The 50690-nt window shown below is 38.4% G+C and carries 41 protein-coding genes; 18 read left to right on the plus strand and 23 right to left on the minus strand.

The genetic code is table 11. The features are described from left to right. Window positions 1-22 precede the first annotated feature (22 nt). Complete coding sequence (locus H5079_RS15560; RefSeq protein WP_182684428.1) at window positions 23-1375, minus strand: replication initiation factor domain-containing protein; 1353 nt, start codon at window positions 1373-1375, stop codon at window positions 23-25. Beyond that, window positions 1359-1574 carry a hypothetical protein gene (locus H5079_RS15565; protein WP_182684429.1) on the minus strand — a complete coding sequence of 72 codons (216 nt, stop codon included), beginning with the start codon at window positions 1572-1574 and terminating at the stop codon, window positions 1359-1361. The genes H5079_RS15560 and H5079_RS15565 overlap by 17 nt, the downstream gene beginning before the upstream one ends. 131 nt (window positions 1575-1705) lie before the next feature. Here H5079_RS15565 and H5079_RS15570 point away from each other — a divergent pair, with 131 nt between their 5' ends. Then, window positions 1706-2044 (plus strand): DUF3693 domain-containing protein, encoded by a 339-nt coding sequence (locus H5079_RS15570; RefSeq protein WP_182684431.1) that lies wholly within the window; start codon window positions 1706-1708, stop codon window positions 2042-2044. A gap of 101 nt (window positions 2045-2145) precedes the next feature. Here H5079_RS15570 and H5079_RS15575 read toward each other — a convergent pair whose 3' ends face one another. Beyond that, on the minus strand, window positions 2146-2709 hold the full coding sequence (locus tag H5079_RS15575; RefSeq protein ID WP_182684433.1) for a YSC84-related protein: 564 nt from the start codon (window positions 2707-2709) through the stop codon (window positions 2146-2148). A 138-nt stretch (window positions 2710-2847) separates the two neighbouring features. Between H5079_RS15575 and H5079_RS15580 the strand changes: the two genes are divergently transcribed. Together H5079_RS15580 and H5079_RS15585 are read left to right on the plus strand one after the other, a co-directional pair. Next, window positions 2848-4059 carry a site-specific integrase gene (locus H5079_RS15580; protein ID WP_182684435.1) on the plus strand — a complete coding sequence of 404 codons (1212 nt, stop codon included), beginning with the start codon at window positions 2848-2850 and terminating at the stop codon, window positions 4057-4059. Continuing rightward, on the plus strand, window positions 4059-5252 hold the full coding sequence (locus tag H5079_RS15585) for a sodium:proton antiporter (protein ID WP_182684436.1): 1194 nt from the start codon (window positions 4059-4061) through the stop codon (window positions 5250-5252). Before H5079_RS15580 ends, H5079_RS15585 begins: the two co-directional genes overlap by 1 nt. A gap of 61 nt (window positions 5253-5313) precedes the next feature. Here H5079_RS15585 and H5079_RS15590 read toward each other — a convergent pair whose 3' ends face one another. Next, window positions 5314-8364: an FAD-binding and (Fe-S)-binding domain-containing protein gene (locus tag H5079_RS15590; protein ID WP_182684438.1), complete on the minus strand. Its 3051-nt coding sequence runs from the start codon at window positions 8362-8364 to the stop codon at window positions 5314-5316. Between the two features lie 147 nt (window positions 8365-8511). On the opposite strand from H5079_RS15590, the gene H5079_RS15595 reads away from it, so the two are divergent. Further along, the gene (locus tag H5079_RS15595) at window positions 8512-8721 is read left to right on the plus strand and encodes a PGPGW domain-containing protein (RefSeq protein ID WP_041454951.1); all 210 of its coding nucleotides are present in this window, start codon (window positions 8512-8514) and stop codon (window positions 8719-8721) included. A gap of 66 nt (window positions 8722-8787) precedes the next feature. Here the strand turns inward: H5079_RS15595 and ppsA are convergent, their stop codons facing one another. Further along, window positions 8788-11163 carry a phosphoenolpyruvate synthase gene (gene ppsA / locus H5079_RS15600; RefSeq protein WP_041454953.1) on the minus strand — a complete coding sequence of 792 codons (2376 nt, stop codon included), beginning with the start codon at window positions 11161-11163 and terminating at the stop codon, window positions 8788-8790. Between the two features lie 313 nt (window positions 11164-11476). Here ppsA and H5079_RS15605 point away from each other — a divergent pair, with 313 nt between their 5' ends. Beyond that, entirely contained in the window at window positions 11477-12286 is an 810-nt protein-coding gene (locus H5079_RS15605) for a pyruvate, water dikinase regulatory protein (protein ID WP_011330181.1), read from the plus strand. Between the two features lie 82 nt (window positions 12287-12368). On the opposite strand, the gene H5079_RS15610 is transcribed toward H5079_RS15605, so the two are convergent. Beyond that, on the minus strand, window positions 12369-13718 hold the full coding sequence (locus tag H5079_RS15610) for a class II 3-deoxy-7-phosphoheptulonate synthase (protein WP_172459254.1): 1350 nt from the start codon (window positions 13716-13718) through the stop codon (window positions 12369-12371). Between the two features lie 1151 nt (window positions 13719-14869). Between H5079_RS15610 and H5079_RS15615 the strand changes: the two genes are divergently transcribed. Then, a complete protein-coding gene (locus H5079_RS15615) occupies window positions 14870-15745 on the plus strand; it encodes a DNA replication terminus site-binding protein (protein ID WP_089369317.1) in 876 nt (291 codons plus the stop codon). 58 nt (window positions 15746-15803) lie between these two features. Here the strand turns inward: H5079_RS15615 and H5079_RS15620 are convergent, their stop codons facing one another. Continuing rightward, a complete protein-coding gene (locus tag H5079_RS15620) occupies window positions 15804-17018 on the minus strand; it encodes a hypothetical protein (protein WP_011330184.1) in 1215 nt (404 codons plus the stop codon). Window positions 17019-17790: 772 nt separating this feature from the next. On the opposite strand from H5079_RS15620, the gene H5079_RS15625 reads away from it, so the two are divergent. From H5079_RS15625 to H5079_RS15645, 5 genes are all read left to right on the plus strand, one after another. After that, window positions 17791-19029, plus strand: a complete 1239-nt coding sequence (locus H5079_RS15625) for an AAA family ATPase (RefSeq protein WP_011329644.1) — start codon at window positions 17791-17793, stop codon at window positions 19027-19029. Between the two features lie 15 nt (window positions 19030-19044). Continuing rightward, window positions 19045-20007 carry a transcriptional regulator gene (locus H5079_RS15630; RefSeq protein ID WP_011329645.1) on the plus strand — a complete coding sequence of 321 codons (963 nt, stop codon included), beginning with the start codon at window positions 19045-19047 and terminating at the stop codon, window positions 20005-20007. 425 nt (window positions 20008-20432) lie between these two features. Further along, the gene (locus H5079_RS15635; RefSeq protein WP_089369318.1) at window positions 20433-23579 is read left to right on the plus strand and encodes a DEAD/DEAH box helicase; all 3147 of its coding nucleotides are present in this window, start codon (window positions 20433-20435) and stop codon (window positions 23577-23579) included. Window positions 23580-24417: 838 nt separating this feature from the next. Then, window positions 24418-25884: a DNA recombination protein RmuC gene (gene rmuC, locus H5079_RS15640; RefSeq protein WP_182684440.1), complete on the plus strand. Its 1467-nt coding sequence runs from the start codon at window positions 24418-24420 to the stop codon at window positions 25882-25884. 200 nt (window positions 25885-26084) lie between these two features. Further along, window positions 26085-28418 (plus strand): S9 family peptidase, encoded by a 2334-nt coding sequence (locus H5079_RS15645; RefSeq protein WP_182678667.1) that lies wholly within the window; start codon window positions 26085-26087, stop codon window positions 28416-28418. A gap of 126 nt (window positions 28419-28544) precedes the next feature. Here the strand turns inward: H5079_RS15645 and H5079_RS15650 are convergent, their stop codons facing one another. Genes H5079_RS15650 through H5079_RS15675 form a run of 6 tightly spaced genes read right to left on the minus strand, consistent with a single transcriptional unit; the run spans window position 28545 to window position 33645 of the window. Further along, on the minus strand, window positions 28545-29072 hold the full coding sequence (locus tag H5079_RS15650) for a DUF411 domain-containing protein (RefSeq protein ID WP_089368997.1): 528 nt from the start codon (window positions 29070-29072) through the stop codon (window positions 28545-28547). Window positions 29073-29082: 10 nt separating this feature from the next. After that, window positions 29083-29571 (minus strand): DUF4440 domain-containing protein, encoded by a 489-nt coding sequence (locus H5079_RS15655; protein WP_182684441.1) that lies wholly within the window; start codon window positions 29569-29571, stop codon window positions 29083-29085. Window positions 29572-29593: 22 nt separating this feature from the next. Continuing rightward, the gene (locus tag H5079_RS15660) at window positions 29594-30496 is read right to left on the minus strand and encodes a copper resistance D family protein (protein ID WP_089368999.1); all 903 of its coding nucleotides are present in this window, start codon (window positions 30494-30496) and stop codon (window positions 29594-29596) included. Window positions 30497-30507: 11 nt separating this feature from the next. Continuing rightward, the gene (locus H5079_RS15665) at window positions 30508-30912 is read right to left on the minus strand and encodes a copper resistance CopC family protein (RefSeq protein WP_011329652.1); all 405 of its coding nucleotides are present in this window, start codon (window positions 30910-30912) and stop codon (window positions 30508-30510) included. A gap of 22 nt (window positions 30913-30934) precedes the next feature. Further along, window positions 30935-31810, minus strand: a complete 876-nt coding sequence (locus H5079_RS15670; protein ID WP_115121849.1) for a copper resistance protein B — start codon at window positions 31808-31810, stop codon at window positions 30935-30937. Continuing rightward, window positions 31807-33645, minus strand: coding sequence for a copper resistance system multicopper oxidase (locus H5079_RS15675; protein ID WP_182684443.1), 1839 nt, complete (start codon window positions 33643-33645; stop codon window positions 31807-31809). Before H5079_RS15675 ends, H5079_RS15670 begins: the two co-directional genes overlap by 4 nt. A gap of 174 nt (window positions 33646-33819) precedes the next feature. Between H5079_RS15675 and H5079_RS15680 the strand changes: the two genes are divergently transcribed. Next, on the plus strand, window positions 33820-34506 hold the full coding sequence (locus tag H5079_RS15680; protein ID WP_086998455.1) for a heavy metal response regulator transcription factor: 687 nt from the start codon (window positions 33820-33822) through the stop codon (window positions 34504-34506). Then, complete coding sequence (locus H5079_RS15685) at window positions 34493-35890, plus strand: heavy metal sensor histidine kinase (RefSeq protein ID WP_231613327.1); 1398 nt, start codon at window positions 34493-34495, stop codon at window positions 35888-35890. The genes H5079_RS15680 and H5079_RS15685 overlap by 14 nt, the downstream gene beginning before the upstream one ends. A 187-nt stretch (window positions 35891-36077) precedes the next feature. Here the strand turns inward: H5079_RS15685 and H5079_RS15690 are convergent, their stop codons facing one another. Together H5079_RS15690 and H5079_RS15695 are read right to left on the minus strand one after the other, a co-directional pair. Beyond that, complete coding sequence (locus tag H5079_RS15690) at window positions 36078-36989, minus strand: LysR family transcriptional regulator (RefSeq protein WP_011329657.1); 912 nt, start codon at window positions 36987-36989, stop codon at window positions 36078-36080. A gap of 274 nt (window positions 36990-37263) precedes the next feature. Then, the gene (locus tag H5079_RS15695; RefSeq protein WP_011329658.1) at window positions 37264-38166 is read right to left on the minus strand and encodes a LysR family transcriptional regulator; all 903 of its coding nucleotides are present in this window, start codon (window positions 38164-38166) and stop codon (window positions 37264-37266) included. A 192-nt stretch (window positions 38167-38358) separates the two neighbouring features. Between H5079_RS15695 and H5079_RS15700 the strand changes: the two genes are divergently transcribed. The 3 genes from H5079_RS15700 (at window position 38359) to H5079_RS15710 (ending at window position 40988) form a co-directional block, all read left to right on the plus strand. Further along, window positions 38359-38790 carry a PACE efflux transporter gene (locus H5079_RS15700; RefSeq protein ID WP_086996219.1) on the plus strand — a complete coding sequence of 144 codons (432 nt, stop codon included), beginning with the start codon at window positions 38359-38361 and terminating at the stop codon, window positions 38788-38790. Between the two features lie 327 nt (window positions 38791-39117). Further along, entirely contained in the window at window positions 39118-39792 is a 675-nt protein-coding gene (locus H5079_RS15705) for a glutathione S-transferase family protein (RefSeq protein ID WP_182684444.1), read from the plus strand. A gap of 68 nt (window positions 39793-39860) precedes the next feature. Continuing rightward, window positions 39861-40988, plus strand: coding sequence for a zinc-binding dehydrogenase (locus H5079_RS15710; RefSeq protein ID WP_182684445.1), 1128 nt, complete (start codon window positions 39861-39863; stop codon window positions 40986-40988). Window positions 40989-41139: 151 nt separating this feature from the next. Here the strand turns inward: H5079_RS15710 and H5079_RS15715 are convergent, their stop codons facing one another. The 3 genes from H5079_RS15715 to H5079_RS15725 form a co-directional block, all read right to left on the minus strand. Then, window positions 41140-41931 carry an aspartate dehydrogenase domain-containing protein gene (locus H5079_RS15715; protein ID WP_182684447.1) on the minus strand — a complete coding sequence of 264 codons (792 nt, stop codon included), beginning with the start codon at window positions 41929-41931 and terminating at the stop codon, window positions 41140-41142. A 59-nt stretch (window positions 41932-41990) separates the two neighbouring features. Beyond that, a complete protein-coding gene (locus H5079_RS15720; RefSeq protein WP_182684449.1) occupies window positions 41991-42863 on the minus strand; it encodes a DMT family transporter in 873 nt (290 codons plus the stop codon). A gap of 399 nt (window positions 42864-43262) precedes the next feature. Beyond that, complete coding sequence (locus H5079_RS15725) at window positions 43263-43691, minus strand: PACE efflux transporter (protein ID WP_182684451.1); 429 nt, start codon at window positions 43689-43691, stop codon at window positions 43263-43265. Between the two features lie 91 nt (window positions 43692-43782). Here H5079_RS15725 and H5079_RS15730 point away from each other — a divergent pair, with 91 nt between their 5' ends. Beyond that, the gene (locus H5079_RS15730) at window positions 43783-44658 is read left to right on the plus strand and encodes a LysR family transcriptional regulator (RefSeq protein ID WP_182684454.1); all 876 of its coding nucleotides are present in this window, start codon (window positions 43783-43785) and stop codon (window positions 44656-44658) included. 316 nt (window positions 44659-44974) lie between these two features. Here the strand turns inward: H5079_RS15730 and H5079_RS15735 are convergent, their stop codons facing one another. From H5079_RS15735 to H5079_RS15745, 3 genes are all read right to left on the minus strand, one after another. Further along, entirely contained in the window at window positions 44975-45622 is a 648-nt protein-coding gene (locus tag H5079_RS15735; protein WP_182684455.1) for a hypothetical protein, read from the minus strand. Window positions 45623-45882: 260 nt separating this feature from the next. Next, window positions 45883-46404: a hypothetical protein gene (locus tag H5079_RS15740; RefSeq protein WP_182684457.1), complete on the minus strand. Its 522-nt coding sequence runs from the start codon at window positions 46402-46404 to the stop codon at window positions 45883-45885. A 361-nt stretch (window positions 46405-46765) separates the two neighbouring features. After that, window positions 46766-48283 (minus strand): DUF3360 family protein, encoded by a 1518-nt coding sequence (locus H5079_RS15745; RefSeq protein ID WP_182684459.1) that lies wholly within the window; start codon window positions 48281-48283, stop codon window positions 46766-46768. 604 nt (window positions 48284-48887) lie between these two features. Here H5079_RS15745 and H5079_RS15750 point away from each other — a divergent pair. After that, entirely contained in the window at window positions 48888-49757 is an 870-nt protein-coding gene (locus tag H5079_RS15750; protein WP_011329667.1) for an MYG1 family protein, read from the plus strand. 100 nt (window positions 49758-49857) lie between these two features. Here H5079_RS15750 and H5079_RS15755 read toward each other — a convergent pair whose 3' ends face one another. Continuing rightward, window positions 49858-50307: a GyrI-like domain-containing protein gene (locus H5079_RS15755; protein WP_011329668.1), complete on the minus strand. Its 450-nt coding sequence runs from the start codon at window positions 50305-50307 to the stop codon at window positions 49858-49860. Window positions 50308-50454: 147 nt separating this feature from the next. Beyond that, on the minus strand, window positions 50455-50690 hold a 236-nt coding region (gene tnpA / locus H5079_RS15760; RefSeq protein WP_182684460.1), incomplete at its 5' end, for an IS200/IS605 family transposase.

Consider the following 50690-nt stretch of genomic DNA (forward strand, 5'->3'; position numbering starts at 1 on the left):
GCCGCAGATAATAAAATTACTTTCATGTTAAAAACTCCATTTGGTTGGGTGGGGTAATTGTGGCTTCAATTATTGATTTGGGTATATCCCAAGGGTTTAAGCCTTTGGTTAATCGTTTAATAATTTCATCAGCAGACAATTGTTGTATGTGATGTAAATAATTTAGGTACTTGCTATAAGACTGAACACAGTAACGCTCTAAGCGTTCGGCCACTAAGACACCGTTGTGTTTTCTTTGTCTGCTCGTAGTTCTGATTTCAAGACGTTCAGCAGTAATAAAAGCAAAAGCGGGATAGGCAGCAGCAAAAACGGCATCGGTATTGAGAAGTGCATCCAAGGAGATAACACGGTCAACACTGCGAAGCTCAAGCTCAGCACGAACCCAATTAGGCTGGGATTCACTTTCCATTTGCTTACCTTTTTCATACATACGCGCCATTTTTCCATTTTTACGACTTCCTACGTAAAGGGTGTTACCGCCATTGGCCACGCAGTCATAACGCTTTTGCCAGCCGTGTTTTTTTCTCCATTTAGCTTGTTCTTCAGCACTTATTTTTTGTAATTCGCCAGTTTGGATAAATGACCAAGAGGGTGCTTGGTTGGTTTTACAAAAAGCGCCTTCTTCTAAATTTTGAAAATAATCGAGTACACTTCTTTTGCCTTCGTAATCATCGTAGGCAATATCTAAACGGGTAATTTTTACGTTAGGCATTTTTTTAAGCATGTCGTGTAATTTGGGAATATCTAAACCAGCACAACCAGTACCAGTAAATGAAATCATTACACCGCCATTGTTAGCGCCCCAAGCAATAACGCCAGAGTTAACATCGTGACGATAAAGCGTTGCAGATTTTTCATAAGTGAACATACCGCCCGAATTATCACGGTAAGACCAACTCAATGTGTCACTGGTTAAGCGGTCAGCAGCGGTTGCAACTTCTGTGTTTAATAGGTGCATAAACTTAGAAATATCACCTTCAATTAATGACGTAAGTGTTTTATAACGCTTTGTTTTTCTTACTACATTTTTTAAAAAATGCTTACGTTCATCGGCAGGTATTTCATCAATTGATTTGTATTGACGATACTTTGAAGAGCCTGAAAGATTAATATCAAATAGCTCGTTATAGTAATAATCAGAGTTGAAAACAACGGTTTCGTTTATATCAACGTCTAAGTCGTCAGTAGCGTTTTCGTTAAACATTTCAGCGCATAACATCGCGTTATAAGCTTCTTTGTATGATGAAAAGTCACCATTACCAAATGCTAACTTTGCATCAAAACGAAGACGGGCGATTTCATTAGGAGTGAAAACAACCGTTAAGTAGTCAATTTTTGTTATTTGCTCTACTGGGGTTTTAGCATTCAGGTTCATAATCAAATACTCCTGAATCAAAAAGTTCTTGCCAATTGCTTTCATCTACATCAATAATTTCAAAGTTTTCACCGTTGCAGTAGTCAATGCAAAAAGCCATTGCTTCTGAACGTGACGAATACATAAGCGGGTATTCAATTTTATTGAAACCTAATGCGTATTCTTCTATGGCTTGAATGTATTGAAGATAGAATTTCAACTCGTATTTCCCTGTTTACTGATAAACTGTCATCTTTGAATGTTTCGAGAGTGTAGCTTTCGAGATTGACAGTTGTCAAATGTTTATTTATCAGGTTTGACAGTTATACTTAACACAGTGAGGAGATTGCTATGAACTTTAGTTACGAACTAATTGAAAAATATAAATATTTCAAAAATTACAGCCAAGACAAACAGGTTATTGCTGATTTTTCTGAATTTAATTCAGGGAACATGTCACAGATTAAAAAAGGTAATCGTAGTTTGACGGCCAACCAGTGCATAGCGATGGCTAATGCAATTGGTATGGACCAAAAAGAGGCACTTTTAAATCTTGCTATCGAAAAATCGAAAAGTACAGAAGAAGGTAAAATCTGGGCAGATATTGTAAAAAAGATTAGTGCGGCATGTGTAGCGCTAACACTAGTTGCAGGCTTGGCAAATGACCCAACAGAGGACGCATTTGCGTAATAGCGATAGCCCATAAATTACGTTATGTTAAATTGACTTATTTAAAAGAAAGCGAGGGTGATTATTCAAATCAGCTCGCTTTTAGGAGAGTAATTTAGGGGTTAATTAAGCTCGGAGTCGACCCAAAACTTAGTACCTTTTAATACTGCTTGTAGTGCAAGGCCGCTTTCGGTCAAAGAATACACAGTAACTTGGTCTGCTATTGCTTCGGCAACTAATGCACCGCCTTTTTCTTTATATTTAGCTGCTGCATCTGCGTTTCCGCCAAATGCCCAACCGTGTTCAATAAATCTGTTTAGTGCCGCTTGGTTATGAAAAACCATAACAACGTTAAAGTCTTTAACACCTAAACCTAGGCCTAAACCGGCTTCGCCCATATTCATGTATGTAGATTTACCCGTTAGGTTATTTTTAATAACACCATAACCACCACCAAAACTAGCTAAAACAACATTGACGTTGGCATTATCAAAAACAGCATAACCTGCAGAGTTAGCAATTTGCTTTTTAACATCTGGTTTTATCGCGTAAAGTTTACTTAATGTATTTGATTCCATGCTATGCACTAATGCACGTTTTTCGCTTGGTGAGGCGCTGCCTGTTGTTGCACAACCTGTGAGCGCGAGTGTAAATACGAGCATACTTAGCAAAATAAATCTTTTCATGAATTTTCCTTAAATAACATTTATAACTAGCAAGTATATAATTACAAAATAATAGAATCTATTTATGTCCAATACTAGACAGTATCGGACTTTATGGTTAATCTATAAGTCTATTATTTTATTGAATATTTTATTACTATGCTAGTTGCTTTGGTTGATACGTTAAAACAATTGAGATATCAAATTGCTCATCTTGAAGATAATACTTTAAATTCAGAATATCCAGAACTGGCTACCTTTATACAGCAAGTTGGCTTGACTGTAACTGAATCAAAACAAGATCTTACCTTCTTATACCAGTTTTTATATGTTTATGGTCGCAAATCGGAAGCAACCTATAGTCGGTTTAGAAGTGAGCTTGAACGTTTTTATTTATGGGCATGGTTAGTGGCTGAAAAATCAGTATTTGATTTAAAGCGCGAAGATATTGAAGGTTATGTAGATTTTGTTGTTGAACCAGATAAAGCTTGGGCTACAACATCAGTACAATGGCGTTATAAAGACGAGAAAGGTATTCGTCGTTTAAATACAAATTGGCGCCCTTTCATCCAAAAAGAATCAATTGCTAGCCAACAAACATTATCGGCAATGTTTACTGCACTTAACGTATTTTATAAATTTGCTATTTTAGAAGAAAAAACCTTTGCCAATTTTGTGCCTGTAGTAAAAAAGAATAGTCCCTATTTAGTGGTTCAATCGCAAATACAGATCCCCGATACGCTAAGCGATATACAATGGGAATATGTGTTTGGGGTAACGCGCGACTTATGTGAGCAACAACCTGATCTAGAAAGAAATTTATTTACTCTGGCATGTTTAAAAGGATTATATTTACGGATCTCTGAATTGTCAGAGCGGCCACAATGGTCGCCCGTTATGTCGCATTTTTGGCAAGACAACGATGGCTTTTGGTTTTTGCGTATTATGGGTAAAGGTAATAAATTACGAGATGTAACTCTAAGCGATGATTTTGTTGAATATTTAAAACGCTACCGACTTTATCGTGGTTTACCTGCCCTACCACGCGTTGATGAATCTGAACCTTTGGTGCATAAAATTCGTGGCCAAGGTGGCATGACAGTTAGGCAAATACGACGTTTGGTACAACAAAGTTTTGATTTAGCTCAGCAATCTTTACTTGATGATGGTTTTAAAGATGACTCTGAACAACTTGAAGCAGCAACCGCACATTGGCTTAGACATACAGGTGCAACACACGATGCACAAACACGACCACTCAAACATTTATCTGAAGATTTAGGACACGCAAAAATAGCAACTACAGATCAAATTTATATTCAAACAAATATAAAAGAACGTGCAAAATCTGGTTTAAAAAGGAAAATATAATGGAATATTTAGTCATTACTTTTATTGGCAGTTTGTTTTTGATTTATTCATTAACAATCCGGCAATTAGAAAGAACCGAAATCACTGGCCCAATGTTTTTTGTGATTGGAGGAATAGCACTGGCTTGGTTTATACCTGAGGAAGTTGAACAATTAAAAAATGGTGGAGCTTATATATTACCTTTAATTGAATTAACTTTAAGTTTGTTTTTATTTACCGACGCTACAAAAACAAAACTAAGCGTTTTAAAACACAGTTATCAGTATCCAAGTTTATTATTATTTGTTGCCCTACCCCTTACCTTGTTGTTAGGTATTGGCACTGCATTATTTTTATTTGCAGAGTTAACACTTATTCAAGCTGCATTATTAGCAATTATTTTAACACCAACCGATGCAGCACTCAGTAAAGGACTATTAGAAAGTACACAAGTGCCCGAAAATATCCGTGAAGGAATAAATACTGAAAGTGGTTTAAATGATGGTTTATGTGTACCTGTATTTTTAATTTTTTTGTTATTAGCTAATAACCCAGAGCTTGGGATCACCGCTTCACAAACTATGATTATTTTTACTCGGGAACTTGGTATAGCGCTATTGATTGCAATTGCGAGTGTTGCGATATTTATTCCCACTTTAAACTTTGCTATGCAACGCCATTATTTTGCACAAAAAACCAGTCCTTTTTTGCTGGTAGGTTTTGCAATGGCGATATTTTCTATTACACAGTATTTTCATAGTAGTGGTTTTATTGCAGTGTTTGTAGCAGGTTTATTATTTGACCGATATTCTCCAGAGTCGATACGTTGTGAAATTGTTGAAGACTCAGAGCACATAGCCGATTTTGCCGCATTATTAATTTGGTGTTTATTTGGTTTTGTAAGTGCCTATTTGGTTTTACCAAAACTCAGTTTTGAAATAATAATTTATGCTTTACTTAGTGCAACTTTGATCAGAATAATTCCGGTTATGTTGTCACTGCAATTTACTGCACTGAATATAAAAGAGCGATTTACTTTTGCTTGGTTTGGACCAAGAGGACTCGCATCGATAGTATTTACGTTAATGGTAATTGATACTCAAATAGAAAATAAAAATCAGATTGCAACTATTGCTATGACCACTATTTTATTTAGTGTATTTATTCATGGTATAACTACTAAGCCAATTGCAGATAGTTTTGCTAAAAAGTAAAAAGTAAAAATGCGTAATTTTATTTATAAAGTTACGCATTTTTTAATTAGCCTAATAAAGTTTAATTGCTAAGTAGGTGTGCAAGTAACTCAATTGGATGTTTAGGTTTAAATTTTTCATATCGTTTAACTTGGCTACGACAAGAAAATCCTGTTGATAACAGTTGCTCGGGTTTATTTTTATCTACAATAGGTTTCCAACTCATTTCGTATAGTGCGCGCGAGTTGTTTTGGTTTTGTGCTTCATGACCATAAGTACCCGCCATGCCGCAACAACCAGTACTGGTTGTTTTTAATGTTAAGCCAATATCGGTAAAAATATTTTGCCAAACACTCGCAGCTTTTGGTAAGGCAGTAGTTTCGGTACAGTGGCTTAATAAAGTAAATTCAGTATTAGTATTTTGTTTTACTTTTAATTGCGTAAACGATTGAGTTTGTAACCACTCGTGAGCAAGTTGCACATGGAAATCACCACGATTATTTTCTAAAATTGTATTGTACTCATCGCGGTAACACATAACTAATGAAGCATCTAAACCAACCAGTGGCGCATTAATATCGTTAAGTTTATTTAAAAACTCTGCGGCGTTTTTTGCTGTTACTTTAAACTCATGCAAAAACCCTTTTACATGTTGTGGTTTTCCATTGGGTTTAAAAGGTAATAACATTGGCTTTTTGCCGAGCTGAGTAATAAGCGTAATAAAACTCTCTACTAATTCTGCTTCATAAAAACTAGTGAATGGGTCTTGTACTATTAATACATATTCGTTTTGTTGCTCAGCACTTAATTTATTTAGTAATTCAAAATTAAAAGTATGAGCTTTGTTTAATCGACTAGTTAGTGCGGGAATACTTAATTGTGGTGTATTTACATAACCCACGGTTTTTTTAATTATGTTACTAACTAGGTCTGTACTTACTATAGGATTAATAATACGTGCAAATTTAGCCATTAATGGCGCACTAACTTCTATATTACCCACTAGGTAATCTTTGAGTGGACGTGCGTAGTAACTATGATAATAATTTAAAAAACGCGAACGAAAAGTAGGTACATCTACTTTAATTGGGCAAGCAGTAGTACATGCTTTACAGGCTAAGCACTCGTCCATCGAAGCTTTAACTTCGTGAGAAAAGTCGTAAATGCCTTTGTTTTTTTCACGGCTGTGAACAAAACGTTCCCACCAGGTAATTACTTCGCCTTTATTAAGTTGCTTTTCGACCTCAAGTAAATCTACATTTTTTGCTTCTTGCAGGCGCAACCATTCGCGCATTAAACTTGCGCGGCCTTTAGGTGAATGTCGGCGATCGCCGGTTACTTTATACGACGGACACATTGGTGAGTTTTCATCGTAGTTAAAGCATATTCCGTTACCGTTACAAGTCATGGCATTATTAAAACTTGTTTTTACATCAATAGATATTTGTTTATCGAACCATGAACGTTTTTGTCCATCAACACTTACTAGTGAGTCTTCACTATCGATAGGTGTACATATTTTACCCGGGTTTATTCGGTTATTTGGATCAAATGCAGTTTTTATTTTACGTAACTGAGTAAATAAATGGTCGCCAAAAAACGCTGGGCCATATTCGCTACGATACCCTTTACCGTGTTCGCCCCACATTAAACCACCGTATTTAGCGGTGAGTTTTACCACTTCATCTGAAATAACACGCAATAGTTTTTCTTGTTCTGGGTCGCACATATCGAGCGCAGGCCTAACATGTAAAACGCCAGCGTCAACATGGCCAAACATTCCATATTGTAAATTATGGCTGTCGAGTAATGCTCTAAACTCTACTATATAATCAGCTAAGTTTTCTGGTGGTACCGCGGTGTCTTCTGCAAAGGCGAGTGGTTTCTGACTGCCTTTTACGTTACCTAAAAGCCCGACTGACTTTTTACGCATGGCGTAAATTTTTAAAATATCACTTTTATTACTGGTTAGCTGGTAACCAATAACACCATTAGTTTGCTGTGCCACGCACTGATCTAATAGTTTGCACAAAGTGTCTACTTTGTCTTTTATATCCTCTGGTGATACAGCATTAAACTCAACCATGTTGAGCCCTTGCATATCTTTATTAGGAATGTCGGTTATTAAGTCCGATACTGAATGCCAAATAATATCTTGGCGTGCTAAGTTTAAAACTTTGCTATCGACAGTTTCAACTGAGGTTGCTCTCGCAGCTACCAAAAATGGTGAATGACGTAGTGCCGAATCAAAACTATCATACTTAATATTAATTAAAGTTTTAAATTCAGCAATGGGGGTTAGCTTTAATTTAGCCTCGGTAACTATACCTAATGACCCTTCAGAGCCGGTAATTAAGCGGCTCATATCAAAAGTTTGTAAGTCATCACTTAGCACATGCTCTAGGTCGTATCCGGTTAAAAAGCGGTTTAATCTAGGGAATTTAGCTAATACAGCTTCACGCTCATTTAGTGCGATATCTAAAACGGTTTTGTATAAATGACCAACTAATGTGTCTTGCTCTGCGATTACCTTTGCTTTTTCTGTATCAATGGCTGCAGTACACATAGGTGTGCCATCGACCAAATAAGTTGTTAGCCCTAAAACATGGTCACTCGTTTTACCGTAAACTAGCGAGCCTTGACCCGAAGCATCAGTGCTGATCATACCGCCAATGGTTGCTCTATTACTGGTAGATAAGTCGGGTGAAAAGAAAAACCCATAAGGTTTTAAAAAGTCATTAAGCTGATCTTTTATTACCCCAGTTTGTACACGCACCCAGCCTTCTTGCGTGTTTATTTCGAGTATTTCACGCATGTATCGTGATAAATCGACAATAATGCCAGGGGTTAATGATTGCCCGTTAGTCCCAGTGCCGCCGCCGCGCGGACCAAATGTTAACGATAAAAAGGGGTCGCGAGATGCTGTTTGCAACGCAAGTTGAATATCTTTTTCGGTTTTAGGAAAAATAACACCTTGCGGTAGCTCTTGGTAAATACTGTTATCGGTTGAAGCTGTTATGCGGGTTGCATAACTTGCGTCAGTGTCTCCAGTAAACCCTTGATTTTTAATGGTACTTAAGTAATTTGCGACAACTTCTGTCGCGGCATCTTGCTGTGTAATAGTTGCTATCATGACGGCGATATTTTAAGGCATTTGATTAATTATATCATGCTGCGGGGTAATAGAAATTGAAGATTTTACAGTTTGTAACACACTTTTAATCGATTTTATTCGCACTGCAATTATACTCAAGTTAACAGTTACTAGGGGGCTTTAACTATGAAAAAAATACTATTACTTTTAGCCGGTGTATTGTGCATGTTACTGGGTTTATTTTTTGCGATTGTACCTGGACCATCGTTAATATTTTTTATGGCAGGGTTATTGTGTTTTTCTTTTGACTACCCAAAAGCAAGGCATTATTTGGGGCTTTGTCAAAAAGCGTTAACTAAATCGTGCAGATATTTAGATAAAAAATTAGCTCGTTAAAACTTTGTTTTAAATTACACAAACAAAAATGCCAGCAAAAGCTGGCATTTTTATTAAACAAAGTAATTATTTAGCTAGCTTTTCAGCTAAGTATAACCATGTTTCTAGTACTGTATCTGGATTTAATGAAACAGAGTCGATACCCTGCTCTACTAACCATGCTGCAAAGTCTTCATGATCAGAAGGACCTTGACCACAAATACCTACATACTTGCCTTTTTCTTTAGCTGTTTTAATTGCCATAGAAAGTAGCTTTTTGATTGCAGGGTCGCGTTCATCAAATAGATGTGCGATTAAACCTGAGTCACGATCTAAACCAAGCGTTAGCTGAGTTAAGTCGTTTGAACCGATAGAAAAACCATCAAAATGCTCTAAAAACTCTTCAGCTAATAGTGCGTTTGAAGGCAGTTCACACATCATAATTACTTTTAGACCATTATCGCCACGTTTAAGGCCATGCTCTTCAAGTAGTTCAATAACACGTTTACCTTCTTCAACGGTACGTACGAATGGGATCATGATTTCGATATTGGTCATGTCCATGCCGTTTCTTACGCGTTTAATTGCTTCACACTCTAGAGCAAAACAGTCGCGGAAAGCTTCTGACACATAACGAGCGGCGCCTCGAAAACCTATCATAGGGTTTTCTTCTTCCGGTTCGTATTGTTGGCCGCCAACTAAGTTTGCGTACTCGTTTGATTTAAAATCAGACATGCGAACAATTACACGCTCTGGTGCAAATGCACACGCCAGAGTAGAAATACCTTCAACCAATTTAGAGATATAAAACTCTACTGGAGATTCATAACCGGCCATCATATCGGTTATCTCTGCTTTTAATGCATCAGTTTGTGCATCAAAATTAAGTAGTGCTTTAGGGTGAACGCCAATCATACGGTTGATAATAAATTCAACACGGGCTAGGCCAACACCAGAATGTGGTAAACGAGCAAAATCGAATGCACGATCTGGATTACCTACGTTCATCATTACTTTAATTGGTAGCTCAGGCATTTCGTCAACACGTGAAGTAAGTACTTCAAAGTCTAAAATACCTTCGTAGATGAAACCTGTATCCCCTTCGGCACATGATACGGTAACTTCTTGACCAGCTGTAATTAAATCAGTTGCGTTACCACAACCAACAACGGCTGGAATACCAAGTTCACGTGCAATAATTGCAGCATGACAAGTACGGCCACCACGATTTGTAACAATCGCTGCTGCACGTTTCATGATTGGTTCCCAATCTGGGTCGGTCATGTCGGTAACTAAAATGTCGCCTACTTGAACCTGATCCATCTCTTTGATTGAGTTAAGAACACGAACAACACCGCTACCAATTTTATGACCAATTGCACGGCCTTCAACAACAACCTTGCTGGTGCCATTTAATTGAAAACGTTCCATTACGTTGGCATCTTCGTTTGAGCGAACCGTTTCTGGACGAGCTTGAACTATATATAGTTTGCCGTCGTTACCGTCTTTTGCCCATTCGATGTCCATTGGACGACCGTAATGTTTTTCGATGATTACAGCTTGCTTGGCAAGTTCTTGCACTTCTTCATCTGTAATCGAAAATTTATTTGAAAGCTCAGGGGCAACATCAACGATGTCTACTTGCTTACCATGTGCTTTGTCTTCTGAGTAAATCATTTGAATGGCTTTAGAGCCAATGTTACGACGTACTACTGAAGGTTTGTTTTTAAGTAATGTTGGTTTATGAACATAAAATTCATCAGGGTTTACTGCGCCCTGTACAACCATTTCTCCTAGCCCGTAGCTTGATGTGATAAATACAACATCTTCAAAACCAGACTCGGTATCAATACTAAACATAACGCCAGATGCTGACTTATCTGAACGAACCATACGTTGTATACCAGCAGACAGTGCAACACCACGGTGATCGTACCCTTGATGAACACGGTAAGAGATAGCGCGATCGTTAAATAATGAAGCAAATACGTGTTTAATAGCGACCATTACTGAGTCGATACCAACAACGTTTAGGAAAGTTTCTTGCTGGCCTGCGAATGATGCGTCTGGCATGTCTTCAGCAGTAGCTGATGAACGTACTGCAAATGAAACATCGGCTGCTGTGTCGCCGTGGAGTTGGCTGTATGCTTCGCGAATGGCTTTATCTAGATTAGGTTGGAATGGTGTATCGATTATCCATTGGCGGATATCGGCACCGACTTTAGCGAGTGTATTCACATCTTCAACATCAAGTGTATCTAGAATATCGTGAATTTTTGCGGTGAGTCCTGATTGATCTAAAAACTCATTAAAAGCATCAGCGGTAGTTGCAAAACCACCCGGCACTTGTACACCTGCGTTTGCTAGGTTTGAAATCATTTCGCCAAGTGAAGCGTTTTTACCGCCAACACGAGGAACATCTTGCATACCAAGCTCTTGATACCAGAGAACGTATTCTTGCACGGATCTTTCTCCAAAAAAACAAATTGTAGTACTAAATACCAACTAATTAACATTTAATCATTTTAGCGAGTTAGACATTGTATTAACAAGTTAAAAATTTTCATGTAGAACAACTACCTGTTAATTTTTATGTTGCTAATAAAGCGCTTCCTATCGCTATAATTGACTATTTACTTAATACAATCGATATAACTGTGAGAGTTAAGAAAGAAAACCTTTTATAAAGGTCACACCCATTCTACACTGGCAACAGTCCTCACGTAAACCGTGAGAAACTTAATTTTAAAATTAAAAGTAATAAAAAAGAGGATTTATGAGAACTGCTTTTTATATTTCAGATGGCACAGCAATTACTTCTGAGGTTTTTGGCCATGCTACTTTGTCACTGTTCCCTGTTGAATTTAATCATAAAACCATTCCCTTTGTAGAAACAGAAGAGAAAGCGCATCAAATTAAAGAGTTAATTAATGCAACGGCTAAAAGAGACGGTGAAAAGCCTTTAATATTTTTTACCTTTGTAAATTACAACTTAACTGAAATTATTAGCTCTGCTAATGCAGTGTGTTATGACTTTTTGACAACCTATAGCGAAAAAATAGAAAAAGAACTAAATGTGGCGCCAGTACCAAAAATTCATCGCACTCACTCTATTCATGAAAAAAGCTATGATTTTAGAATTGATGCGGTTAACTACGCGCTGATGAATGATGATGGCGGTAATATTAAAAACTATGGAGAGGCCGATATTATTTTAATCGGTGTGAGCCGCAGTGGTAAAACCCCAACGAGTTTATATTTAGCACTACAATATGGTATTAAAGCCGCTAACTACCCAATCACCGAAGACGACCTTGAAACTGAAGGCTTGCCTAAATGCTTAATACCTTTTAAACATAAATTATTTGGCTTAACTATTGATCCTGAGCGCCTTGCTGCCATTAGAGACAGGCGTATGGCTAATTCTAAATACGCTTCTATTCGTCAATGTCGTATAGAAGTGCGCGAAGTAGAAATGCTGTATAAGCGTAATAGAATTCCATTTTTAAACTCTACTCATCACTCAGTTGAAGAAATATCAGCGAAGATTATATCTGATACCGATCTTGAGCGCCGTAAGTACTAACTTACTTGGCGGTTAACTTAACTAAAAAGTATAAAAAACGCCGCTTAATTAGCGGCGTTTGTATTTAGGGGAGTCATTTTATTTATTTACGTGCGTCTTTTAATAAATCGGCAACTAAAAAGCCTAACTCTAATACTTGATCGGCATTTAAACGTGGGTCGCACTGGGTTTTATAGCGCTGTGCTAAATCGTCGTCAGACAGTCCGTACGCACCGCCAGTACACTCAGTAACATGTTGGCCTGTCATTTCTAAATGCACGCCGCCTGCATAGCTGCCCTCGGCTTTATGCACTGCAAAAAACTGGCTGATCTCACGCATGATGTTATCAAAGCTACGTGTTTTATATCCTGAACTCGCTTTTTCGGTGTTACCGTGCATTGGATCAGAACTCCAAATTACTTTACGGCCTTCTTGTTGTACTTTGCGTACCAATGCCGGCAGTTTTTCAGGGAGTATATCTGCGCCCATACGGGTAATTAATGTTAATCGACCTGGAATGTTATCTGGATTTAATGCATCAATTAAACGTATTAAATCATCAGGGTCCATACCTGGACCAACTTTAACCCCAATTGGGTTTTTAATTCCTTTAAAAAATTCAATGTGCGCGTGGTCTAGTTGACGCGTACGCTCGCCAATCCATACAAAGTGCGCAGAACAATCGTACCAATCGCCAGATAAATGGTCGCGGCGAGTTAGTGCTTCTTCGTAGCCTAGTAATAGCGCCTCGTGAGAGGTGTATAAATCGGTTTCTTTTAAGCTTGGTGCAATAGTAGAATTAATACCACACACTTCCATAAACTCAAGCGCGTCTTGAATTTTATCAGCAAGCTGTTGGTACTTTTCTTTCTGCGGATTGGCTGCAACAAAGCCCATATTCCAACGGTTTACTTGATGTAAGTCAGCAAGGCCACCTTGAGCAAACGCACGCAGTAAGTTTAACGTAGCTGCACTGTGATGATACGCCGTCATTAAGCGTTGTGGATCTGGAATACGCGCTTGTTCGGTAAACTCAAAATTGTTAACAATGTCGCCACGGTATGACGGTAGTGATACGCCATCAATCGTTTCTAAATCTGCTGAACGTGGTTTTGCATACTGCCCTGCCATACGCGCTATTTTAACTACTGGGCATTTACCGCCGTAAGTTAATACCACGGCCATTTGTAAAATTGTTTTAAAAGTATCGCGAATGTTAGCGGCATTAAAGTCACTAAACGACTCAGCACAATCACCACCTTGTAGTAAAAAAGCGCGCCCTTCGCATACATCTTCTAGCTGCTTAAATAAACTTCTGGTCTCTTCAGCGAATACTAAAGGCGGAGCACTCTTTAATTGCGCTTCTACTGATTTAAGTGATTCTTGATCTGGGTAGTTTGGCTGCTGCAATATTGGCAGTTCTCTCCAGCTATTTGGGTTCCACGTTTGCATATTCATTCCTCATTCCTATTTACCTGATACAACGAAATTAACGTATGCAGGGCTGTTTGTTCAAGGACTAAATTCACTATTTACTAATTATTTAGTTATGGGTTAGGTAATTAATATATTTAGCCATATATGTTGGGCCCTTAGCGCAAATATAAAATGATAAATAGAAAGAATATAACTGATTAAAAACATAAAGTTAAGATTAATCATGGTTACTTTTTAGTTGTTGACCTACATTCAATCTGAGTTAATTATTATAACAGGTCGAGCGGGGAACACATCATACTTAAATTACACCATGTGTATTCTTAACTTTACAGTTGATATAAACAATAATTGACCAATAACTATGCAATTTAAAAAATACATGCTAAGGCGAGTTTTATTTGCCACCGCAACATATACTAGATGTTTATAAACAGTGGGTTTATTAGGCTAAAGCTCTCCTTGGTTAAGGTTAAAATACAAAGACTTATTTGGGCTCAGTACTAAGTTTTTATAAAAATGTGAATAGTGGCAGTTATTACTGAGGTTAAAACTTATTTTAATATGTATAAGTTTTACGCTTTGCAGATCTTATGCTGTAGTGTAAATAGACATGACAACGTATTGTATTTCACCCAGGCATACTACAATACGTAAAGCTTATATCTGCAATGTATTAAGTTACTCTTTGTATGAACGTTTGGATCGGCACTAATTAACACCACTAGCTAGCTGCTTAATTAGTTAAGCTACAGGGAGCTCAAAATGGTTTGCCCTGCCCGGTACTAATAAATGTATATTCAGTTCTCACAAGCTAAACATTTTAAGTATCCCAAAGTATGAGCCGGTTAATTATATCAACCTCATTTTAAAGCCTCACCACAAATCATGGCTAAAGTTAAATTGCACTCAGAAGCTAGTAGGCCGTTATTAGCTGTAACCTATAACGGTATACAAATGTGAGTATTGGGGAATTATTATTAAGAGTTAAGCTACTCAAATGCATAAGCACGAGATTTTAAAATTAACCAAAGCTGTAAAGAACACATCATACTTAAATTAAATATTAAATAAACTTAGCCCCGAGTAAACTAAAATTATTAGCTAAACAAAGATAAGGTTATGTGCGATAATTATTTAGGTAAGATGTGTTCTTTGGAGGTTGCATGGTAACTAAAGTACAAATAAGAAGTCAGTTTGATTTAATGAGCGAACTAACATTAAGGCTAATAGAAGAGCTTAATCTATGTGAATATACAAAAGCCGAATATTATCAACTTCCTGATATAAGCACTGTTGATGAAGATAAAGTGGCCGAATCGATTAAAGTTACTAAAATATCAGGCGAACTAGCACATAAAGCTATATTAAATTCCTTTACTGACATTTATAAAAAACAAGGGCTAAGTAGCCGAGTTTTAAAGCGTCATCCTGGCCTATTAGTTATAAAAAATGCTGACAAACAAGCACTAATTAATCGAATTGCTCAAGTAAATAAGGCAAAAGCAGCGTTTAAAGAGTGTATTTTAGCTATTGATAACAACGATGCTCGTTTTGAAGCGGTGCATAATGCAGTACCCAACTTAATTACTTTGGCTGCTTATCGAAAAATTCATAGTGAACATGAATCGCCTTTTTCAGTACGATTTACCTGGATGCACAAACATGCAACTAAAACACTGACCAAAAAAATGGCCCTCGAAATGTTACAAAAGTCAGCTAGTTATAGAAACCCCAGAATGATCGACCAGCAAAAATGGCAGGCGCTAGTAGCACAAGAGCAATTACGGGTAGCAAGTTTAGGTGAAAAAGAAAAACTTAGAATTAGGCGCCCTACTCGAGTTAGCCCTCAGGTAAATGTGCGTTATACCGCGCAAAACCGTTATCACGTCAGTGCGGCGCTACCTTTTATTTTAATAAACCCAGAACCAGACGTAAAACTTGGGGTATTACCAAATTACGAAAAACCATTAAGTCATCCACGAAAACGTGACTATGATTTTTTAGTAGATCGACTTTATTTAGAACAAGTAGAAAAGTGATTATGTTAAAAAGGTCACGCTAGGTGACCTTTGTTATTATTGGACTCTGCAATAAAAATTACTTATCTACTATTTCAACAAGTTTGTCTTCATCAATAAGCACAGCATTTTCTACAATACGCTTACCGCCTTGTATTTCAATTCGTTTATTGTGTTTATTCAGAGTAAGTATCTCATCACAAAATTGGTCTGATGGATGCATTTCGTAAGTGTAGTCAATAATATTACCGGTTTTATCGTCTTTAACATTGGTAATACTGTACTCAGAGATAGCTCCTTTCTCGATCAAATCTTTCATTGTTGTGGTCATATCACGACGCAGCGCTTTTAATTTATTTTCGGTAATATTATCCGTTGAATAAATTGAGCCGTACTTTTCCATAATAGACAGTAATCTAAAATGGTATGTTTTACCCGGCGCTGCATAACGCCAAAGATGATATAAGCGCAGCATCATCCAACGCGATAATCCGCGTTTTAATTCTTGGGCGCTGTTAAAGTAATATCCTTTGTATTCAAGGTTATCAATCATGTTATGCACAAATGCATTTAAACACGCAACACATTTAACATTTCCGCCTTGACCTTTTTTTCCACTAAAATGCAGTGACGATAAAAAGTTCATGTTCGACTCGTAAAATGAATCATCAATATTTGTATTTTTGGTGTCTGTTGCTGAATATTTAAACGAAAGTTTCGAGCCTTGTAATGCTTCAAGTGATTCTTTAATTTGTGGATATGGCATAGATTGGCCAACGGTTTTCAGCTCTTGTGCTAATTCGTTCATTGAAAAAACAACAGCATATTGAATACCGGACTTAAAATTTATTTTTACTATTTTACCTTTAGAAGCTAAACGGATCAGCGCACGTTCTACTTTTTCTTCTCGATCTGATGGCCAAACCAAATATTCTACGTCTTCACCATCTTTGCGTGTGCTAACAACCGCCGGCGTTATTTTTAATTCACCGTCGTACAAAATACCATCTATTTTTTCAGATATTTTGCGTGTAATTATTGTTTTTTTAGGTGCTTCTTCTAATGGTAATTTTTTATGCCCCGAACGGACAAAGCGTCCCCATAAATCATAATGGTTAAAAGTATTCGAATAAGCACGTAATCCATGAGCTGCATTTTCTATCGAAATCCGCACATCTTTATTATCTGTAAACAGTGCTAAGCTTTCATTATCAATTGCACTTTCCACCCCGTGAATTTGGCCCCTTAGTGTATCGGGCAAGTTATCTACCGAGATGTTGACCTTTCGGCTCATTGTTGTTATTTCCATTTTTATTGCGACAGCTAATAACAACACATAAAGACAAAAAAGTTAAATGTTTAAGTTAGTATAAAAGTGATCTGAGCTAAAATAAAACCTTCGGATCACTATTATACTAAGCGGATGCTAATTAACTCAATTTCAGATCATTATTTTACTAACTAGGCAGTTACAAATCTCATTTTTACTAACTCAGTGAGATTTTTGTCCATTACAAAGCTAAATTTTTAATATTTAACACGACAAATTAACTAAAAAACTAAAAGCCCTGTGGATAAGCACATATTGAGTTAGCATAGATCTGATCTGTACCTACTACAGATCAGATCTATACTAATTAAAAGCCTTCTTTTACTACAGAATCGGTGTATAACTTTATAATTTACTTAGTATAAAACTGATCTAACAGACCTTTTTTGTGCACAACTTAATGATTAACCTGTGTGTAACTATTATTTTAATTTTCAGCTTAGTAAAAAGCTGATCTGCTAGTAGATAAAGATCTGATCTTAACCAAGTATAAAGCTGATCTGCTTATTTTATTATTATTCATATAAATCATGTGTTTATGACCTTTATTTAAGCCTCTATCCTTTAATACCTTATATACTTAACCATACTTAACCTCTCTATTTATACTAAGAGATATTAAGCATGTAAAAATATTATTAGATGTCTTGTTTATAAAACACATGTCACTATAAATAGTTGTTTACAGCAAATTGAATGGACATTATACTAACAGCCTAACTTTGAGGAATTAAGTATGTCTATCAATAATAATGCGCTAAGTACCTACCGGCTTTTGAAAGCAACAGCTGAAGTTGCCGAAAAGTCACTAGAAGGACGTATACAACATTATCGCGCTCATCTTAAATCTGAAGAAAAAGAATTAAGAACTTATACGCAAAAAGCAGCTGCCGATCTGCTTGGTTGTAACAATCGTACCTTAAAAAGACGCCACGACAATGGTGATTTTGATAATTTAAATATCAAACGTGGTGCAAATGGTCATTACGCTTACACTTTGGTAAATATTTTTGCTATGGCCGATATTATGGATATTCAGCCCGATCACCGTACTGGTGATGACAAACTGCAAGTTATTGTAATTAACTCCTTAAAAGGCGGTTGTGGTAAAACAACTAGTATGGTTAATATTGCAGCAGCATTGGCAACTACAAATATTAAACGCTATCGTATTGGTATTATTGATTTAGATCCTCAAGGTTCATCATCTAGCTTTTTTCCATCGGCAGAGCCCGATCCAATTACCGTTGGCGATTTAATGCGTGATTGTATTGATTTAGACGAAGGGGAAACCTGGCCTGAATTTGTATCAAACTCATTTTTACCTACGCATATTCCAAATATTCGTGTTTTACCATCTGGTATGGATGATTTTTATTTTGAACATGAAACAGCTACTTTACTCAAAGACACCTCAAATTATGAACAAACCCGTCATTATCATAAGTTACTTGAAAAAGTAATTGACCCAGTAAAAGACGAGTTTGATGTGTTATTAATCGACACAGCTCCAACACTTAACTTTATGTTTTATAATGCGTTAATGGCATCTACAGCAATGCTAATACCGGTTCATCCAGAAGCTGTAGACTTTGATGCAAATAATAAATATTTAAAACGTTTAGGTGAGATTTATCATACAGTTGCAGCCCTAGGCCATGAAGGATGGGACTTTATGCAGTTTTTAGTAACTAACTATGTAAAAGGTAACCACTCGCAACGCGATATCGTTAAAGATGTTCGTAGTGCCTTTGGTCGCCAAGTAATGAGTTACCCAATTAACCATAGCTCAGCAATTACAGCGAGTTCGTCTTCGTTTAACACTATTTTTGATCAAAAAGCATCAGATAGTTTAGCTAGTCGCGAATCGTTAATGCGTGCGCAAGAAAATATAAAAGATGTAGTTGATGAGCTCGAAATGCTGATCCGCTCTAATTGGCAATCTACACAATCAAAACTAAATACCCCTAAGTAAGGATGTTAAACAAAAATGGCTAAAAAACGTAAAAATGACACCCGCTTAGACCCTTTTGCAACAGCGGTTGGTAGTAGTAGTCTTGATGCTTTATTAGAGCAAGCAAATGCGGGCGATGTAATTCGTATGCCAGCGCCAAGCGATCCTAGCAGAGAAATTACCCTAGTTTGTAAAGTGATTTCCCATAGTGACATTGAGTCAACAACCCAGGTATATGGCAAAAACCGCCGTGTACAGTCGCTGTTAAATGAAAAGTCGGTATCCGATATTCTACCGGCAATAAAAGAAGATGGCCGTAATCAACACCCGGCACTTCTTTGGGATCAAGGCGATACAAGCTTAGTACTTGCGGGATCACGCCGCCGTAAAGCCTGCATTTTGGGTAATGCCGATTATTTAGTGTTGAGCTCTAGCGACTTTACTGATCAAGATGCAAAAATTTTAGCTGTTTCGTCTGATCAATACATAGCACCTAGCTTGTGGGAACTTGGACAAGCTTATCAAAACACTAAAAATGAATTAATTGAGCAAGGTAAAAAAGGCTCTTACCGTGAAATTGCAGTTATTGAAGGCGTATCGCATACCGCGGTTGCCGATGCAATAAAAGCATTCGAGCAAATCCCTGCAGATGTTGTTGCACTTTACCCTACAGCTAATCATGTTGGCCGTGAAGTGGCTAAAAAGCTGATTAGCGCAAAGGAGCGCGACCAAGCAGCCTTTAACTTGCTAGTTGCTGACATTGCTAACCATGAAGACATAAACGCAGCAGCAAGCGATGACAAGCGTGCAATGGCCATTACTAAGTATTTAACTACCGAGCCACAAATAGCCGTTAAACGTGAAGTTGTGCTTGAGAGTAACTTTGTTTCAGTACAGCGCAGTTTAAAAAATGGTGATGTTTCAGTAAAAATAAACAATAAAGTTATGACAGACAAACGCTTAGAACAACTTACTAAGCTATTAGCTGCATTTAACTAGTTAGTAAAATAATGATCTATAAGGGTGTTAGCTTAGTTAAATATTGATCTGTACACCCTTTAAGTTAGTAAAAAACTGATCCCATATAGCAAAATTTAAGCATAAAAGAGTTACTTGCCTATTTTAGATCAGCTTTTTACTAACTAAATTACCTTTTTATCTTAGATCCTACCTGTTTTGCGCTTTGTTAGTATAAAGCTGATCTGTAAACCCCCTCCTTGTGTTAGTAAGTTGTTTTTAACTTGTGAGTTAGCTGTGTGTTTTATTTTAAATAAATAATAATTAGCGCATTATTTAGCTATAAAGCAATTTTTTACTAAGCGCTCAGCTCCAACCAGTTTATTTAACGTTAATATTGCTTTAGCTCAGAGCATATAAGGCATATACTAAAAAAATTGTTTTTAAAATTTAATACTTTGAGTGACATGTCTGCTAACTTATCTAAAACTGATCTAATGGCTATTTTTGAAGAAATTAAAAATGAGCAGGCTACCCAGTTTCCTCTTTCTGAACGCTTCATTAAAAAATTGTTTAAGCCCGCCGTATTGGCTAAAGGTAAAGCGTATTATAAAAACGGCCAAATTAGCTGGTTAGAGCATAATAGCGATTTTTCAGTTGTGGATTCAACAGTACGTGGCGACAAAGGTATTTCGTTTAATCAACGTATTGAGATCAGTAAAGTACCTACTGGTTATTCGGTAGATACTCACTGTACCTGTAACGTTAAAACAAAATGCCGCCACTTAGCTGCTATTTTGCTCAAACTTAAAATAGAACACTCGGGTGAGTACGGCGAAGACTACTTTATTAATGATTGGTTTACTGAACTCGGAGCACTTAAAAACAGTACCGAACAACCGCCTTCACAAGTGCTTTTATTTGTATTAGATGTAGAAAACAATAAAGTGTTTTTAACGCCCAAAATAGCTAATTACGATGAAAATCAAAGCTATGCCTTAGGCCGTAACCTTACCGAGCAACAGCTAAACAGCTTTGTAACTCCTAGCGATTTATTAGAAAGCGACTTTAGATTATTTAGCTGGATACGTTCACAAAATGCAGTAGGTAATATTGAGCTTAAAGGGCAATGGGGTTTTAACGCACTGCAACAGCTTATAGCAACTGAAAGATTGTTTTTACAACGATCACGCGTATCAATTAAAGCGCAAACAGGGCAAGCGTTAAGCTTTAGTTGGCAACAAGTAAAAGATCTAACCCAATTAAAAGTTAATTTAGAAAACAGCAAAAATTGGACACTAATTAAAACAACGCCACCTACTTATTTAGATCTCGATACTTATAAAGTAGGACGCATTCGCACCCCTTTAAGTGCAGACGAAATTGCTCATTTACAAACAATTCCAGCATTACACGACACTAATTTTGACCGTATTTATAAACAACTCGCCGATAACTTTGGCTCAGGTGTTATTCCGCACCCCACTAATGAAAAAAACAATACTTCAAAACTCTCAAGTAATGCGGTTTTAAAAGTAACAATGTCGGCGGAAGGATTAACGCTTTCGTTATTGTTTAAATATAAAAATAAAAATTATTTGGCAGGCACAGCGCCAGAAACCCTAGTAAATAGTGCTTTTGAAAACACCGTAAAAAACGAGCTAATAAACTTAGGTTTCGATTTTTGTAAAGGGGGTTTACAAAGTGAGTTTATTTTTAATAAACAATCGCCAATTCACTTACACTGGTTAGTGTATGAGGTGTTTCCTAGCTTTGTTCAACGAGGCTGGAAAGTATCGGTTAGTAAAGTAAATGCTGTTAACCCACAAAGCCAAGTAGCTTTGCATGTACACCGTACTGCGGGGCATCAAATGCAGTGCAAAATTATATTAAACGATGCTAAAGCTACATTATTATTTAATCAAACAGATGCTCATTATGAATCGTTAAATCGTCAAAGTGAGTTGTTTTATTACTACCCAATAGGTCGTGAGTTTGGCGCTATAAATAAAGCAGCGTTGCATTTGTTAAATGAGTTTAAACAACGATTTGAATTTATAAAAACCAGAGATGAATTTAATATTCCGCTTTCATACTTGCCTGAACTGGTAAGTCATACCGCTATAAATGTTGAACTACACGACGAGTCATTGTCACGTTATTTAGAAGAGCTAAATAGTAATGACCAGTCGCGCCCCACTACGCTTATACAAGGGTTAAATGACTCAGTTGTATTGCGCGAGTATCAGCAGCAAGGCGTTGCGTGGTTAAACTTTTTAAAACGCCATCAGCTTGGCGGAATTTTAGCAGACGACATGGGATTAGGTAAAACTCTGCAAGTTATTGCCTATCTAACAAGTAGTTATAATAATGCGCAAGCAGGCCCTACACTCATTGTGTGCCCTACAAGCCTAGTAAGCAATTGGGAAAAAGAAATAACCAAGTTTGCTAAAAACTTAAAAGTAACCACTATTTTTGGTGCCCAGCGTAATGAGTTATTACAAAATGTAGCGCAAGCACAATGTATATTAACTACTTATCCGCTACTTAAACGCGATATTGCGTATTATTCACCACTTTATTTTGAAAATATTATACTCGACGAAGCGCAATATATTAAAAACGATACCGCGCAGGTATCGCGTTTAGTGAAGCGCCTTAATGCCGACTTTAAGCTTTGCTTAAGTGGTACGCCAATAGAGAACAACTTATTCGAGCTTAAATCATTACTTGATTTTGCTATGCCGTCATTACTTGGCTCGCAAACGCATTTTAAAACTCACTTCCAAACGCCAATTGAGCGTGAGAGCAATGCAGAGCGAGCACAGCAACTTAAAGACTTAATTATGCCGTTTATATTACGCCGTACTAAAGCGCAAGTTGCACAAGAGTTACCGCTAAAAACAGAGTTAATTAAAGAGTTTGAATTTGAGCCAAAACAAAAAGAAATGTACCACAGTATTACTCAGGCATTAGAAGAAAAACTAACTGATCTGTTTTCTGAACAAGGTATGCAAAAAAGTAAACTCGCCTTTTTAGAAGCGCTGTTAAAATTAAGGCAAATTTGTTGTCACCCTAAATTAATAGAGCCAACAACTCAGGCTGGCAGTGCAAAACTAGAATGGCTAAGTAATCGCTTACCGCTAATGCTAAGCTTAGGTAGAAAAGTAATTATATTTAGTCAGTTTACTTCTGCGCTCGATCTTATTGCTGAACGCCTAAAAGAAATAAATATAAACTTTAGTTTACTTACCGGACAAACGCGCCAGCGCGATAAAGTGATTGATGAGTTTACCAGTGGTGCAACATCGGTGTTTTTAATTAGTTTAAAAGCCGGTGGTACGGGGCTTAATTTAACGCAAGCCGACACAGTAATTCATTACGATCCTTGGTGGAACCCAGCAGTAGAAAAACAAGCGACAGATCGTGCTTATCGTATTGGCCAAACTAATCCTGTGTTTGTGTATAAACTTATTATGGCAAATTCAATTGAAGAAAAAGTATTTAAAATGCAACAAGATAAACAAGCTCTTGTAGATGCATTATTTACCGAAAAATCAATGAGTTTTACCCAGTTTGACGAGCAACAAATGCTCTCTTTAATTAAAGATTAAAAATGTCTGTAAATATTCAGATCTTTTTTGAACTTAATTAAATATGCAGCGTCTACTATTATGCTAGCGGTTAAATTGCAGTTTAACCAAGCATTATGTTGATTTCCCATTTAGTTACTTAAATAAGTAATGATTTAGCCAGCCCACTTTAGGGCTGGCTTTTTTTATGCCTTTTTTACACGGCTGCTTTACACAAAACTTAAGTTTAATTTTTTTATACTTTTTTGAACTTAATTAAATATGCAGCGTCTACTATTTTGCTAGCGGTTGAATTGCAGTTCAACCAAGTTTCATGTTGATCCCCCTATTTAGTTACTAAATTTAGTAATGATTAAGCCAACTCGTTTGAGTTGGCTTTTTTTTTGCAAAAAATTACTTAGTAGCCCTCTTAAACAACATATAAATAAATTTAAATTATTATTGAACTAAATACTCAACTTGCCGTCTACTATTATGCTTGTGATTACATTGCAGTTAATTCAAGTTTCATGTTGATCCCCCTATTTAGTTACTAAGTTTAGTAATGATTGAGCCAGCTCGTTTGAGTTGGCTTTTTTTTGCAAAAAATTTACTTAGTAGCCTTCTTAAACGACATATAAATAAATTTAAATTATTGTTGAACTAAATATTCAATTTGCCGTCTACTATTATGCTTGTGATGAATTGTTGTTAACGCAAGTTTCATGTTGATTTCCCTATTTGGTTACTAGTTTTAGTAATGTTAGGCCAACCTTTTATAGGTTGGCTTTTTTTATGCCTTTAATTTATATCCCGCCCCTACTGCTATCGATAGTTATTCGTTATGATGGCATGTCTCTAAATTTAATAAGTTTATTTTATGTTTTCTCAGTTATTAACTAGCATTGATTGGCTAAGTGTAGGCGTAGGCGTTACCGCAGGTGGCGTAATTTGTAGCCTAGTATCTGCATCGCTTAGTAAAAAATTAAAACAACAACTTAGTGAGCAGCAACAGCAGTTGTCGTTATTGCAAAGTCAGTTTGAGAGCAAAACCCTGCAATACACCCAGTTAGCGGATGACCACGAACTTTTAGAGCATACCCATCAAGAGCAACGCGACCAAGCGCAGCACTTTAAAACCCGCTTTACCGAACAAGAAAAACAAAGCCAGCAATATAATCAGTTTTGGCAAAAAGCCGAAGCCGAGCTAAGTGCACTGCGCAAACAATATAGCCAACGCGATGTAGAGCTAAATAATATACGCACTACGCTTGAGCAAAAACAACAACACTTTAGCGAACAACTTGCGCAAATAGAGCAAAGCAAAGAGATGCTTAAAAAAGAGTTCGAAAACTTAGCGAATCAAATTTTAGAAGAAAAGTCTCAAAAGTTTAAAGTGCTCAATCAAGAAAGCATTGAGCAACTATTAAAACCAGTGCAAGGCGAGCTAAAAGGCTTTCGCGACAAAATGGAGTCAATCCATGTTGAAGACTTAAAACAACGCGCCGCGCTTAAAACCGAGTTATTACATTTACAAGCAAAAAGCCAAGCCATAACCGAGCAAGCCGACAGGCTCAGTAACGCTCTACAAGGGCAAAAGAAAACCCAAGGCAATTGGGGCGAGTTAATGCTAGAAAACGTGCTCGACAGCGCAGGCTTACGCGCAGGCGTAGATTATAAACGCGAGGTGTCGTTTAACACCGAAGATGGCCGCTTACGCCCCGATGTAGTTGTTTATTTACCCCAAGGTCGCCATTTAGTTATTGACGCTAAAACTTCGTTAAACGCCTACACACGCTATGTTAACGCCGATAACGAGCTAGCAGCACAGCAAGCTATTAAAGAGCACGTTGAGGCTGTTAAGGCGCGTATAAACGAGCTTGCGAGTAAATCGTACGACCGTCTACCTGGGCTTAACTCGCCAGAAGTAGTGGTGATGTTTGTACCAATAGAATCAGCCTTTGTTGAAGCGCTTAAATACCAAAGTGATATTTACCAGCAAGCAATTGAAAAAAATATTCTAGTGGCAACCCCCACTACCTTGCTCACTAGTTTAAATATAGTTAAACAGCTATGGCGCTTTGAAGAACAAACTAAATACTCAAAAGAATTGGCAGCCCGAGCCGAGCGTTTTTATAACAAGCTCAATGGCTTTTTAACCAGCATGGAAGGGGTTGGCAAACAGCTCGATCGTGCTAAAGAAAGCTACGACAAAGCGTTTTCGCAGCTTTACCGAGGTAAAGGTAACTTAATTAAACAGGCAAGCGAGTTTAAAGAGCTGGGTGTATCGGTACAAAAAGAATTACCAGCAGAGAGCGTTGAACGTGCAAATTTAGAATTAGATTAACTGCGTAGCTAAAGGATTAGGTATTTAAAAACGGTAACCTTCATTACACAGCTAATGCCTACTTTTAATTAACATGGCGTATTAATTCCGTTTTTAAGCTTAATCCCTTAATAACGCGATAAACGCTCAGATCCTATTTTGCTTATTTGCTAAAGTAGCGGGGTCAGTATTTATTTAATAACCCCCCCCTAGGAAACACGATGAAAATAATTAAAACCTCAGCACTGTTAGTTGCCATTCTGGCGGGTATAACCATACAAGGGTGTTCTATGACATCAAATACATCACCATCAACAACAGGTAATGCAGTTACACCTATTAGTAACCCGCTTACTCTTGAGCAAATTTATAAAGATAAATACTTTAAAGCACAGCGTAGTACTTACTTTAAATGGTTAGACGATGGCACTGGCTACACAGTACTTGAGCAACGTGAAGCCGATAAAAAAGTAGGCGTTAAAGCTGACGACGAGAAAGAGCACGGTGTAAAAGGCAACGACATTGTATTTTACAACGCCGATGGCACAGGGCGAAAAGTACTGGTTGCTTTTGAAAAGTTACTGCCAGAGGGCGCAGATGAAGCGTTTGCAATTGAGAGTTATCAATTTTCTAAAGATGGCCAGTGGCTCATGGTATTTACCAACAGTGAGCAAGTATGGCGTTCGCGCAGCCGAGGGGATTTTTGGTTACTTAACTTAAATACGAATAAACTCTCGCAGTTGGGCGGCGAAAACCCTGAGCCCAAAAAGCTTATGTTTGCTAAGTTCTCCCCCGACAGCTCAAAAGTAGCGTATGTGCGCGATAATAATATTTATATGCAAGCAGTTGGCAGCAATACCGTTAGCGCATTAACAACCGATGGCAGCGCTACCACAGTTAATGGTAATTTCGATTGGGTATACGAAGAAGAGTTTTCTATTCGTGATGGCTTTAGTTGGAGCCCAGATAATAAATCAATCGCGTATTGGCAGCTCGATACTAGCGGCGTTAAATACTTTACCATGATCAACAACACCAAAGCGCTCTACCCTAGCCTTACTGAATTTCCATACCCTAAAGCGGGCGAAACTAACTCAGCTGTACGCGTAGGCGTAGTGAGCCTGAGTGACAAGCAAACCCGGTGGGCTAAACTTGAGGGCGATAACCGCGATCGTTACATACCACGCATTAGCTGGGCAGGCGATGGTGAGTCGTTACTTATCCAAGACTTAAACCGCCCACAAAACCATAATAATTTATGGTTATTTAATTGGCAAAAGCAGCAGCTAACTAAAATACTGGCAGAAAAAGACGATGCGTTTATTGAATGGTTTTATAGTGCTAATTGGTCAAAAAGTGGTGAGTTTTTTATTTGGCACAGCGAACGCGACGGCTGGCGTCATTTATATCGCATATCGCGCGATGGCAAAAAAATTATCGACCTAACCCCTGGCGATTACGACATTGTTGATATGCTTGCAATCAACGAAGACAAAAACGTATTGTATTTTAGTGCATCACCAGATGATGCAGCTCAGCGCTATTTGTATCGCACAGCAATAGATGGCAGCAGTAAACCAGTACGAGTAACACCTGAGCAGTTTAACGGCTCCAACAGTTACTACGTGTCAAAGGATGCTTCTTGGGCCATGCACACCTATTCTAAATTTAATCAGCCGGCCGTTAAGCAAATTATTAAGGTGAGCGATCACAGTAATGTAAAAACCTTGGTCGAAAACAGCGAGCTGAAACAAAAATTAGCAGAGCAAAGTTTACCAAACCATGAGTTTTTTAAAGTAGCCGCGCGTGATGGCACCGAGCTTGATGGTTATATTATGTTTCCTGCGGATATGGATCTAAATAAAAAGTACCCAATCGTATTTTATGTTTATGGCGAACCTTGGGGATCAACCGTACAAGATCGCTTTGAAGGTAATAGCTATTTATACAAATCGTTATTAACTCAAAAAGGCTTTATTGTTGCATCAGTTGATAACCGTGGTACACGCGCACCAAAAGGCCGAGATTGGCGCAAATCTATTTATAAAAAAATAGGCTCAATTACAGTGCAAGACCAAGTTGACGCGCTCGACGCGATGGCTAAACGCTGGGATGTAATAGACACAGAGCGGGTTGGCGTATGGGGACACTCTGGCGGCGGCAGCTCTACACTTAATTTATTATTTCGTCACGGCGACAAATTTAAAGTAGGTATTGCTTCAGCACCTGTGCCTGATATACGTTTATATGACACTATTTATCAAGAGCGTTATTCGGGTAACCCAAACACCGACCCACAAAGCTATGATAATACCTCGCCAATTAGTTTTGCTAAAAACCTTAGCGGCAAATTATTACTGATCCACGGTACTGGCGACGATAACGTACACTATCAGGGGTCTGAGCGTTTAATTGACGAGCTTGTTAAGCATAATAAACAATTTGAGTTTTTTGCTTATCCTAATCGTTCACACAGCCTAAAAGAAGGCAAAGGAACGGCTTTGCATTACCACACTATGATGGCCGAATTTTTTGAGAAAAACTTACTAAAATAATGTCTAATTAATTATTAAAAACTAAAAAAGCCACAATTTTTAATTGTGGCTTTTTTGTGCAAACTGTAATGGGGGTTTACAGTTCTTTATAGGTACTAAACAGTTTCACAAACTATGCCACAACAGTTAAAACTGCTCGTCGTATTGACTAATGTGCTTGTACACACCTGTGGTGGTGTTTGTGGTAATAAATTCAATGTTGTATTTATGAAATGCATCACCCATTTCCATACCTGGTGTGCCTAGTGGCATTGCGGGTACGGTTAAACCGATAATATGCGCTGGGTGTTTTTCTGATAAAAATTGTTTAATAAATTTAGCCGGTACGTGGCCTTCAAACACAAAACCGTTGGCCGACACAGCTGTATGGCATGAGCGCTGGTTAGGCTTTATTTGATATTGCGATTTTATTAATCCCATATCGTCTGCATCAATGGCTTTTGTATTAATGTCGCTTTGATTTATATGCTCAATCCAGCCTTTGCAACAGCCACAGTTTTTATCTTTATAAACAGTAAGCTTTAACTCCTGTTTTTTGGGACTATCGGCTGAGCTAGTTGCTTTATGTACTTGCGGTGATTGCTCAGAGCACGCCCCCATAAGAGGCAGTGCTAGTGCTAAAAGCACGCTTGAGGTGATTTTAATTATACGCATAATTAACGCCTTAATTTGACCAATGAATATGAGTTATTTTCCAGCCTGAATCGGTATTTTTTAAGGTGATTGACTCCATACCTGTGGCGCTTATTTCTTTACCTTTATAGTTGCCATGGTTTTTGCTTCTTGATACCGAGTAAGCCATATCACCATTAATAAACACTTGGTGCTCTAATAGGTCGCTGTTAATTGCACTTAGGTATTTCATGTCAGCTAACATGTGGTGGTTAGCGTATTCATCGGCTGAGCGCTCAACGCCGCCACCTTCAAAAATAATCACATCATCGGCTAGTAATTGTCGAGCAGTTACTTTATCGCCTTGCTTAAGCGCAGTATGAAACGAGCTAACAACTTTTGCTGCAGCACTGCTTACATTAACAAATAAAGCTGATTTTTTTGCGTGCTCTTCATCACCATGCGCGTTTACAGTAAAAGAGCTTGTTGCAGTAAATAACAGCGCTGAGATCAATCCAAATTTAGGGTGTTTTATTAACATGTTTTTCTCTTTATAAGATAAATTATACGGGCGGCCCAACGAGCGTGGTAAATACACTGGTGGTTAGTAATACACACACGGCAATAAGCATTTCAACAGAAATAGAACGCTTTAAAGTAACAACATGATGTTGCTGTGTAATTTGCGGAACTAAACGTAGTTTATGCCAAGCACCCAGTAGTAACATAGCACTCACTAACAACAGTTTTAACATTATTAGCTGGCCATAATTTGAAGTAAATAATACAGAAAATGAATTTAAGTATTGCCATAATAAGGTTATACCAGATATGAGCAGTACCGCTATGATAATAATTGCTAGCTGTCCAAAGCGTTCCATTAAATGTTTTATCGTATTTAACGATAGCAGTTGGCAACTTTTATAAAGAGGCCATAGTGAGCCAATCCAACTAGCAATGGCAATTAAGTGCAGTGTTAATATACTTTTAATTAATAGGCCTTTTTCGGCGCTGTGGCCGGTTAAGGTAAAGCTATAGGTAAGGATAATAAGTGCTAATAGTGTAATAACAAAATTAGCCACGTTAGCTGAGTTTGAATGGGTGCGCCAAGTGCACACCGCAAACAAGGCAATTATAAATGCAGGCACTCTCATACTTACCTGCTCACCAATTACTGATTGCCAAATTATATCCAGCATGAAGGGGTCTATCATGCCAGCAAAACCAGATTCAGCCATGGCCCCCGCTTCAATTGGTATTTGTAATATTGCACCAATAAAGCCCACCATAACAAGGGTGATTTGCCAGCGCTTTAAATACCGATTAAAACAGCTTAATTGTGTATCTGGCGTTGTACTCTCATTATTAAGTAAGCGCATTAGCAAGCAGCCCGCAAGGGCTGCAATAGCTAAATAGCTTACTATCTTTAATAATAGTAACAGCACTGACCAATCACTTAATTGCATTATATGACTACCTAATGATTATGTTGTTTATGGCTAGCCGCCATGTTTTTCATTTTAGAATGTGTGTCGCTGGCGTGCAGCATAAAGTCAAAATTGCCTGACATTTTGTGGCCATCGCCACCAAGCGCTATCCATTTAACTGTGTAATTACCTTGTTCAAGCTTGGGTAACGGCCAGCTAAAGTTGCTATTAGCTTTTGCACTGGGTTTAAAGTTAAAATCTACTTGCTTGTTTGCAGCATCACTTAAGAGTACTTTGGCAAGTTGTACTTCGCCGCTAAACGTTAACGTAAGTTGCTCTGGACTTTGCATTAGCATCGCACTATTTTGTGGTGTTGATTGCTTTAGCGAAATATGAGCTGATGCCGAAAAGCTTAAAGCTAAGCCTAAAATTGCCGCAATAGTTATAAATTTCATAATTACCTCTTATTTTTAAATATTAAAACCAAAATTTTATACCGGCAACAAACTCAGTGTCGTTGCTGCTTTGCTCGTTTAGCTTGGCGTAATCTGCTGTGCTACCAAATTTATTAGTCCACTCTACACCTACATAAGGTGCAAATTGGCGAGTAAATTCATAACGAACCCTAACGCCAATAGCAGTACTAGATAGCCCACTGCCTAGCTCATTTTGTTCATCGTCTTTACCATAAAATGTTATTTCAGCACGAGGCTGTATAATGAGCCTTTGTGTTAAAAGCAGCTCATATTCAGCTTCTGCTGTAAATGCTGTGTTTCCGCTCTCACCTACATACGCTGTCATATCAAGCTCAAACCAATAAGGTGCTAAGCCTTGAATACCAAACGCTAACCATTGACGGTTTTTGCCCTCTTTATAATAATCGTAGCGAATACCAACTTGCGTATCCCAGTAAGCCGAAATTGCATGGCCCCATAAAATATCAGTCTGATTTTCTTCAAGCTTGCCATCACTAACATCACCCTCGGTTTTTATCACTAATCGATTAAAGGTGGTGCCGTACCAAGCTTGTAAATCGAAAACAGCAGCATCGGCTTGTTCGTTATACTCAAGGCGATCACCTAAAATAGCGTAAAACTTATGCTCATCCGCAAGGGTTAAGCGCTCGCCATCAGCTAAAGCATATGGCCCTTGCGTTAAGGTTGTGCCATTAGCATAAGCGTGTGGATCGCGAGCATTTTTAGGGGCATCGCCGCCTTGCGGCTGCATTTTATCGCCCGCCATATCGCCAGACATGTCGCCCATTTCAGTTTGAGCAAACACATGCAGGCTCAATAACGGTGCGCTAATTAATAGTGCACTAGTAAGTACAGTTGATAAGGTTAAATTTCTCATGATACAACCACCTCTCTAAACATACCTGCATCCATATGAAACAGTAAATGACAATGCCAAGCCCAACGACCAACATCATGTGGCGTAGTTAAAAAGCTAATTCTTTGGGCGGGCTGTACCATAATGGTATGGCGGCGAACTAACACATCACCTTGATCGTTCTCCAAGTCGCTCCACATACCATGTAAATGCATAGGGTGTGTCATCATGGTATCGTTTTGTAAAATAACTCGTACCCGCTGATTATGCTTCATATGCACAGGGGTACTTTTACCAAACTCTAAGCCATCAAAAGACCAGCTGTAGCGTTCCATGTTGCCGGTTAAATGCAGCTCAATTTCGGCTTCGGGTGCTTGGTGGTCAACTATGCCATCAAGAGAGCGTAAATCTGCAAGTGTTAAAACTCGACGGCCGTTATTGCGCAGCCCAATACCAGGATCGTCTAAGTTTGTGCGTGGCGTATCAACGCGCATATCAACTGAGGCGCCATATTCTGTTTTAGCGTGGCGAACTTTCTGACTTGGAACAGCCAGTGGGTTTTTACCCATATTATGCTTACTATGGTCCATTGCCATTGCACCGTGGTCCATTGTGCTATGATCCATTGCCCCCTGATCCATACTGGTTTTGTCCATGCTAGCGTGGCCCATAGCGCTGTGATCCATTCCAGGCATAGCAGAGTGATCCATATTGCCCATCATATCCCGCATTGCTAACCACTCAACGGGGTCAAGTGCAGGCACTGGCGCATCAATATTAGCAGCGACAGACAAAGTCCCTTTGGCATAACCTGAGCGGTCCATGCTTTGTGCAAAAATTGTGTATGCGTCATTTTTAGGCTCAACAACCACATCGTAGGTTTCACCTGGACCAAAGCGAAACTCATCTACGGTAACGGGTTCAACATTTTGTCCATCTGCTTGTACCACAGTTAATTTTAACTCTGGGATACGTACATCAAAAAAGGTGTTACTTGAGCCATTAATAAATCTTAAACGTACTTTTTCGCCCGCTTTAAACAGCCCACGCCAATTAGCCATTGGCGCAGTACCATTCATTAAATAGGTCATTGCCGAAGCCGATAAATCAGCTAAATCGGTTGGACTCATTCGCATCTGGTTCCACATTTCACGTCGTTGAAGTGCATTAGCAACGCCGCTTGTTGCTATGTCATCAAAAAACTCAGGTACAGTGGGCTGATTAAAGTTAAACACATCCCCCTGAATTTTTAATTTACGGAATAACTCCATAGGATCATCATCAGTCCAATCAGAGAGTTGAATAATATGTTCATTATCTGCGCTGATAACATCTTGCTCACGAGGCTCAATAATTAACGCCCCATACATACCAGTCATTTCTTGAAAGCCACTGTGTGAGTGATACCAATAAGTACCGCTTTGTTGTAACTTAAATTTATAAACAAATGTTTCGCCAGGCATAATGCCTTTAAAGCTAATGCCCGGTACACCATCCATTTGATACGGTAAAATAATACCGTGCCAGTGAATAGAGCTAGGTACCGCTAAATTGTTGGTAACGCGAATGGTCACATCGTCACCTTCTTTAAGGCGTAATGTTGGCGCGGGAATAGAGCCATTAATGGTGGTTGCCATACGCACTACACCGGTAAAGTTTACTGGGGACTCATCAATAACCAGGTCAATAACTTTACCGCTCAACTCAGGCACAGTACCTGTTAATGTTGAAGCCGCTAAAGATGATGCTGCATGTAAAACAGTTGGAAAAGCTGCCAGCACACCGCCTGCAATTAATCCTTGAACAAAACGCCTACGTGGCTTTGAAATGTGCTGTAATGACTCTTTAAAACCCATTTTATTACACCTGAATAGCAAAATATGCATTGAGTATAATATTTAAACCTGACATCGACATGACGCGAACATTACAAAGTTGTAATCTTAATGTCATGTTGCTGTTGTAGCGCATATGGCATAGTGCTGTTTAAGTGATAACTAAAATTATAATAAAAGTAACAAAGGAATTATATGCGCTTACTAATCGTTGAAGACGAGATTAAAACCGGTGATTACTTAAAACAGGGCTTAACCGAAGCCGGCTTTCAGGTTTGTTTGGCGCGCAATGGCCTTGACGGTCACCATTTAGCAATGACCGAATTATTTGATGTGATTATATTAGATATAATGTTGCCCGATGTATCTGGCTGGCGAATTTTAGAGTCGGTACGAGAAGCCAAAAACGACACGCCAGTATTATTTTTATCGGCTCGCGATAGTGTTGATGACAGAGTAAAAGGGCTTGAACTTGGCGCAGATGATTACTTAATAAAACCGTTTGCTTTTTCAGAAGTACTTGCTCGCGTGCGTACGCTTATTCGCCGTGGTGGCGTACAAAAAGTGGCCGACATACTCACAATTGCAGACTTAGAAATGGATATACCAAAGCGTAAAATACAGCGAGCAGGCAAGCGTATTTTGCTCAGTAATAAAGAGTTTAGCTTATTAGAGCTACTACTGCGCCGAGAAGGCGAAGTGCTATCTCGCTCACTTATAGCGTCGCAAGTATGGGATATGAACTTTGAAAGTGATACCAATGTAATAGATGTTGCGATTAGACGCCTGCGGGGCAAGGTTGACGATGAGTATAGTATTAAACTTATTCATACAGTGCGCGGTATGGGCTATAAATTAGAGGTCGAAAATGCCCAAAATTAACGCTCGACCAATGTCGTTGACCATGCGGGTGGTATTGTTTATTGCTGTTACTGTAATAGCCTGTTTAACCTTAGTCGCGTCATTAATTAACTCCTCCATTGAGCATCACTTTATTGAGCAAGACAGTGGGGAGTTAAAGGTTATTAGCCAGTCAGTTGCAGCTGTTTTAGCCCAGCATCATAGCTCAAGTGAACCTTTAGGGCAGGCATTATCTAAAGCTGTGGCAGGGCATCATGGTGTTTATTATCAAGTAAATAGCCAGCAAGGAGCCTTAATTTACCAAAGTTCAGGTCGCGATTTTACTAAGCAGATTATGAGTGCGCCATCGGCGCTTGGTTTTAATCGCGATAACATAGTGCATTGGCAAGCCAATGATCATACCTATCGCGCATTAGTTAGCGACTTTAACGTGCAGCAACAGCATTATAAAATTACCGCCGCCATTGATATGAGTTTTCATAAACATTTTTTGCGCCAATTTAAACAAAGCCTATGGGTGATTATGTTTGGCTCAGCTGTGCTCATTTTACTCGTTGCTTGGTTTGCGGTACATCAGGGGTTAAATCCACTGCGTGGCTTAAGCAAAAAAATATATGACATTCAAACCCATAAAATGGATGTTAGGTTAGATGAAAGTAAAGTGCCAATTGAGCTGGTGAATATGGTGCATTCATTTAATGCCATGCTGGATAGATTACAAGATGAGTTTATGCGTTTATCAAATTTTTCTACCGATATAGCCCACGAACTGCGTACCCCGCTTACTAATATTATTACTCAAACACAAGTTGGCTTAACAAAACAGCGCGACCTTGTGCAATACCAAGAACTGTTGTTTTCAAACCTTGAAGAACTAGAGCGACTAACAAAAATGGTGAGTGATATGCTGTGGTTGGCAAAAACTCAAAATGGACTGATAAAAGCACAACAACAAGTATTACAAAGTGATGAAGAAATAGACGCGTTACTAGAATACTTTGATGCGGTAGCAGAAGATGCCAATATTACCTTTATTAAACAAGGTAGTAATGTTGAGTTTTATTGTGAACAATTACACTTTAGGCAGTTGTTATCTAATTTATTATCAAATGCGATTAGGTATACCCCAGCAGGCGAATCGATAACTATTAGTAGTGAGCGCACTGGAAATGATCAAGTGTGTATTGCGGTTACCAACCCAGGCGAAAAAATAGCAGCAGAGCATTTACCCTATTTATTTGACCGATTTTATCGAGCCGATAAATCAAGGCAGCGACAAGGCAACGGCGCGGGTTTAGGACTTGCGATAGTAAAAGCGCTAGTTACAGCAAATGGGGGCAACATAGTGGTAACTTCAAACGCGAACACTCGCTTTAAGGTATTTTTTAAACACGTTAAAAGTTAAGCTTAATCCTTTTATTAGCACAGTGCCTATAGCGTAAAATGCAGTGTTAATTTGTGGCTTTTGTGCAAACTGTAATGGGGGGTTTACAGTTTGCATAAGCAAAAAACGAAAGTAACCTGCGGTTGGTTTTGTTTAACAAACCACGCAGTTGTAAATTAATCAGCCTAGGGAATCTGTTACTTTGTGTTTATTGTTCATTTTCTGTCTTTATTTTTTGCACTAAAAAGTCTACTGCCGCTTTTACTTTAGGTACTAAGTAGCGCTGTTTTTGATACAGCAAATACACAGCCATATTAGCATTTTGAGTTATAGCTAACTCATGTTCAAAGTGAAGTTGTTGCAACTTACCTGAGTCTATATAAGGGGCTAACGCCCACCGAGTAGACATTAAAATACCTTCACCGTTGCACGCTTTTTTTGCTAGCCACGATCCGCTATTAGAAATAGCCACAGCAGGGCCAGATACATCATGCCATTGGCCGTCCATATTACATAACCAAGGCGTTGGCCCCGTTGGCGCTTTAAAATAAAGGCCATTATGCTGCTTTAGTTCCATCGCATTGTTAGGTGTTCCGTGTTTTTTTAAATAACAAGGTGATGCCACCGGAATAAAACCATTGTCCATTAACCTTATTGCTAGTACTCGCTCATTGGGTGCGTAACCACCGCGAATAGCAATATCAACATCGTCGCGTCCGAGTGTCGATAGCTGATCAGTTAAACTAACATCCAGCACTATTTCAGGGTATAAGGCGCTAAATTCATCTAGCAAAGGTAATAATATTTGCTCACCAAACCCCACCATAGAGCTAATACGTAAACGCCCCATTGGCGTTGTTTGATAACTGCGTACGGTTTCATTACTTTGTTCTAGTTGACTCAAAATTTGCTGTATATCGTTATAATAAATTTGCCCTACTTCTGTTAATTTAACGAGTCGGGTTGAGCGCTTTAACAGCGTAGCGCCTAAGCTTTTTTCTAAATCTGCAACGCGCCTTGATAACGACGACGGCGGCACGTTAAAAGTACTGGCTGCTTTGGTAAAGCTGCCAGTTTCGACTACTTTACTAAAATACCTAATTGCACGTAGTTGATCCAACGAGCTGCTCCATTTGTTGTTTTTAACTCAACTTTAAAATTGCCCTTGGGAATAACAAGGCTTTGAAAAGGACGTTGCTCATAAAAAACTGAAATAAAATTAATATTTTACTAAACGCAGGAGTAAGGAAAACATTAATCTCTGGTTTTTTAAATGCAAAATTTAAGCAGAAAAACGCCCTCAAATTATCATAAAGCAGGCTCTAAAATTTATGTGTTTATGATAGATTAATTTGTTTAAAAGTGACAATTATTCTATCAAAACAATGGGTAGCTTATCTGATTTTCCAGCTGTTTTTACTAAAATGATACTGTTGAAGAGTGTCAATTAAACTCGTTAGTACAGGCCCCGATTGATGGCTTCGAGAAATTAAGCATCCTACAGGCGTTAACCACCCATTGTACTCATGGGTAACAGGCAATGCGACAATATGGCCTTGGTTTATCTGCTCTTTTACTGATAGCTCAGGTACGTTTGCCCACCCCATGCCCGCATGAACTAACTCAACCAGTGTTTGGTGAGTGTTGGCATACCACAACATAGAGCTAATACCGTAACTAAACCATAACTCCTTATGTTCAGCACTGCGGTGTACACATTGTCTATAACGTTTTAAATCAGAGCCTTGCACTTTAGCTAGTTTGGCTAATTCGTGGGTCGATGATGCTACGGTTAAAAAGCGTGCTTGCCCTAGCAAGAAAAAATCCATATCCACCTTTAACTCACCGTCGGCATAAACAATACCGGCTTGCGCCCTACCCGAACGAACGAGTTGTTCTACATCAAAGGTTGAGGTGGTGATGATATCAAAGTGAGTTATTGGGTATTTATCGGCAAGCGGCATGAGAATATTTAAAAAGTCTGGGCTCATTACACTCTCATCAACAGCAATAACCATTTCATGCTCATGCTCTTTTGCTAGCGATTCTATTGTTTGATCAAAATACTTTTGTTGATGCAAAATAGACTTTGCAATTGGCAGCAAGGTTTTGCCGTTATCAGTTAATACCGGAGTGTTTTTATCACGATTGAACAGCTCTTGATTAATGGCTATTTCAAGGTTTGCAATGGCTTGACTTACCCCCGATTGAGCACGCTTTAATTTACGAGCAGCAGCTGAAAAAGATCCGGTGTCGCATACAGTGATAAATACTTTCAATTGCTCGAAGCTATACATGGTGTGTCTGAGAGTTACAGGTATTTGGCTCAGATTATCACTATTCGTGATAGCTGTTAACTTTATCTGTTTTTATTGACTGTCATAATCGCCGCTTAATAATTTCGTTATCCTTTTTTATCACCTTAGTGTTAATTGCTTTGTGTTAATCACTTAATTTTAAAGTAAGACCTTTATTGGAGAAATATAACAATGAGAGCTGTAGAGCGTGTGTTTCACTCTGTGTCATTTGAAGTAATAGCAGTAACTTTATCGATTGCCGGTTTAGCTGCTTTTACTGAGCACGATATCGCTGCATTATCAGGAACTATGATAGTTATTGCGAGTGTCGCCATGGTTTGGAATTATGCTTTTAATTGGGTTTTTGATCTTTATGTTAAAGGAGATAAAACTAAGCGTACTTTTTCAATGCGGCTATTTCACGTTATCTTATTTGAAGCGGGTTTACTGGTGTTAACTATTCCAATTATGGCTTATTTATTATCGGTGAGCTTATGGAATGCTTTTTTAATGGACTTAGGCGTGACTATTTTTATTACTATTTATGCTTTTTTATTTAACTTGAGTTACGACCATATTAGAGCCGCAGTAATTCAGCGCCGAGCTTGTAATAACCAAGTTTAGCCTGTTGGCATAACTTTGCTGAGCTCGCCTGTTTTACTTAATTTAACGTAAATTATTACCAACAAAAATAACTTCTTTAGCTGGGGTTCCCTATTAAAAAATGTAAATAGGGAGCGCTAGTACCGCCACTACCTCCTTGCCAAATAGTTTTCTATTTTTGTCTTAAAAGCAAAAGTGATTAGCATTTACCCCTATATATAAGCAAATTAAAACCAGTAATAATGTGTTTAGCTTAAATAGCCCAGTCGCAGTGTATTAAGCACTGAGGCATTAATTGCATTTTAGGTAATTAAAAAGTCCCTTCACGTTAATGATGGAAAATTTATTATGATTACTTTGCACGGTTTTGCTGCTAGCAACTATTACAACCTAGTAAAACATGTACTTTTATATAAAGAACTGCCATTTAAAGAGCACCTTATTTACGGTGGTAGTGACGAGTTACTGGCAATGAGTCCTGCGGGTAAAGTGCCAGTTATAACAACATCTCAGGGCGTTAATATTTCAGAGTCGAGTGTTATTTGCGACTATATTGAAGAGTCATACCAAGATATTCCGCTTTATCCAAAAAATAGCACCGAGCGTGCAGCAGTGCGCCAAATTATGAAAATAGCAGAGCTGTACTTTGAACTGCCAAGCAGACGCCTTATACCGTATGCGTTTAGTGGTACAAACGCGCCAGAATCGCTTAAAAATGAGGTACGCCAAGTGTTAACCCGTGGTGTTACCGCCTTGAGTCGCTTGTGTAAGTTTTCACCTTGGATTGCGGGTGAGCAGTTTACTATGGCAGATATTTACGTTTATCACGTAAACACCATAGTTAACGCTTTTGGTGCCAGCCAACTTAATTGGGATGTACTGGGTGATGTACCGGGAATGAAACAGTGGAACGACACCATGCGCCAATCTGCTATTGCGCAAAAAGTAGAGGTAGATCGGCTCGCAAACATGCCCGAGTTTATGCAAAAGGTCACAGCGCAAATTCAAGCAGCTAATGCTTAGCTATAAAACAGCCAATTCATTAACCTTATTGGTTTAACTAATTTAATAATGTGCAGGAGCAAATCCCGATGACAGACAAAAATATCCAACTTACTTCAACAATCAGCGAAGACAACACACTAACGCTTGCCTTACAAAACATCGACATGCCACAACCAAGTGCCGATGAAGTGGTTATTCGCATTGAAGCTGCGCCATTAAACCCATCTGATTTAGCGGTTATGTTCAGCGCCGCTGACATGTCTACAGCAACGCAATCGGGTACTGGGCAAAGCCCAGCTATTACAGCTAATGTGCCAGCTAAGTTTATGCCAGCGCTCAAAACACGTGTTAATAAAGCAACGCCTGTAGGTAATGAAGGTGCCGGTACTGTAGTTGCTGCGGGCTCATCGCCAGCGGCACAAGCATTAATGGGTAAAATGGTTGCTGTAATTGGCGGCGGAACGTACCGTCAATATCACTGCGTTAATGTACAAAGTTGCTTAGAGTTAAAAGAAGGCACTACCGCTAAGCAAGGCGCATCGTCTTTTGTTAACCCGCTTACAGCACTAGCTATGGTAGAAACCATGCGCGCCGAAGGCCATAAAGCTATTATTCATGCGGCGGCGGCATCTAGCCTTGGGCAAATGTTAAACCGTATTTGTATTGCCGACGGTATTGATTTAGTTAATATTGTACGCAAAACAGAGCAAGAAACACTGTTACGTAACATGGGCGCAAAGTATGTGGTTAATTCTAGTAGTGAGTCGTTTCTTGAGGATTTAACCGCAGCAATTATTGCCACTGGTGCCACAATTGCGTTTGATCCAATTGGCGGTGGCCAACTAACCAGCGACATTCTTAACTGTATGGAAGCTGCTATAACTCGCGACGTAGAAGAGTATAGCGTGTATGGCTCAGATACTTTCAAGCAAGTTTATATTTATGGCGCACTTGATCGCGGCCCTATTACGCTAAATCGTAATTTTGGCTTTGCTTGGGGCGTAAATGGGTTTTTATTATTTAATGCGCTTGGTAAATTAGGCACGAATACGGTAGTGGCAATGCGTAAACGTATAGCCGATGAAATTACTACCACATTTGCCAGTAATTACACCCATGAAGTGTCGTTGTCTGAGGCGCTACAATTAGCATCAATAGCGGCTTACTCTAAACAAGCCACAGGCGAAAAATACTTAATTACACCGCAAAGCTAATTAAAACTCAGCAATAACTAATTAGTTTTTTAATACCTGAATTACAAATAGGTAAAAGCCGATACTGCAATCAGTATCGGCTTTTTATTTATGAATAATAAATATTATAAGGTGAGAATAGCAGGCTGCTATAGCCGCTCAGCTTAGTGTTTTACATAAAAACGACCGGAGAAGCCGCATTATTTAAAATAGACACCACACTCCATGCTGCAATAGCATAATCGCCCGATTTAATTGTTAAATCTAAAGCTACTTGTTCACCTTTAACTTCAATTCTGTAGTCATCTCCAGCAAAGTTAGGCACAGCATCAATATTAAATTTAGTTGCTTTTGGCCCCGCACTTGCTAGCGAAGTTGCATAAATAACATTAAAAACATAAGGAAAAATATCAATAATTTCCTTAGCTGTTCCGCTAAAAACTCTTTCTGGCTCAGTTATGTTCATTAAGCCCTCTTTGTTAAAAGGGGTTCGAGCAATAAAACCAGATGATTTTTTAGATGTTATTGTTACATCAATCGGTGTTGAACTCATAAATGAAGCGGTTTGAAGCAGGTTAAAGCCACCTGTTGCACCACCGGCAATGTATATTTTAGTATTATTTTTTATTGCTACAGCTATGGCTCTTTGGTACAAAGCTACATCTGCAAATGCCGCCGTAGATAAAACAATTAAGTGCGAGCCACCGGCTAATATTTTTTCACAATAATCGATTACAGATACCGCCGATGCAGCTTCGGCTACAAACTCAGGCTTTAAAGCCATAAACGCATCAATATCTGTGCATGGTGTACAGTTAAAGTAATCAGCAAATTGTTTGGTTCTAATTGGGTTTCTGCCTAATACCGCAACTAGCTCGTAACCAGCAAGAGAGCCACTTTTTACAGCCTGAGCAATAGTTTGGCTTAAATAACCACACCCTATTAGTGCTAACTTCTTCTTCATTTTTACTATTCCTATTTAATTATTTACCGAAATGTCCTTACTGTGTGTGGTTTTAAGCGTTAATAGCTCAGCCTTAGTACAATTACCCCTATAAAAGCGGTCGTTAGTCCTAACAGCTCTTGGCGAGTAAACGACTCTTTTAAAATAATGCGTGAGTACAAAAGAATTATTAAAATATTCATACCAGAAATAGCAGAAACCAGCCCTGTATTGCCAATTGCAAAAGCCGATATTATTGCAACCATGCCAGCCACATTCGTCAATCCAATAAGTAACCCACAAGAAAACGTTTTTACTGGCGACCAATTAGGTCGAGAGTCATTTGCGTCACTGGCCTGTTTTTTGTTACTTACTAACCAACTAATAGCAAAAAGCAAACTACCAAAACCAAACATAGAGGTGAGCGTAGCGAACGTATCGGCCTCCAGCAAAGTAGACTGCTTACCTAGTAAGTCATTAAACGAAAAGAATAATGCAGCCAGTAATCCCCATTGCGCCCCTTGTAAATTAGTAAACGAAATATCATTAGAGTAGCGAATAATATAAAGCCCACCAAAAATAATAAAAAAGCCAATTAGCTGCAGCGTTGTTAAGGTTTCTTGCCATAATAAAAAGGCAAAAACCAACACAAATAAAGGAGTTAAACCCGACAAAATACTAATAAGCGAAGCCTTTCCAACCGAAAAACCTTTATGCAAAAAAGCATTAGCGGCAAAAGAGCCAAAGCCCAACGCTAAGCCAACAGTAATATCTGCCCAGCCATACCACTTTTGATTTAACAAGGTTACACCCAAAACACTGATTATAAATCCGACAAAAAACACACCGAATAATAATAAGTTTCGATCAATTTTTTTCTGGGATGTCCATTGATACATTATTCCTCGTGCGCCAAAAAAAACCGTGGCGAGTAATGCAAAAATTATCCACATAATTAAATGATTCCTTTATAAATTAGAATGAAGTAGCCGCTCTAAGAAATGTTGCCATTAAATTGCATAGCCAACATGATCCCTTGCACCATTCTTAGCTTAAAATTGATAAGGTAATAAAGGCTTACAAAAACACCATATAAGAAAGTCGCAATATAAATAGTTTTAAGCTGTTAAACAGACAAGGCAGCCAATTTTTATTTAACGACAGAACATTGCCTGCTATTTAATTAAACGATTAATAAAATACTAGCTTAGTATATTGACCTTAATTGATTTTATAAATAAGCATAAGCTGCATAGTAAATCCCATAAATGGCATTTAAAAGGTGGGTATTTGGTTTATATAAAACATACCCCTATTGCGCTAAATAGTAATAGAGGCATGTTTTTTGGGGGCTACTGGGATTTCTTGTTACTAAACAAGATTTTGTAAGGTTGATATTTGTCGTAAACCAAATTAAATACAAATGTGTAAATAAGTATAAAGATTAAAAACCCTGCTTCTAAAATGGCAGCGCCCAGCCATGTAATATTTAAATAAAAAGCAATTGCGGGCAGTGTAATTACCACCATTCCTAGCTCAAAACCAATTGCATGGGTAATGCGTAAGGCCGAGCCTCGCTCTAAACGATTAAAGCCCATAAGCTTGTCGAACATAATGTTGTAAGCATAATTCCACACCATAGCAAATAAAGATAAACCGATACCTACAACAAGCATTTTACCTGTGTCGAATCCACTAATAGCAACCGATGTAGGTACAATTATACAAAGTACTATTACTTCAAAAAGAATTGCCTGAAATATTCGCTCAACTGTTTTCATTCTTAACTTATGCCTATTTTTTAATGACTAGGTAGCTATTTTCATCCATTATTAAGGTACTTTATAGTTACGTAGTATCTGGAAAAGCGATATGTTTAGCGTAGAACAACTGCAAGCATTTGTAACAACCGTTAATACTGGGTCATTTTCGGCTGCTGCACGGCACTTATGTAAGGCACAATCAGTAGTAAGTCAGCACATTATTAATTTAGAAATAGACTGCAATGCCACACTTTTCAAACGTACTGGTCGATACCCACAATTAACCGATGCGGGTAAAAAGTTATTACCGCAGGCTATGGCATTGCTTAATCAGCATCAGCGTTTAACTAATTCTGCGCTAACATTAAACGATCAAACGCCAAGAGAAATAACCGTCGCCTTAGACGAGGGGATCCCGCTAAGGGTTATTGCACAGGCTATTTCTGAATTTCAAATTAAGTACCCTAATGTGTCGCTTGAATTTTTAAGTGCGTCTAGCCTCGACATAATTGATATGCTAAAAAGCGAAAAGCCTTTAACAGGTATTATTTTTAGTGAATTAAATATTCCGAGCTATTTAGATTATGAATGTATTGGCTCGGTAAACTTTGATTTATACGTGGCTAAATCGCACCCATTAGCGGGTCAGGTTTGTGAAAATATGGATAACTTACGTTTGCACCGCCAGTTACTTATTCGATCACGTAATACGCTAACAAGTAGTTTTCAATTAAAAATTAGCCCCGATACTTGGTATGCAGATAACTACTTTGTATTACTTGAGCTTGCAATACAGGGTTATGGTTGGTGCTTACTACCAAACCATGTTGCAGTAGAAGCGCTTACAAATGGTGAGTTAGTAAAACTAGCGCTAGAATTTGAAGACGTAGGTTGGCTTGCTAATGTAGATATACTCCAGCATCAGCGCCATAGTAGCCTTGAGGTTTTTAAACTACTCAGAAAACTGTTACGCAACTTATTATGAACTTAATTTATTGGTAGGTTGGTTTGAGCGCAGCGAAACCCAATGAAAAAAGGCAGTGCCAATTAACATTAGCGTTTTGTATTATCGATTGACCGAAAAGTGCCAAGTGTAGGTCGGATAAGCGAAGCGCCATCCGACACAGTAAAATATCTTGCCAATTTATTATCAGCATTTTATGTTGTCGAATGGCTAGAAAGTGCCAATTGCGGACATTGGCAACTCCCGCATAAGTTGCGGATTATAGTTGACTAAAATAAGCGAAGAATGAGCGACTGCCAACTGTTAGACATCCATTTTAATGCATTTGTTAGGCTTACTATTCGAATTTTCTCAGTACTTTTTCTCTATGAAATATTATTAAGCTACCCAAGCTAGCAATACCTATTACCAGCATAATTTTTATTCTATATTCAAAAAGCGTCTTTTGCACATCGTCATTTATCTCTAAATATGCAAAGGCTTCTTCTTTTGACTCGAAAAGCTTTTTACCCTCATCGGTAGGGTGATTAGTACTCATAACTTTTTCTATAAACTGGCCATAAGCAAACTCACCAGATAGCTTTGTCATTCCAGCAATCAGGTTACCGCTAGTTTTATTGAATATTTCGTATATCTGATCCAAGTTTTCTTCAATAGAAAACGGAGATGCTTGATGTGCTAAGTTATTTCTAAGTTTTCTCAGTAAATGCAGACAATTAACTAAATCTAAAGGCAATAAGCGGCAAACGTAAGCTATATCCAACTTTGCAGACAAACTGCCAAAAGCACTTTTGCCATCAAATATTTCTTTTAATCGCTTATTGCTTGTTTTTTCCGGAACAAAAGATTTAAACATTTTATTTAGTTCTTCATCCAATAAAGAAACACCAAGCAAAACACATCCTCTGTCAGCCTCTTCCATCAGTAGCGAATATGTATGGTCAAAGAACTCTTGTGAATCAGGATGTTCTAAAAGGGAAGCCATAGTTAAATTTTCCTGAAGGCTAACGAGGCTGTAGAATAACTCCAACAGCCAAAATCAATTAAAAAACGAGCTCCTGCAATTAATTCTAAGCGTTTTTAGAGCATTAGGTAATGCATTTGGAACCCATAAAACAGGCTGTTTTCTTTAAAAAGAGTAATTCTACAGCCAAAACGCCCTGTTAATAGGCAAATTTATGTTGGCTATAATGTGAAGCGGAGCGAAACCAAGCCTGCGTAATTTTATCCAATTTAAACAGTTTGTTAGCTGCCAGTAGCTAGTTCATTTATATACCATTGCTTATGAAACTCAGTTAAATCTTCCATTTGCTTTCCAAGCACACCGATAAAGCCGCCAGTCCACGTTGAAAAAGCTTGTGAGCCATCAAGTTTGTATACATTTTGAGATAAGCTCCTTAAAGTATAAACAGGATTCTGAATACCATATTCCATACCTGTTTCCTTAAAGTAACTACCTTCAAGCATAAATTTTTGGCGACCTTTAAATGACAATACAACTCTGTGGTACTCGTTGTCTTTTAAACTCTCAGACAGCTGTAATAGGACTCTTGAAACATCCAATGGACTTTTATCTGATTGAACATCTCTAATATCAAAAACTATAATGCTTGGGTTAACAAACCATTCAAAATGGACAAAAACACTAATTCCTTCATTTCTTGGGTCTGAGGCTAATACGCCAGATAGTTTTTTTTGCAAAGTAAGGTAATTCCAACTAGCAACTAAAGCACCAATCAAAGCAAATATCATTATAAGTTTACGCATAGTATTTATCTTCCTTGAGGCAGCTAACAATTTAATAGTGCGCTCATCGCGCATATTTCTGCCGATGTCACACTCATTTTTCTACTTTATACAGTTTTAACAAATAACCTAAGGTATTACTATCACTAAGTTTTCTAAAATTTCTTAGTAACGTTAAATAGATCAATATGCGTACACAGCTCACTTTCATGAATATATTTGCAAAGAGCAATTTGACCAATCAATTAACTACGATATTTAGCCAATATCAATGACCGCTGATCGCTCTATGCTGCCACCTAAAAAATTAAGCTTTAAAACGCAGTAAGCGCATATAAAATGCGCTTACTGGGAGTAATTTACTTTAAGCTAACTTTTAAAGTTAGTGCCTAAAGCTTGATACTAGCGCGGGTATACCTGGCAGCATGCCTACCATGGCCATTACGCTGGTTAGTAGTAAAAACATGACCAGTGGAATGATCCAGCGGCTCATGCGGGTGAGTTCTTTACTTCTTTCTTTACAGCCAATAAAGCCTAAGTTGTCTAGCAATATGGTGAGTGACCAACCAAATGCTGGGTTAACTAAGCTTGAAGCAAATACTACAATAGCAGCTGATTGGGTGGTTTTACCTACGCGAGTCATTTCCATGCCGGCTTCTAGTAGTGGAATAAATACCCCTACTATTAGCGCTACACATAGCACAGGTTGCCAAATTGCAAGGTCCATAGGGTAGCCCCATACGCCGGCAATAATACAAAATAGTGCGGTTAAAATAGCGCCTGCTGGTATTGGGCGTTTAGCAATGGCTGCAGGCACTATGTAAGTGCCCCACGATGATGCAAAGTTAGCGCCGCCCAGTAGCGAGCCAAAGGTTTGCCTAACTGATGCGCTAAGCATGGTGTCGTCTATATTCATTTGTACTTTTTCGGTACGTTTTGGGTAGCTTATTTTTTGAAATACCTGATGGCCTAAAAAGTCCGGTGACCACATAGCAACAGCAAGCACTGCAAATGGCAGTACTACTACAAAGCTTTCTAGGGTAGGTAAGCCTAACATCCAGCCAGTGTCTTCGCCCCACCAGTACATAGGGTCCATGTTTGGCAGGCCCGGTGCAGTATGAAACTCAAACGGTGCGCCTAATGCAAAAGCTATTGCGCCGCCTAAAATACAGCTAAGTGGTACGGCTAACCAACGCTTTTTAAAATGCTCTAACATGGCATATAAAATTATAGTGGAAAAAATAACAATAAAGGCAATGTGGGTCATATCGATGGCTTCGGCCCATGCAAACAGCTTTTTAACTTGCGAGGTTATGCCTATAAACCCTAGGTAGAGTAAAAGCCCGCCACATACGCCTTTACTGGTTAGTTTAGCCAGTAGGGTTCCGCCTTTACTTATTGCCAAAATTAAACCAAAGGCAGCTATGAGCAAGCCAAATGCCATAGGGTGCCCCCCTGCTGCAACTACAATTGGAATTAACGGGATTAAAGGGCCATGAGTACCGGCTAAGTTAGCGGTAGGTAAAATAAAGCCTGAAAACAAAATAATAAAAAAGGCGACGATAAGTAATTCGTAACGCACGTTTTCTAAAACAAAAGCGTCGCTTAAACCCAGTGGGCTTGCAAACGTTGCGGCAATAGCGGCAACCATAACCACTTTACCTATGGTGGCAGCCATTGCAGGAATAGCGTCTTCAAATTCGAATCTGTAGTCTCTAAAGGGTAAGTTTGGGCGCCAGCGTTTAGGCTGCATAATTTGCAGCTCGTGTTCTAGGTATTCGTCTCGGCTATTAAACTCAGAGCTAGGCTTGTGTAGATTTTTATAGCTATTGGTAGCGGTTTGAGTATCCGCTCCTGGTTTGGCATCAGATGAAATATCATCTTGCGGCGTGGTATTCATGGCTTCTCCTGCAACATGGTTGCTCACTCAAAATAAAAATACAGCTTTGTTTAAAGCAAATAAAAATTGAGGCGGCAGGATAAAGCAGCTAGCAACAGATTACGATTAGTCAAAGGTCTTGTATGAAACTATTTAGTAACATTTATATACCTATAGCTGAATGTAGTATTTGATGTTAAATGTAGTTTTTATTGTTTTTAAACAGATGGTTAGCTTATTTTTATAAAGGTTAAAGTGCAATGCGTTGTTTTTTAGCACTTACAGCAATAATAAAAATTAAAATAATTTTATCTGCATTTATATTATGTTGTTTAAGAAAATAGGGCATTTAGCCATGCTTTAGCTGATAATTTAACTAAAGTTTGGTTATTGATACAAAAATAACGCAGCAAAATAATAACGTGTGGCTTTGCATCTCTCTATAATTAGTAGGCTATTGCATGCGAGCTTAATTGCTTTAACAAGGATAAAAAACAGTTTACTGTTTTTGTTAGCGCTCATCAGATAGAATCCGCCTTATGATTTTTACTTGTTAAGTATTTTCAAAACCGTAACGTTTAAATAGCGAGACCTTCTTATCCTTTTAGAAAATGATACAAAACCAATGAATGATATAACGATAGCAACCCACAACGGTACTTTTCATGCAGATGATGTTTTTAGTGTAGCTGCACTTAAGTATATTTATCCTTCTTTTAAACTTATACGCACCCGCGATATGGAGCTTATAAGCAAAGCCGATGTTGTGATTGATGTAGGTGGCGAGCATAACCCAGAGACAGGCCGTTTTGATCACCACCAACGTGGCGGTGCCGGGGCGCGTGAAAATGGTATTCCTTTTTCTTCATTTGGTTTAATTTGGCAAAAATATGGCCTTGAAATATGCCAAGGCAGCCAAGAAACAGCCAATGCAATTGACTCTGGTTTAGTCTCTACTATTGATGCAATTGACTGCGGCCATGTTGAAGGCGTTGCTAAAGGCATTAGCCTTAGCCAAACTATTTCAATGTTTAACCCAACGTGGCAAGAAGAGAGTAACTTTGATGCCTGTTTTGATGAAGCGGTTGAGTTTGCATCGCGCATTTTAACTCGCTTTATAGCTGCGGCTAACGGTGGCATTAATGCAAAAGCAATTGTTGCTAAAGCGATTGAAAATGCAGCTGATCCACGCGTAATTGTGTTAGAGCAATACACACCGTGGAAAAAAACCGTGCATGCGCTTTCTGATAAAGCATTATATATGGTTTATCCTTCGCACTCTGGCCAGTGGATTGTGCAAACTGTACCGGTTGAGCCAGGATCGTTTGAAGACCGCAAGTCACTCCCAAAACCGTGGGCTGGTTTATCTGATAAAGAATTTCAGGACGAAACTGGGCTTGAAGATGCTGTTTTTTGTCATAACGGTTTATTTATTGCTGGCGCAAAGTCGTTTGCAAGTGCGATGAAAATGGCAGCAATGGCGCTAGAAGCTTAGTAATATAGGGCTTTAAAAGTGCTAGTCGCTAAAATTAATATTTACGCGCATAAAAAAACGCTAGCAAGTTAAGCTAGCGTTTTTAATTATGCCTAAAGCTTTATTCTTTAACTGCTATGGCTATTTCTACTTCATCAGCACTTTTGTAATATTCGTAGTCGCTGCTGTAGGTACGAGTAAAACGACAGTCGTCTGAGCTAAAGTATTGCCAAATTTCGCCCCACAGGTCGATTACCGCATCGGGCATTTCACCTGTCCCGTTAAATACTAAATAACTCCCTGCCTCGGTAGTTACTTTTACTGACTTTTGATCTCCAATCGATAAGTCGTCGCAACAGGCTATTACATCAAATTCACCGGTTACATCGCTTTCATAGTTAGTGTAAACACCATACGTTTTTGTATTTTTTGTTAGCTGTTGTCCATGCTTTTCACCAAATTTTTGCCAAAGCTCCGTTATTTTTGCAGTGCCAGAGTTCATTTCATCGGCGTTACACGTTCTTACCTTTAAACCAGTTAAAGTTATACTTGGGAGTTGCTTTACTTGCATTATGACCTTCCTTACTTCAATCACTTAGCTTTAACGTAACTATAACGTAACAGAAAAACCATTATGGACTGTAACTATTTATCGTTCCTGATGAAAAACCCCGTCATTTATGTCAGGGATGTAAGTCTTTAATGCGTAGCATTAACATTACTTAGCTCTATTTTGTTGTTCTATATAGGCTGTTAATACGTCCAATGACGCGCCACCGCAAGATCCAGCAAAGTAGCTAGGCGACCAAAGCGCACCGTTCCATAAGTAGCGGTGTATTTCTGTAAACTCTTTCCTCATTAGTCTTGAGCTAACACCTTTAAGCGAATTAATTAATTTACTTAATTGTACTTTAGGAGGGTATTCAATTAACAAATGAACGTGATCTTGCTCAC

The sequence above is a fragment of the Pseudoalteromonas sp. SG44-5 genome, from assembly GCF_014164175.1.
Classification (GTDB): Bacteria; Pseudomonadota; Gammaproteobacteria; order Enterobacterales; family Alteromonadaceae; genus Pseudoalteromonas; species Pseudoalteromonas nigrifaciens.

What these genes read in the sequence shown, in the direction of transcription:
- H5079_RS15630 (WP_011329645.1), top strand. Translation starts at nt 19,045, where the DNA reads ATGGCTAAAAAACGTAAAAATGACACCCGCTTAGACCCTTTTGCAACA.
- H5079_RS15635 (WP_089369318.1), top strand. Translation starts at nt 20,433, where the DNA reads ATGTCTGCTAACTTATCTAAAACTGATCTAATGGCTATTTTTGAAGAA.
- H5079_RS15730 (WP_182684454.1), top strand. Translation starts at nt 43,783, where the DNA reads ATGTTTAGCGTAGAACAACTGCAAGCATTTGTAACAACCGTTAATACT.
- H5079_RS15625 (WP_011329644.1), top strand. Translation starts at nt 17,791, where the DNA reads ATGTCTATCAATAATAATGCGCTAAGTACCTACCGGCTTTTGAAAGCA.
- H5079_RS15735 (WP_182684455.1), bottom strand. Translation starts at nt 45,622, where the DNA reads ATGGCTTCCCTTTTAGAACATCCTGATTCACAAGAGTTCTTTGACCAT.
- H5079_RS15620 (WP_011330184.1), bottom strand. Translation starts at nt 17,018, where the DNA reads ATGAGCCGAAAGGTCAACATCTCGGTAGATAACTTGCCCGATACACTA.
- H5079_RS15695 (WP_011329658.1), bottom strand. Translation starts at nt 38,166, where the DNA reads ATGTATAGCTTCGAGCAATTGAAAGTATTTATCACTGTATGCGACACC.
- rmuC (WP_182684440.1), top strand. Translation starts at nt 24,418, where the DNA reads ATGTTTTCTCAGTTATTAACTAGCATTGATTGGCTAAGTGTAGGCGTA.
- H5079_RS15605 (WP_011330181.1), top strand. Translation starts at nt 11,477, where the DNA reads ATGAGAACTGCTTTTTATATTTCAGATGGCACAGCAATTACTTCTGAG.
- H5079_RS15750 (WP_011329667.1), top strand. Translation starts at nt 48,888, where the DNA reads ATGAATGATATAACGATAGCAACCCACAACGGTACTTTTCATGCAGAT.
- H5079_RS15685 (WP_231613327.1), top strand. Translation starts at nt 34,493, where the DNA reads ATGCCCAAAATTAACGCTCGACCAATGTCGTTGACCATGCGGGTGGTA.
- H5079_RS15740 (WP_182684457.1), bottom strand. Translation starts at nt 46,404, where the DNA reads ATGCGTAAACTTATAATGATATTTGCTTTGATTGGTGCTTTAGTTGCT.
- H5079_RS15560 (WP_182684428.1), bottom strand. Translation starts at nt 1,375, where the DNA reads ATGAACCTGAATGCTAAAACCCCAGTAGAGCAAATAACAAAAATTGAC.
- H5079_RS15655 (WP_182684441.1), bottom strand. Translation starts at nt 29,571, where the DNA reads ATGTTAATAAAACACCCTAAATTTGGATTGATCTCAGCGCTGTTATTT.
- H5079_RS15700 (WP_086996219.1), top strand. Translation starts at nt 38,359, where the DNA reads ATGAGAGCTGTAGAGCGTGTGTTTCACTCTGTGTCATTTGAAGTAATA.
- H5079_RS15720 (WP_182684449.1), bottom strand. Translation starts at nt 42,863, where the DNA reads ATGTGGATAATTTTTGCATTACTCGCCACGGTTTTTTTTGGCGCACGA.
- H5079_RS15715 (WP_182684447.1), bottom strand. Translation starts at nt 41,931, where the DNA reads ATGAAGAAGAAGTTAGCACTAATAGGGTGTGGTTATTTAAGCCAAACT.
- H5079_RS15755 (WP_011329668.1), bottom strand. Translation starts at nt 50,307, where the DNA reads ATGCAAGTAAAGCAACTCCCAAGTATAACTTTAACTGGTTTAAAGGTA.
- H5079_RS15615 (WP_089369317.1), top strand. Translation starts at nt 14,870, where the DNA reads ATGGTAACTAAAGTACAAATAAGAAGTCAGTTTGATTTAATGAGCGAA.
- H5079_RS15705 (WP_182684444.1), top strand. Translation starts at nt 39,118, where the DNA reads ATGATTACTTTGCACGGTTTTGCTGCTAGCAACTATTACAACCTAGTA.
- H5079_RS15590 (WP_182684438.1), bottom strand. Translation starts at nt 8,364, where the DNA reads ATGATAGCAACTATTACACAGCAAGATGCCGCGACAGAAGTTGTCGCA.
- H5079_RS15595 (WP_041454951.1), top strand. Translation starts at nt 8,512, where the DNA reads ATGAAAAAAATACTATTACTTTTAGCCGGTGTATTGTGCATGTTACTG.
- H5079_RS15575 (WP_182684433.1), bottom strand. Translation starts at nt 2,709, where the DNA reads ATGAAAAGATTTATTTTGCTAAGTATGCTCGTATTTACACTCGCGCTC.
- H5079_RS15645 (WP_182678667.1), top strand. Translation starts at nt 26,085, where the DNA reads ATGAAAATAATTAAAACCTCAGCACTGTTAGTTGCCATTCTGGCGGGT.
- H5079_RS15670 (WP_115121849.1), bottom strand. Translation starts at nt 31,810, where the DNA reads ATGAGAAATTTAACCTTATCAACTGTACTTACTAGTGCACTATTAATT.
- H5079_RS15675 (WP_182684443.1), bottom strand. Translation starts at nt 33,645, where the DNA reads ATGGGTTTTAAAGAGTCATTACAGCACATTTCAAAGCCACGTAGGCGT.
- H5079_RS15610 (WP_172459254.1), bottom strand. Translation starts at nt 13,718, where the DNA reads ATGCAAACGTGGAACCCAAATAGCTGGAGAGAACTGCCAATATTGCAG.
- H5079_RS15680 (WP_086998455.1), top strand. Translation starts at nt 33,820, where the DNA reads ATGCGCTTACTAATCGTTGAAGACGAGATTAAAACCGGTGATTACTTA.
- H5079_RS15585 (WP_182684436.1), top strand. Translation starts at nt 4,059, where the DNA reads ATGGAATATTTAGTCATTACTTTTATTGGCAGTTTGTTTTTGATTTAT.
- H5079_RS15570 (WP_182684431.1), top strand. Translation starts at nt 1,706, where the DNA reads ATGAACTTTAGTTACGAACTAATTGAAAAATATAAATATTTCAAAAAT.
- H5079_RS15650 (WP_089368997.1), bottom strand. Translation starts at nt 29,072, where the DNA reads ATGCGTATAATTAAAATCACCTCAAGCGTGCTTTTAGCACTAGCACTG.
- H5079_RS15580 (WP_182684435.1), top strand. Translation starts at nt 2,848, where the DNA reads ATGCTAGTTGCTTTGGTTGATACGTTAAAACAATTGAGATATCAAATT.
- H5079_RS15745 (WP_182684459.1), bottom strand. Translation starts at nt 48,283, where the DNA reads ATGAATACCACGCCGCAAGATGATATTTCATCTGATGCCAAACCAGGA.
- H5079_RS15660 (WP_089368999.1), bottom strand. Translation starts at nt 30,496, where the DNA reads ATGCAATTAAGTGATTGGTCAGTGCTGTTACTATTATTAAAGATAGTA.
- H5079_RS15710 (WP_182684445.1), top strand. Translation starts at nt 39,861, where the DNA reads ATGACAGACAAAAATATCCAACTTACTTCAACAATCAGCGAAGACAAC.
- H5079_RS15725 (WP_182684451.1), bottom strand. Translation starts at nt 43,691, where the DNA reads ATGAAAACAGTTGAGCGAATATTTCAGGCAATTCTTTTTGAAGTAATA.
- H5079_RS15665 (WP_011329652.1), bottom strand. Translation starts at nt 30,912, where the DNA reads ATGAAATTTATAACTATTGCGGCAATTTTAGGCTTAGCTTTAAGCTTT.